The 55,523-nt window shown below is 36.3% G+C and carries 59 protein-coding genes, 19 tRNA genes and 1 other RNA gene (2 of these 79 running past the window's edge); 48 read left to right on the forward strand and 31 right to left on the reverse strand.

Going from position 1 to position 55,523, the window contains the following annotated elements; all coding sequences use genetic code 11:
- Positions 1-609, reverse strand: the 5' portion of a protein-coding gene (locus R7P80_RS03255) for a hypothetical protein (protein WP_318096669.1). 219 nt of this gene lie to the left of the window's left edge; 609 of the gene's 828 nt are visible here — the first part of the coding sequence; its start codon is at positions 607-609; its stop codon lies beyond the left edge, outside the window.
- Between the two features lie 57 nt (positions 610-666).
- Entirely contained in the window at positions 667-1,188 is a 522-nt protein-coding gene (locus R7P80_RS03260; protein WP_045595359.1) for a hypothetical protein, read from the reverse strand.
- A gap of 481 nt (positions 1,189-1,669) precedes the next feature.
- On the opposite strand from R7P80_RS03260, the gene traF reads away from it, so the two are divergent.
- The 3 genes from traF to R7P80_RS03275 all read left to right on the forward strand — a co-directional run bounded on the left by traF (position 1,670) and on the right by R7P80_RS03275 (position 4,050).
- Positions 1,670-2,854, forward strand: a complete 1,185-nt coding sequence (gene traF, locus R7P80_RS03265; RefSeq protein ID WP_053319176.1) for a conjugal transfer protein TraF — start codon at positions 1,670-1,672, stop codon at positions 2,852-2,854.
- Between the two features lie 195 nt (positions 2,855-3,049).
- A complete protein-coding gene (locus R7P80_RS03270; RefSeq protein ID WP_116920948.1) occupies positions 3,050-3,889 on the forward strand; it encodes a metallophosphoesterase in 840 nt (279 codons plus the stop codon).
- The gene (locus tag R7P80_RS03275; protein ID WP_155399694.1) at positions 3,886-4,050 is read left to right on the forward strand and encodes a hypothetical protein; all 165 of its coding nucleotides are present in this window, start codon (positions 3,886-3,888) and stop codon (positions 4,048-4,050) included. Before R7P80_RS03270 ends, R7P80_RS03275 begins: the two co-directional genes overlap by 4 nt.
- Before the next feature lie 23 nt (positions 4,051-4,073).
- On the opposite strand, the gene R7P80_RS03280 is transcribed toward R7P80_RS03275, so the two are convergent.
- Genes R7P80_RS03280 through R7P80_RS03290 form a run of 3 tightly spaced genes read right to left on the reverse strand, consistent with a single transcriptional unit; the run spans position 4,074 to position 8,148 of the window.
- Positions 4,074-6,923: a hypothetical protein gene (locus R7P80_RS03280; protein WP_045595362.1), complete on the reverse strand. Its 2,850-nt coding sequence runs from the start codon at positions 6,921-6,923 to the stop codon at positions 4,074-4,076.
- 12 nt (positions 6,924-6,935) lie between these two features.
- Positions 6,936-7,742 carry a hypothetical protein gene (locus R7P80_RS03285; protein WP_045595363.1) on the reverse strand — a complete coding sequence of 269 codons (807 nt, stop codon included), beginning with the start codon at positions 7,740-7,742 and terminating at the stop codon, positions 6,936-6,938.
- 52 nt (positions 7,743-7,794) lie between these two features.
- Positions 7,795-8,148 (reverse strand): hypothetical protein, encoded by a 354-nt coding sequence (locus R7P80_RS03290; protein WP_052697569.1) that lies wholly within the window; start codon positions 8,146-8,148, stop codon positions 7,795-7,797.
- Positions 8,149-8,354: 206 nt separating this feature from the next.
- Between R7P80_RS03290 and R7P80_RS03295 the strand changes: the two genes are divergently transcribed.
- From R7P80_RS03295 to R7P80_RS03310, 4 genes are all read left to right on the forward strand, one after another.
- The gene (locus R7P80_RS03295; RefSeq protein WP_318096670.1) at positions 8,355-8,624 is read left to right on the forward strand and encodes a hypothetical protein; all 270 of its coding nucleotides are present in this window, start codon (positions 8,355-8,357) and stop codon (positions 8,622-8,624) included.
- 129 nt (positions 8,625-8,753) lie between these two features.
- The gene (locus tag R7P80_RS03300) at positions 8,754-9,161 is read left to right on the forward strand and encodes a LexA family protein (RefSeq protein ID WP_038129655.1); all 408 of its coding nucleotides are present in this window, start codon (positions 8,754-8,756) and stop codon (positions 9,159-9,161) included.
- Positions 9,158-10,417 carry a Y-family DNA polymerase gene (locus tag R7P80_RS03305; protein WP_045595365.1) on the forward strand — a complete coding sequence of 420 codons (1,260 nt, stop codon included), beginning with the start codon at positions 9,158-9,160 and terminating at the stop codon, positions 10,415-10,417. Before R7P80_RS03300 ends, R7P80_RS03305 begins: the two co-directional genes overlap by 4 nt.
- A 51-nt stretch (positions 10,418-10,468) precedes the next feature.
- The gene (locus tag R7P80_RS03310; RefSeq protein ID WP_045595366.1) at positions 10,469-11,506 is read left to right on the forward strand and encodes a hypothetical protein; all 1,038 of its coding nucleotides are present in this window, start codon (positions 10,469-10,471) and stop codon (positions 11,504-11,506) included.
- 53 nt (positions 11,507-11,559) lie between these two features.
- On the opposite strand, the gene R7P80_RS03315 is transcribed toward R7P80_RS03310, so the two are convergent.
- From R7P80_RS03315 to R7P80_RS03330, 4 genes are all read right to left on the reverse strand, one after another.
- Positions 11,560-13,149 (reverse strand): phosphoethanolamine--lipid A transferase, encoded by a 1,590-nt coding sequence (locus tag R7P80_RS03315; protein ID WP_318096671.1) that lies wholly within the window; start codon positions 13,147-13,149, stop codon positions 11,560-11,562.
- 111 nt (positions 13,150-13,260) lie between these two features.
- Positions 13,261-13,620, reverse strand: coding sequence for a diacylglycerol kinase (locus tag R7P80_RS03320; RefSeq protein WP_020331849.1), 360 nt, complete (start codon positions 13,618-13,620; stop codon positions 13,261-13,263).
- A gap of 150 nt (positions 13,621-13,770) precedes the next feature.
- A complete protein-coding gene (locus R7P80_RS03325; RefSeq protein ID WP_318096672.1) occupies positions 13,771-14,325 on the reverse strand; it encodes a hypothetical protein in 555 nt (184 codons plus the stop codon).
- Positions 14,322-15,326, reverse strand: a complete 1,005-nt coding sequence (locus tag R7P80_RS03330; protein ID WP_229623732.1) for a hypothetical protein — start codon at positions 15,324-15,326, stop codon at positions 14,322-14,324. Before R7P80_RS03330 ends, R7P80_RS03325 begins: the two co-directional genes overlap by 4 nt.
- 75 nt (positions 15,327-15,401) lie before the next feature.
- On the opposite strand from R7P80_RS03330, the gene R7P80_RS03335 reads away from it, so the two are divergent.
- From R7P80_RS03335 to R7P80_RS03430, 20 genes are all read left to right on the forward strand, one after another.
- Entirely contained in the window at positions 15,402-16,250 is an 849-nt protein-coding gene (locus R7P80_RS03335) for a hypothetical protein (RefSeq protein ID WP_020331845.1), read from the forward strand.
- A gap of 549 nt (positions 16,251-16,799) precedes the next feature.
- Positions 16,800-16,886: transfer RNA gene (locus R7P80_RS03340), tRNA-Leu, on the forward strand.
- Between the two features lie 9 nt (positions 16,887-16,895).
- Positions 16,896-16,986 (forward strand) — tRNA-Ser (locus R7P80_RS03345).
- A gap of 5 nt (positions 16,987-16,991) precedes the next feature.
- A tRNA-Leu gene (locus tag R7P80_RS03350) sits at positions 16,992-17,078 on the forward strand.
- Between the two features lie 38 nt (positions 17,079-17,116).
- Positions 17,117-17,207: transfer RNA gene (locus R7P80_RS03355), tRNA-Tyr, on the forward strand.
- Between the two features lie 52 nt (positions 17,208-17,259).
- Positions 17,260-17,350: transfer RNA gene (locus R7P80_RS03360), tRNA-Ser, on the forward strand.
- Between the two features lie 5 nt (positions 17,351-17,355).
- Positions 17,356-17,442 (forward strand) — tRNA-Leu (locus R7P80_RS03365).
- Positions 17,443-17,451: 9 nt separating this feature from the next.
- A tRNA-Tyr gene (locus R7P80_RS03370) sits at positions 17,452-17,539 on the forward strand.
- Between the two features lies 1 nt (position 17,540).
- Positions 17,541-17,625 (forward strand) — tRNA-Leu (locus R7P80_RS03375).
- Between the two features lie 40 nt (positions 17,626-17,665).
- A tRNA-Ser gene (locus R7P80_RS03380) sits at positions 17,666-17,755 on the forward strand.
- A gap of 7 nt (positions 17,756-17,762) precedes the next feature.
- A tRNA-His gene (locus R7P80_RS03385) sits at positions 17,763-17,838 on the forward strand.
- Between the two features lie 5 nt (positions 17,839-17,843).
- Positions 17,844-17,930, forward strand: a tRNA-Leu gene (locus R7P80_RS03390).
- Positions 17,931-17,936: 6 nt separating this feature from the next.
- Positions 17,937-18,027 (forward strand) — tRNA-Tyr (locus R7P80_RS03395).
- An 8-nt stretch (positions 18,028-18,035) separates the two neighbouring features.
- A tRNA-His gene (locus R7P80_RS03400) sits at positions 18,036-18,112 on the forward strand.
- Positions 18,113-18,120: 8 nt separating this feature from the next.
- Positions 18,121-18,213, forward strand: a tRNA-Ser gene (locus tag R7P80_RS03405).
- A 5-nt stretch (positions 18,214-18,218) separates the two neighbouring features.
- Positions 18,219-18,305, forward strand: a tRNA-Leu gene (locus R7P80_RS03410).
- Between the two features lie 9 nt (positions 18,306-18,314).
- Positions 18,315-18,402, forward strand: a tRNA-Tyr gene (locus R7P80_RS03415).
- A 1-nt stretch (position 18,403) separates the two neighbouring features.
- Positions 18,404-18,488, forward strand: a tRNA-Leu gene (locus tag R7P80_RS03420).
- 40 nt (positions 18,489-18,528) lie between these two features.
- Positions 18,529-18,618, forward strand: a tRNA-Ser gene (locus R7P80_RS03425).
- 39 nt (positions 18,619-18,657) lie between these two features.
- Positions 18,658-18,743 (forward strand) — tRNA-Tyr (locus tag R7P80_RS03430).
- 100 nt (positions 18,744-18,843) lie between these two features.
- Here the strand turns inward: R7P80_RS03430 and R7P80_RS03435 are convergent.
- Positions 18,844-19,113 carry a hypothetical protein gene (locus R7P80_RS03435; protein ID WP_318096673.1) on the reverse strand — a complete coding sequence of 90 codons (270 nt, stop codon included), beginning with the start codon at positions 19,111-19,113 and terminating at the stop codon, positions 18,844-18,846.
- A gap of 200 nt (positions 19,114-19,313) precedes the next feature.
- On the opposite strand from R7P80_RS03435, the gene R7P80_RS03440 reads away from it, so the two are divergent.
- Both R7P80_RS03440 and R7P80_RS03445 read left to right on the forward strand, forming a co-directional pair.
- Positions 19,314-19,958: an HAD hydrolase family protein gene (locus R7P80_RS03440; RefSeq protein WP_172668480.1), complete on the forward strand. Its 645-nt coding sequence runs from the start codon at positions 19,314-19,316 to the stop codon at positions 19,956-19,958.
- Between the two features lie 3 nt (positions 19,959-19,961).
- Complete coding sequence (locus R7P80_RS03445) at positions 19,962-21,050, forward strand: cysteine protease StiP family protein (protein WP_020331841.1); 1,089 nt, start codon at positions 19,962-19,964, stop codon at positions 21,048-21,050.
- Positions 21,051-21,448: 398 nt separating this feature from the next.
- On the opposite strand, the gene glyA is transcribed toward R7P80_RS03445, so the two are convergent.
- The 4 genes from glyA to R7P80_RS03465 all read right to left on the reverse strand — a co-directional run bounded on the left by glyA (position 21,449) and on the right by R7P80_RS03465 (position 25,863).
- Positions 21,449-22,684, reverse strand: a complete 1,236-nt coding sequence (gene glyA / locus R7P80_RS03450) for a serine hydroxymethyltransferase (protein WP_411979028.1) — start codon at positions 22,682-22,684, stop codon at positions 21,449-21,451.
- A gap of 104 nt (positions 22,685-22,788) precedes the next feature.
- Entirely contained in the window at positions 22,789-23,262 is a 474-nt protein-coding gene (locus tag R7P80_RS03455) for a hypothetical protein (protein ID WP_045595376.1), read from the reverse strand.
- Positions 23,263-23,801: 539 nt separating this feature from the next.
- Positions 23,802-24,980 carry a hypothetical protein gene (locus tag R7P80_RS03460; protein ID WP_267411388.1) on the reverse strand — a complete coding sequence of 393 codons (1,179 nt, stop codon included), beginning with the start codon at positions 24,978-24,980 and terminating at the stop codon, positions 23,802-23,804.
- Between the two features lie 103 nt (positions 24,981-25,083).
- Positions 25,084-25,863: a hypothetical protein gene (locus tag R7P80_RS03465; protein WP_053319161.1), complete on the reverse strand. Its 780-nt coding sequence runs from the start codon at positions 25,861-25,863 to the stop codon at positions 25,084-25,086.
- A gap of 68 nt (positions 25,864-25,931) precedes the next feature.
- On the opposite strand from R7P80_RS03465, the gene R7P80_RS03470 reads away from it, so the two are divergent.
- On the forward strand, positions 25,932-26,480 hold the full coding sequence (locus tag R7P80_RS03470; RefSeq protein WP_051141211.1) for a hypothetical protein: 549 nt from the start codon (positions 25,932-25,934) through the stop codon (positions 26,478-26,480).
- 93 nt (positions 26,481-26,573) lie between these two features.
- Here R7P80_RS03470 and R7P80_RS03475 read toward each other — a convergent pair whose 3' ends face one another.
- Entirely contained in the window at positions 26,574-27,239 is a 666-nt protein-coding gene (locus R7P80_RS03475) for a Bax inhibitor-1 family protein (RefSeq protein ID WP_020331835.1), read from the reverse strand.
- A gap of 115 nt (positions 27,240-27,354) precedes the next feature.
- Complete coding sequence (locus tag R7P80_RS03480) at positions 27,355-27,573, reverse strand: hypothetical protein (protein ID WP_318096674.1); 219 nt, start codon at positions 27,571-27,573, stop codon at positions 27,355-27,357.
- 75 nt (positions 27,574-27,648) lie between these two features.
- On the opposite strand from R7P80_RS03480, the gene R7P80_RS03485 reads away from it, so the two are divergent.
- From R7P80_RS03485 to R7P80_RS03500, 4 genes are all read left to right on the forward strand, one after another.
- On the forward strand, positions 27,649-28,203 hold the full coding sequence (locus R7P80_RS03485) for a regulatory protein RecX (RefSeq protein WP_045595380.1): 555 nt from the start codon (positions 27,649-27,651) through the stop codon (positions 28,201-28,203).
- A complete protein-coding gene (locus tag R7P80_RS03490; protein ID WP_229623730.1) occupies positions 28,204-28,938 on the forward strand; it encodes a hypothetical protein in 735 nt (244 codons plus the stop codon).
- A gap of 197 nt (positions 28,939-29,135) precedes the next feature.
- Positions 29,136-29,525, forward strand: a complete 390-nt coding sequence (locus R7P80_RS03495) for a hypothetical protein (protein WP_318096675.1) — start codon at positions 29,136-29,138, stop codon at positions 29,523-29,525.
- Positions 29,526-29,623: 98 nt separating this feature from the next.
- Entirely contained in the window at positions 29,624-31,858 is a 2,235-nt protein-coding gene (locus R7P80_RS03500; RefSeq protein WP_318086746.1) for a hypothetical protein, read from the forward strand.
- Between the two features lie 28 nt (positions 31,859-31,886).
- Here R7P80_RS03500 and R7P80_RS03505 read toward each other — a convergent pair whose 3' ends face one another.
- Positions 31,887-32,564: a hypothetical protein gene (locus R7P80_RS03505; protein WP_045595384.1), complete on the reverse strand. Its 678-nt coding sequence runs from the start codon at positions 32,562-32,564 to the stop codon at positions 31,887-31,889.
- Positions 32,565-33,024: 460 nt separating this feature from the next.
- On the opposite strand from R7P80_RS03505, the gene R7P80_RS03510 reads away from it, so the two are divergent.
- The 4 genes from R7P80_RS03510 to R7P80_RS03525 all read left to right on the forward strand — a co-directional run bounded on the left by R7P80_RS03510 (position 33,025) and on the right by R7P80_RS03525 (position 36,263).
- Positions 33,025-34,821 (forward strand): hypothetical protein, encoded by a 1,797-nt coding sequence (locus R7P80_RS03510; RefSeq protein ID WP_045595387.1) that lies wholly within the window; start codon positions 33,025-33,027, stop codon positions 34,819-34,821.
- A 9-nt stretch (positions 34,822-34,830) separates the two neighbouring features.
- The gene (locus R7P80_RS03515; protein WP_318086747.1) at positions 34,831-35,358 is read left to right on the forward strand and encodes a CinA family protein; all 528 of its coding nucleotides are present in this window, start codon (positions 34,831-34,833) and stop codon (positions 35,356-35,358) included.
- A gap of 246 nt (positions 35,359-35,604) precedes the next feature.
- Positions 35,605-35,850 (forward strand): hypothetical protein, encoded by a 246-nt coding sequence (locus R7P80_RS03520; protein ID WP_318076755.1) that lies wholly within the window; start codon positions 35,605-35,607, stop codon positions 35,848-35,850.
- 62 nt (positions 35,851-35,912) lie between these two features.
- Complete coding sequence (locus tag R7P80_RS03525; RefSeq protein WP_045595388.1) at positions 35,913-36,263, forward strand: hypothetical protein; 351 nt, start codon at positions 35,913-35,915, stop codon at positions 36,261-36,263.
- A gap of 16 nt (positions 36,264-36,279) precedes the next feature.
- On the opposite strand, the gene R7P80_RS03530 is transcribed toward R7P80_RS03525, so the two are convergent.
- Positions 36,280-37,020: a hypothetical protein gene (locus R7P80_RS03530; protein WP_318096676.1), complete on the reverse strand. Its 741-nt coding sequence runs from the start codon at positions 37,018-37,020 to the stop codon at positions 36,280-36,282.
- A 213-nt stretch (positions 37,021-37,233) separates the two neighbouring features.
- On the opposite strand from R7P80_RS03530, the gene R7P80_RS03535 reads away from it, so the two are divergent.
- Positions 37,234-37,773, forward strand: coding sequence for a hypothetical protein (locus R7P80_RS03535; RefSeq protein ID WP_141194974.1), 540 nt, complete (start codon positions 37,234-37,236; stop codon positions 37,771-37,773).
- A gap of 406 nt (positions 37,774-38,179) precedes the next feature.
- Here R7P80_RS03535 and R7P80_RS03540 read toward each other — a convergent pair whose 3' ends face one another.
- Both R7P80_RS03540 and R7P80_RS03545 read right to left on the reverse strand, forming a co-directional pair.
- The gene (locus R7P80_RS03540) at positions 38,180-39,175 is read right to left on the reverse strand and encodes a metallophosphoesterase (RefSeq protein ID WP_318096677.1); all 996 of its coding nucleotides are present in this window, start codon (positions 39,173-39,175) and stop codon (positions 38,180-38,182) included.
- 7 nt (positions 39,176-39,182) lie between these two features.
- Positions 39,183-39,941 (reverse strand): hypothetical protein, encoded by a 759-nt coding sequence (locus R7P80_RS03545; protein WP_318096678.1) that lies wholly within the window; start codon positions 39,939-39,941, stop codon positions 39,183-39,185.
- A 130-nt stretch (positions 39,942-40,071) separates the two neighbouring features.
- On the opposite strand from R7P80_RS03545, the gene R7P80_RS03550 reads away from it, so the two are divergent.
- The gene (locus R7P80_RS03550; protein ID WP_045595394.1) at positions 40,072-40,260 is read left to right on the forward strand and encodes a hypothetical protein; all 189 of its coding nucleotides are present in this window, start codon (positions 40,072-40,074) and stop codon (positions 40,258-40,260) included.
- A 48-nt stretch (positions 40,261-40,308) separates the two neighbouring features.
- Here the strand turns inward: R7P80_RS03550 and R7P80_RS03555 are convergent, their stop codons facing one another.
- Complete coding sequence (locus R7P80_RS03555) at positions 40,309-40,533, reverse strand: hypothetical protein (RefSeq protein ID WP_229623725.1); 225 nt, start codon at positions 40,531-40,533, stop codon at positions 40,309-40,311.
- Positions 40,534-40,584: 51 nt separating this feature from the next.
- On the reverse strand, positions 40,585-41,145 hold the full coding sequence (locus tag R7P80_RS03560) for a hypothetical protein (RefSeq protein ID WP_038129619.1): 561 nt from the start codon (positions 41,143-41,145) through the stop codon (positions 40,585-40,587).
- A gap of 120 nt (positions 41,146-41,265) precedes the next feature.
- On the opposite strand from R7P80_RS03560, the gene R7P80_RS03565 reads away from it, so the two are divergent.
- Complete coding sequence (locus tag R7P80_RS03565) at positions 41,266-41,751, forward strand: hypothetical protein (protein WP_229623724.1); 486 nt, start codon at positions 41,266-41,268, stop codon at positions 41,749-41,751.
- Between the two features lies 1 nt (position 41,752).
- Here R7P80_RS03565 and R7P80_RS03570 read toward each other — a convergent pair whose 3' ends face one another.
- The 3 genes from R7P80_RS03570 to R7P80_RS03580 all read right to left on the reverse strand — a co-directional run bounded on the left by R7P80_RS03570 (position 41,753) and on the right by R7P80_RS03580 (position 44,229).
- Positions 41,753-42,376: a ribonuclease H family protein gene (locus R7P80_RS03570; protein WP_318096679.1), complete on the reverse strand. Its 624-nt coding sequence runs from the start codon at positions 42,374-42,376 to the stop codon at positions 41,753-41,755.
- On the reverse strand, positions 42,376-42,873 hold the full coding sequence (locus tag R7P80_RS03575) for a hypothetical protein (RefSeq protein WP_038129608.1): 498 nt from the start codon (positions 42,871-42,873) through the stop codon (positions 42,376-42,378). The genes R7P80_RS03570 and R7P80_RS03575 overlap by 1 nt, the downstream gene beginning before the upstream one ends.
- Positions 42,874-42,969: 96 nt before the next feature.
- Positions 42,970-44,229, reverse strand: coding sequence for a DUF945 family protein (locus R7P80_RS03580; RefSeq protein WP_020331819.1), 1,260 nt, complete (start codon positions 44,227-44,229; stop codon positions 42,970-42,972).
- A gap of 331 nt (positions 44,230-44,560) precedes the next feature.
- Between R7P80_RS03580 and R7P80_RS03585 the strand changes: the two genes are divergently transcribed.
- Together R7P80_RS03585 and dcm are read left to right on the forward strand one after the other, a co-directional pair.
- Entirely contained in the window at positions 44,561-45,187 is a 627-nt protein-coding gene (locus tag R7P80_RS03585; RefSeq protein WP_116921364.1) for a hypothetical protein, read from the forward strand.
- 70 nt (positions 45,188-45,257) lie between these two features.
- Positions 45,258-46,451 carry a DNA (cytosine-5-)-methyltransferase gene (gene dcm / locus R7P80_RS03590; RefSeq protein ID WP_318096680.1) on the forward strand — a complete coding sequence of 398 codons (1,194 nt, stop codon included), beginning with the start codon at positions 45,258-45,260 and terminating at the stop codon, positions 46,449-46,451.
- 37 nt (positions 46,452-46,488) lie between these two features.
- Here dcm and tilS read toward each other — a convergent pair whose 3' ends face one another.
- On the reverse strand, positions 46,489-47,736 hold the full coding sequence (gene tilS, locus R7P80_RS03595; protein ID WP_318096681.1) for a tRNA lysidine(34) synthetase TilS: 1,248 nt from the start codon (positions 47,734-47,736) through the stop codon (positions 46,489-46,491).
- 300 nt (positions 47,737-48,036) lie between these two features.
- Between tilS and R7P80_RS03600 the strand changes: the two genes are divergently transcribed.
- Both R7P80_RS03600 and R7P80_RS03605 read left to right on the forward strand, forming a co-directional pair.
- Positions 48,037-48,294 carry a hypothetical protein gene (locus tag R7P80_RS03600; RefSeq protein WP_020331815.1) on the forward strand — a complete coding sequence of 86 codons (258 nt, stop codon included), beginning with the start codon at positions 48,037-48,039 and terminating at the stop codon, positions 48,292-48,294.
- A 232-nt stretch (positions 48,295-48,526) separates the two neighbouring features.
- Positions 48,527-49,096, forward strand: a complete 570-nt coding sequence (locus R7P80_RS03605) for a hypothetical protein (RefSeq protein ID WP_038129600.1) — start codon at positions 48,527-48,529, stop codon at positions 49,094-49,096.
- A gap of 46 nt (positions 49,097-49,142) precedes the next feature.
- On the opposite strand, the gene R7P80_RS03610 is transcribed toward R7P80_RS03605, so the two are convergent.
- Positions 49,143-49,982, reverse strand: a complete 840-nt coding sequence (locus tag R7P80_RS03610; protein ID WP_045595405.1) for a hypothetical protein — start codon at positions 49,980-49,982, stop codon at positions 49,143-49,145.
- A gap of 70 nt (positions 49,983-50,052) precedes the next feature.
- Here R7P80_RS03610 and R7P80_RS03615 point away from each other — a divergent pair, with 70 nt between their 5' ends.
- Positions 50,053-51,750 (forward strand): hypothetical protein, encoded by a 1,698-nt coding sequence (locus R7P80_RS03615; protein ID WP_318096682.1) that lies wholly within the window; start codon positions 50,053-50,055, stop codon positions 51,748-51,750.
- Between the two features lie 214 nt (positions 51,751-51,964).
- Here R7P80_RS03615 and R7P80_RS03620 read toward each other — a convergent pair whose 3' ends face one another.
- Both R7P80_RS03620 and R7P80_RS03625 read right to left on the reverse strand, forming a co-directional pair.
- Positions 51,965-52,237, reverse strand: a complete 273-nt coding sequence (locus R7P80_RS03620) for a hypothetical protein (protein ID WP_038129596.1) — start codon at positions 52,235-52,237, stop codon at positions 51,965-51,967.
- A 75-nt stretch (positions 52,238-52,312) separates the two neighbouring features.
- Entirely contained in the window at positions 52,313-52,558 is a 246-nt protein-coding gene (locus R7P80_RS03625) for a hypothetical protein (RefSeq protein ID WP_020331810.1), read from the reverse strand.
- A gap of 129 nt (positions 52,559-52,687) precedes the next feature.
- Here R7P80_RS03625 and R7P80_RS03630 point away from each other — a divergent pair, with 129 nt between their 5' ends.
- Together R7P80_RS03630 and R7P80_RS03635 are read left to right on the forward strand one after the other, a co-directional pair.
- Positions 52,688-53,257, forward strand: a complete 570-nt coding sequence (locus R7P80_RS03630) for a hypothetical protein (protein ID WP_038129594.1) — start codon at positions 52,688-52,690, stop codon at positions 53,255-53,257.
- Complete coding sequence (locus tag R7P80_RS03635) at positions 53,226-54,191, forward strand: hypothetical protein (protein WP_133297341.1); 966 nt, start codon at positions 53,226-53,228, stop codon at positions 54,189-54,191. Before R7P80_RS03630 ends, R7P80_RS03635 begins: the two co-directional genes overlap by 32 nt.
- Positions 54,192-54,512: 321 nt before the next feature.
- Here the strand turns inward: R7P80_RS03635 and ssrA are convergent.
- Positions 54,513-54,889, reverse strand: a transfer-messenger RNA (tmRNA) gene (ssrA, locus tag R7P80_RS03640).
- Positions 54,890-55,033: 144 nt separating this feature from the next.
- A protein-coding gene (locus R7P80_RS03645; protein WP_020331808.1) for a hypothetical protein crosses the window boundary here: on the reverse strand, positions 55,034-55,523 show its 3' portion. It continues 335 nt past the right edge of the window; the window shows 490 of its 825 coding nt (coding positions 336-825); its start codon lies off the right edge, out of view; it ends in the stop codon at positions 55,034-55,036.

Genomic DNA, 55,523 nt, shown 5'->3' on the forward strand with positions numbered 1-55,523 from the left:
AGATATAACTTTTCTGGAGGTTATTTTATTCAAGCTTTCGCCATCAGGACATGCGAATTCTGAAGATATTAAGTGTGATTCATAATCTTCAAAAAGCACTCTAACCATGAAATCATTGTCATTAAGAATACTTACTCGAATATCATCATAATAAACAAAATCAGGGTGTTCTCCAGTTCTATAGTATTTAATAAGATCTTCAAACACAGAATGCCAGTCTGGTGCTTGCGATGATTCAGTAATTACATCAACAGGACATTCTATGAATTCAATTGGAAGTAAAGGAGCATCATCAATATCGCGGTTGATCATAAACAAGTGCTTATGACAAGTGATAGAGTCTTTAGCTATAAGTTTGAGGTATTCATTGGGTTTGCTGCGCTGTAGCTTAAATAAGCTACTTGCAATCATGGATTCAGCTAAATCTTTAAGATCTTTGGTTCCCATCAATACTGACTTGGTATTAATTAAGTTCAGATCTTTCTTGCATTTGCTCGAAGTGTGCTTTTCAATGGCATGGTATTTTGAAAGCAGGCAATCGATGTCGATATCAACTGATGTGCTAACTCTAGCTTCATCTGATGAGTAGATAATCAGATTTAAAATCATAAAAAACATCCCTTTGCTTTCTTGAAAGGGATATTTATATCATAATATTAATCAGTTTCAAGAGTACTCGACTGAAATTTCATTAGTTTTTTCTCTTCTTACAAACTCAATACGTTTTTCAAGTGGGTAACTTTGCGAATATGGTGAAACAATTCCATCATGACCTAGCCAAGACCAAAGACGAGGATTTCCATATCTTGTTATTATTTCTGTTTTGTCATTACTATCTTGTAAATCGTAAACAAGCTCATTTTCCCCTTTGTTATGAAATATCCATAAATCAACGATAAATCTCTTATCTACTACAGCAAAGTAATGTTGATTTTCATCAGTTACGTTTGGATTCGAAACTATAGGGTTGTCGCCTCTGAAAAATCCGTAAACTTCGGCTTCACCTTTAAGCTTGTTTGCGACAAAACACGCACATTTAACACTGTCCGCGATATCATCCCCAGATGATAAGTATTTTGTCGCACTCACATTATCTGAACCTAGCACTGGTTCGCCACGCAAATTGCCAAAATAGATACCTATTGATTCTGGAGATTGAAACTGTTCTTTTAGGAATTTTTTATCCATTTTGTCATCTCCTAATCACACAAAAAATGTGACGAATATCTTTATTTAACTATAGCATGACAAATAAAATATAAAAACTAAGTTGAATATTTTTATAATAATATTCTAGTGATCGGGATCACATTTCTGCTACTTTATGGTAATTTTGATTTGATTTTATTTGCCATATGTTTTTATAGTTTGCGTTTTTTTATAAAAAAACTAAATCGTGAATTTTTTATCTTTTTAACTCAAGCTATTGATTTAACTCTACTAATAGAAATCAGGCTAAGTTTTGTTTTTATATTTATGTGATTATTAATTTAATTATAACTTTATTTATAAGAGTAAGCCAGATATGTTACAGCAATGTTAACGGCGAGTTTCAGTTAAATTTTACTTGATTTTCTATGTTTTTAGTTATACATTGATAAAAAATTAAGTAATGATAATTTATTAAACTTAATTTGTTTTTATTTACTATTAATTTATAGGTTCACAAATGAAGAAAGTATTACTTACATTGGCTGTCTCTGCCGCATTCTCATCACAAGCTTTTTCAGCAACAACCTTTGACGCTCGTTCAGTAGGTATGGGTGGAATCGGTGTTTCTACTTCAAACTACCTTATGGCACCATTCCACAACCCAGCCCTTGTAGCAAAATATGGCGATAGCGATGACGTGGGTATCTTGCTACCTTCTATCGGCGTCAATCTACAAGATAAGGGCGAAATGGTAGATGGTATTGATAGTGCTGTTGATGCCATTGACGCTTTAGAAGCGAACCGCACACAACAGAACGCTTCAAATGTTGTTGATGCTCTTGCAGCGTTAAATCGTGATAGCGCTTATGTACAAGCTGGCGTTGGTATGGCAGTAGCGATTCCAAATCAGTTGGTCTCTGTGAACTTGTTCACTCAAGGCTATGCAGACGCATTTGTTTACGCAGATGTCGCTGATAGTGATTTGAATGAATCGGATCTTCTTAACCCTTCTCACACATATGACTCTACAGCAACTGTCGCTGGTATCGCTGTTGTTGAATTTGGCGCAGCTCTAGCTAAAGAGTACAAACTAGAAAATAGTGTAATTTACTATGGTCTAACACCGAAAATCCAACAGGTGAAAACCATCAACTACGTTGCAGATATCAACAACTTTGAGTTTGATGATATGACAGATGATCAGTACCAGAATTCTGAAACAAGTTTTAACCTGGATGCTGGCGTTGCATATACAATGAATAACGGCTTGTCTCTTGGTCTTGTTGGTCGAAACTTAATTTCACAAAGTTATGATACCGTTGAGCTAGATGGTGTTAAAGCAAGCTATTCGATTAATCCTGTTTTCGTAGCAAGCGCAAGTTACAACTATAGCTGGTTCACAGTTGGTGCAGATATTGAGCTAAATGAAACAGAGCGATTCGAAGATATGTCTGGATTCATGAATTCAATTGATTCCTCATCAGATAACACTCAGCTAGCTGGAATTGGTATTGAACTAAATGCTTGGGACTGGGCGCAACTTCGTGCAGGCTACCAAACTGACATTGCCAACAATCTTGACGATCAATTCACAGCAGGTATCGGGCTTTCTCCATTTGGTACAGTTCGAATTGACCTAGCTGGCTCTTATGCTGGTGAAAATCAATTGGGTGTTTCACTACAAACATCTATGACATTCTAAAAGAAATCTCAAAAAGCCTAATCTTTAAGAGCCTTACGTTGTTAAGGCTTTTTTATTCCATAATCCTAAACTAATTAAATACTAAGACTTTCACACTTCCTCTGGTACAATAATTTCATCTATAAATTTTAAATATCTAATCATACAGAATTCGAACATAGTTTATTCAGATAACCATTAAATGAGATTAATTTCATGAATGAATTTATCAAACAACTGGATTTAAGCTCAGCAGAAAATATCTATATACCAGGAGATATTCATGGGGAGTTTAATTTTCTACAGTTAGCCCTTAATGAATTAGGGTTTTCTAATAAAGATCATTTACTACTAGTGGGTGATAATATTGACCGTGGCTCACAGAACTTGGAAATGATTACTTATGTACTTAGCATTGAAAACGGTCACTCCGTTGAAGGTAATCACGAAAGAATGGCAATCAACGCCTTTGTAAACAACGATAGAGCAAGTTATCATGCATGGTATCAAAGCGGTGGCGATTGGATTGATAAATATCCTGACTGCATGACTAAGTACATGCTTTCTAAGCTCAATGGTCAATTACCATATTGTATTGAATTTGAGTTCTTAGGTAAAAAGATTGCAGTTTCTCACGCTTCAATTCCTGATTATGACTACTTAGAACTTAATAAACAGGGTGTATCCAAGAGAAATATTGACTTGTTAACGAGCCATCACGAAGAGTTTGTTGAATATGGTGTTTTAAAGAACGAGCATCATAACGTTCCTGTAAGGGGCTTGGATCTTTCAATTCATGGTCATACTGGGGTTTCTAAACCTGTAATGGTTCATAATCGAATTTACCTGGATACAGGCTTGAGCAAAGACGCTGGTATTGGCGAAGGTTCGAAGAACTTCCTCAGCATTTTATGTTTCAACAAGACCAAGGGTATATCACTCGTACACTTCAAAAGAAACCTTTTTATGAAAGGGATTGAGTGGCTGGAAGATGTTGATAATAAAACGACATACGAACAACTACAGAATCTAGGTTTTAAGGTAGATCCAAAATGAATATTGACGATATAGTTATTATTGATGAATACGAAACTTTGATTGAGAAGTCATTTTCAAAGCAAGATGATGGAAAATCTGTTTTTTTGGATAATAAAGCCTCTAAAGAAATCATGATTCAGAAAAAGTCAGAAATAAAACAAAAGAAGAGTAAAAAATAAGTGGAGCTATGCTCCACTTATTGTTAGAAAGATAACGCCTCTTTCAATTTATCACCAATCCCTTTATTTTCTTCTTCCTGAACTCTTCTTTTATACTCTTGGGTAATAACGTGAGTTATATATGGTTCAGTTTGTTCTTTAACCGCAGTACCGAAGTAATCCCAACCTGTATTCGTAGCTTTCAAAGGTAAGCCCATTTTTTCAGCGTAAGGGACTACCAGCTTTCTGAATAATAACTCAGGGTCTCGAAGCATATTATCTGTTATTTTGAATCCCATTTGATTCTCAATAACTGAGTAGTCTTTTTTATAGTTACAAATCGCCATTTCGTTAGCCAATGCCTGTAATGCATCGTACTCATCGTCATGCCTTTCAAATGTTCGCTTAGAGAATGCGTATAACTCAAAATCCTTCGCGATTTCCGCCTGCTTTTTAAGCATAAAATCGATAGACTTTAGCTTAAACTCAATGTTTTGCTCAAGTGCTTTAATTTTTATTTTGTTAACAAAACCCCCATTCTCTTTTTGAAGGTTGAGTATATGGATTTTGTCCTGCTCTGTTTCTTCAGCAGCCTTATATATCGCATCACGGTTTTTATGGAGTTCAGTAACCATTACTGCAAAAGATTTATATCTTGTATGAGCATTTGATAATGCTTCAGCCCTCTTAAATACATCATCAGTAAACTTTTCCTTGTTACCAATAACCATGTCACCATTTAACTCTTTGTTGACTTTATTTAGGCTTTTAATCAAGGAGCTTACCAATTTCTTTGGACTCATTCTTTTCGCTTGTTCTGCCAATAATATTTCGCTGCTTACATCCATAAAATCCGTAAAATCGTCCTTAGAAATTATGTCTTTTATGTACTTATCAAAAATGTCAGGGTGTTTTGCTTCTCTATACATTTGAGCTACAACTGCTAAAGTTGTAATAGCAGGAGCATCGAGTTTTTTAACGGCTTCAATTACCTTATTTTTTCCAAGTCTTGAAAAAATACCTGATATATTATTATCCATTTGGTTATTAAACACCCTGTTAATTTCTATATCTTTTTCACTTAGGTATTTTTTAACCATTTTCCAAGAACCAGAACTTGTCATGTTGAAATACTTATCCTTACCCTCTTTCATATGTAAGTATTTTCCAACTGACACCACCAGCAATGAGCCAACAGTTAAAAATGCAGCAGGAGCAAAATAAGTACTGCTTTGCAATGCGTTAACAGCATTATTAAAGTTCGTCATTACAGCATCAGGATTTCTTATATAAGTGAAAAACTCAGTAAGAATATTCCCGTAGTTAATTGGAGCGCTTATGTAATCTGCATCTTTCACTGATGTGGCAGACTGAGCTATATTTGCAACCACATTCATCCCTACAGCGATGTTTATGCTATTTCGGATAAACATGTCTTGTCTTTGATATGCCCTATCTCTTATTACTTGATCGCTATGAATTTTTCCGTCCCGATCAATTTTGACATCAGCACTATTGTCTATTTGTTTCTTAATGTGCTCACCGAAGTGTTCCCTTGTCGCAATCGATAGGTAATCAAGCATTCCATGTTCCATAGAGATATTTTCATCTGGCAGGATCTTTTTAATTGCTCGTTCATAGAAAAATTTAGGGTCTGCATATTGAGAAGCGCGAATCTTATGCTTACTATCGCTTGCTCCTACAAGATCTTTATAATTCTCTGTGGACAAAGTAATTATATCGTGTCTAACCAACCATGCTTGATGTTGCAATTGAGAATACTCTTCACCATTATGCTTTACTTTGTCTGTTATAGACTCAAAGTATTCCAGTTCAGAAACAATGTCATCAAGCTCAGACTTGTCTGCTTCACCTTTGAGCACTCTCCCTTGCATCTCATAAGCCATAGCCACTAGATTAGCAAAAGAATGATATACAATGTGCTTATTGTGAAGCTCTGAGAGTCTGTCGAATATTTCATTATACGCTTTAGTGTTTGAAGTGATTTTATCCTTTGTAGGATCACTCTCTAATTGCTTATTAAGAATTTCAACATACATGTCAATTACTGACCTGAATGAATACCCTCGTTCCAAGCACTCTTCTATCACTTCTGGCTTGATAGCCTGCATGATAGCTTCAAAATCCTCGTATCCCTCACCAGTAATCCTTTGTAGGGTTTCACGCATGAATTTTTGCTCTTTACTTGGGGTTCCTGTAATAGCGCCAGAAAACTCAGATACAAATCTGAGAGAGAGCAACTCGTGCGCCTCTAGATCCTTAAAAACACTCTTGATTCTCTTACCAAGTCTAGGGATTTTTCTGAGCGATATTGATAGCCCGTTAGAGCCACCTAGAAGGTCATCAACGGATTTTTTGTATGCCTGTGCCTCGCCCTCTTGAAAGCTTCTTTGAAAATGCTCCCAAGATTTATTCTTATAGTGAACTAATGGTCTATTTTCGTCGTCAATGTGTTTTATTGACATTCCAATTGCCATCGTGAGACTTGCAGCCGATGCCAAAATCCCTGCAACTGCAAGAGGATTACTTGTTAATGAGATAAAATTCCCCATTTTATAGCTTAAATAATCCATAAAAGTGGGATCTATCGGGCAATATCCGATATGTTCACCGAAGTAGATAGGATCTTCATTTTTAGTTGAGTTTGCAACGCTAACAATGCCTTTCCCCGCTTCTTGAATTAATGATGGAATATTCCAATCTGCAAAAAATGGCTTAAGATCAGCATAGCCTGGATTAGCATTTATGTATGATTTAAGGTTAGACGCGAGTATTAGCATACCAAAAGGTAATACCTTCCAACTCCCATCAACAATTTTTTCTCTTACTGTTTTTTTCTCGTCTATAGATATGCTGTATTTATTATTGTTCATTGTTTTTCCTAACTACATATTTAGCGCAAAGTCTTTTTTTACTTTCAATTTTGGCGTGTACTCATTCATGATTGTGCTGAATCTATTTATGGTATCTGAGTACTCATTGTATTTTTCAGGCCAATGACTAACTGCAAACACTTCCGCAAATGCTTCTGAAGACCCACTAAGAGATTCAGTAAACGAGTATTTGGTTGTCCTATACCAATCATCAGAGAACGATTCAGGTAATCCAAACTTATTCTCATATCTATGACCAAGCTCATGAACCAGTAAATATCTCATATGACCATATAATTCATTATCAGAAAGTGACGTGTGTTTAATTAAAACCTCATCATTTTCTGAATCGTATTTAGCTAGAGATCGAATATCCTTAGCACCAACAAAAGAAATTTTCACACTTCCTTCCATAGCTCTGGCATGGAATCCGTCTAGTGAATTTATTGTTTGAACCAAATCTTTGCACTTCGCAAGAAATGCCTTTTCAGAAAGCGGGCTTTTGTTCGAAAACTCAATATTTCTGTATTTAAAAACATTATTTTTTTCGCTTTTAATGAAGCTGTCCACTATGTTCTCTATTTCTATTTCGTCCCAATACGTAAGCACGGCTTTGATATTGCTACCATGAAGACCATATTGTTGAAACATATCAACTTCACTTTTAATACTTTTTAATTTTGACAAGTTTTCTTTTTGCCCCTTTGGACATCTACCAGTTAAAGGAAAATGCTCTATCCACTCTTTCATTTCATGGATTCTAGATTCATTGTAATCAAGAAGGCTCTTACCTTTTTCTTTTAACTCTTCTTTATTCATTTTTTCAGCCAGACTTTTTATTTGTTAAATTATATCACACTTTTTCAGCTAGCTAGAAAGAGTAATTTATAGATAGCATATTAGCATCGCCAATTTTACTCATGCCGATCTTGAATCCAAGCTCATCACCAATGACGGTTCCTACCGCGCAACCAACCAAGTTCATCACCATGTCATTTGTATCAAATCCACCGTAATCAACTTCGTCGTACAGTTCTTTTGCCACACCTACTGCTGCGCAAGTATAAAATCCAGAATCCTTATCTTCAAAGAAAGACTGCGAAGCAAATCCTATCGCGGTAGACGCACCAAAATGTAATATTTTGTCATCATCGACATTTGCTGATAGGGCATTTGATGCGAATACAAGTGATAGTGACAATGTGAGCGTCTTTAATATTTTCATTTTTAATCCTTTATTGAGTATTTAGGCTTGATTTTTGACTTTTTTCTGTCAGTATCTTTTTTTAATTAACAAACAAAATCATTTTTTTATTCAATCATTATAATATCTATGAGAGCTACAGATCTATGAATAATATTGATATTGAAGCAGTAAAATCGAACCTATCTATCTATGCAAGAGATATGCTTTCAGACCGTAGAAACTTCATGGTTTTTCTACTGCTCTCTTCTGCTGATGAACAATGTATATTATCCGAGCATCCTCTAACCCCTGACAACTTCCTATCTATCATTGATAATTATGTCAGCGTCTACGCCTATGTATCGGATTCTCTCAACAACAGCCCTGGTTCTTCTATTACACCTAGTCCAGAACTACTCAATATCGTCAAAGAATATGTCGGGGATGTACCATTCTCGGTCAGAAAGAATATTTCAATCCAATTAAAAGTAGAGAAAACCGTTTCATTTGGCTAACGGTAAGGAAACAATTGATGATTGTCTGCTTAAGCAGACTTCATATTACAATTTCTGATGTTTTTCATGTTTGCAGTTACAGGTTCGTGATAGTACACTTAACACTGTGTATCTATACAGTGTTTTATCATGAACATCATCCCATTCAAAGCTTCTGCTGGAATCACTGGGTTCGAATCCCCAGCCAATGATTACCATACTTCGTCACTCAGCTTAGATGACCTCCTAATTCATAATCCTAACTCAACCTGGATAGGCTGTGCCAACGGCGATTCTATGGAAGGTGTGGGGATCTACAATAATGACCTTATAATCGTGGATAGAAGCAAAGTGGCAACTCATCATTCCGTTATAGTCGCGACACTGAATGGCGAATTTGTTTGTAAAATATGGGACGAAAAGCGACATCTACTGCTTTCCGCTAACGATAAATATCAAGCTGTCCCTGTTACCGAATACGACTCTTTTTCTTTCGAAGGGGTTGTTATACATTCTATCCGCAATCACTCTCAATCAACATTGGAGCTGTTTAAATGACCTATGCTTTGGTTGATGCAAATTCATTTTACGCGAGTTGTGAATCTGTTTTTAGACCTGATTGGAGAGGGAAACCCATCATTGTGTTGAGTAACAATGATGGTTGTATTGTTGCGGCTAACAGGCAGGCAATCGAGTTAGGAATAAAGAAATTTGAACCCTACTTCAAAGTTAAAGATATGTGTGAGCTTAAAGGCATCATAGCTCTTTCATCAAACTACGAGCTTTACTCCGACCTCTCAATGAAAATGATGGGGGTAATTGGTAGGTTTGCGCCTGAGCAATATATATACAGTATTGATGAGTCCTTTTTATCATTCAAAAGGACTTATCCCGCAATTCCATGCTTGCTAACTCATTGCATGAACTTGAGAAGGACTGTTTGGAAAGAGTGTAGACTACCTGTAGCTGTAGGGGTTTCTAAGACGCTTACACTAGCTAAGATTGCGAACCATGCTGCTAAGAAGTTGGGGTATAGAGGGGTTTGTGTACTTGAAGAAAATAAGGAAATTGAAGCTGTTTTAAAGCAGCTTCCCGTTTCTTCTGTATGGGGCATAGGAAGTCAGCTATCATTCAGAATGAAGTTAATGGGAATTAATACTGCTTGGGATTTGGCAAGCGCCCCAATTGACAAAATTAAGAGAAACTTCAGTGTGGATGTTGAACGAACGGTTAGAGAACTTAATGGTCAGGAGTGCTTATATTGGGACTCAGTTCGTCCAGCTAAAAGGCAGATTTTCTCAACTAGAAGTATGGGAGAGAGGATCACAGACCAGATTAGCCTCGAACAAGCGTTGACTAAACACGCTTGCATAGCTGCAAAAAAAGCCAGAGAACAAGGTTCTTTGTGCAAGACAATCATGTTTTTTGCTGGCAATTCACCACATGATGAATCACACCGAAGCTTTAGATTTTTACATGAGTTCACGTTTCCAACTTCTGATTCCCTTCATCTTTCACAGGTAGCGACACGCGCAGCAGAAGCATTATTTCAAGAGGGTATTCGCTATTACAAGATTGGTGCTGGCTTGATTAGCCTTATTGATGGGAAGCACTATCAAAATGACCTTTTCAACGAAACACCAGTTAATGACGAATTGATGCATGTACTTGATTCTATAAACCACAAATATGGATCTGACACCCTTTTCGTTGGGTCTCAAGGTATCAACCCAAAGTGGGGAATGAGAAGGGATATGCTAACACCTCGATATACAACACAGTGGAGCGATATCCCAAGAATAAAATGCTCATAACTTAGTCAGGAATGGTATAATTGAAAAAAATCATAATAAATAGGTTATGCAATGAGCATACAAAATGAAGAAATGACTAAATGGCTTATCCTGTCAAAAATTGAAGAGGACAAAAATACATTAGGTGTATTGGATGGAATATCCAAACATCCGAACATGCTTTCTTCAGCAGAAGATAAAACCATTTTTTTCCATGAATTCAGAAAATATTTTCAGGTTGAAAAAGACGATTATGATCTTGTCGATGAGCTGCATAAAAAAATCTCTGACTTTCATTTTTCAGAACAAGGTGATTCTCTTTTCGTAGGCATCAAATTCGAAAATTCCATCATATCAATTGGAATGAACGGCTCATTTTCCATAGTAAAACAAACAGATAATGGGTTTGAGTTTACTAAGCATAGCTATGATAGATACAAAGGATTCATATCTAAGGTGCTCTCAGACATGCATAAAGATATGATTGATTTGTCTCCAAAACTAAAGGTTAACCAAGCAATACGTGCGGCAACTAATGCTGAAAACCTTAGAAGAGAGTTGCGAATAAAAAATGTTCCTCCTATGCCTGAAGATTTTTGGGAAGCAATACAGCGATTAGCCGATTATTCGGAAAACTTTCAGGAGTTCCAAATCCTATTAAGACCAAATATGGATGATATTAGTGATCGTTGTTTAACTCGCTTAGGTAGAGCTTCAGAAATTTTAGAGCGTGACCCTGACTTACTTAGTGATGATGATTATGAATTCACCGTATATCGCTGCCTTCCAGCAGGAAAAGAAATCGAAGCTGGTGATTGGGTTACAACCGATATCGAGTATGCAAAAGCTCATATATCAAACGTAAAGGGCGAGTGGGAAATCATTGAGAGGTCAATTGCAGGAAATGAATTGATAGTGGGAGCAGATCCACTTGAGATGTATTACGCACCAAGAAGCATTTGGGGTGACTTACGGTCAATTCAAGATGTGTGGAAGTCTGTTACATATCGAAAGCCGATGAAATATGAATCTATGGAACGAATTGTAAATCGCGCTTTAAAGGAGCAAGGACTTACCTCTAAAGATGTTAGCGCTGAATATTCAATCTAAAGAAAAAAGACTGAATCTAAGGCTAAGATTCAGTCTTTTTGATTTCATGAGATTTAAATTCTACACTCAGAAATAAAACTCTTTTCTGGATTGATATCTTTTGTTTCAACACCGAAGAAATCAATTAAGCTATGGAAGAAGTTATCATGAGAGTAGCTATTTGATGCAGCTTTTTCTCTCAAGCAAGCTTCATCAATACCTTTAGCCTCTGCATACCCCTCTCCCATCCATAGTAGTAAAGGAACTTTCGTTTGCTCTTCTGGAGCAAGTACGTATGGGGTTCCGTGTAGGTATAGACCATTCTCTCCAAGTGACTCACCATGATCGGACAGGTAAAGCATAGCTACATTGTACTTATCTTGATAAGACTTAAGCTTGTTAATAACTTGGCTTAAGAAGTAGTCTGTATAAGCAATAGTGTTGTCATATACATTCACGATTTCTTCATCGGTGCAGTTCTCAATATCACTTCGATCACAAGAAGGAGTAAATTGTGTCATGCTTGATGGGTAACGCTTGTAATAAGTTGGACCATGACTGCCAATTGTATGAAATGCAATCATTTTATTTCCTTCTGAAGATAAAACTTTATCGTCAAAACCCTTAAGCATTACTTCATCATAACAGGTAAGCCCATCACAAAGTTGCTTATCAGATGATGGGTCGATTTGAATTAGCTCTAATCGTTTCGCTACAGCTTTATCACCACCATCATTTTCATACCATGAGATAGAGACATCGGCTTTAGAAATAATATCCAATGCGTTACTTTGATTGTTAGCAACATCTTTCTTATACCCGTCTCTATCCATATTAGAGAACATGCATGGAAGAGAGTGCGCTGTTGCAGTTCCACAGCTACTTACGTCCTGAAACGAGATAATGCCTTCACCTTTTGTATACTTGTTGGTATCTCGCTCATAGCCATTGTATGCAAAATTCTGTGAACGTGCTGTTTCACCTACCACTAAAACAAACAAAGTCGGCTTCCCATTAGATGCTGAGAGCATTTTAGCATCCTCACCTAATTCTTTGAATGGTAGTTGCTCTTTAGGGAAAACGGTATTCTTAATGTATCGAGTAGAATAATAGATGTGAGTAGGAACAATCATCTTGTTTAGATACTTATTGTTTCTACCTACAGACGCGTAATCCTTGTAAAACAGAGCCGCTAGAGCGGCAATACCAACTACTGCTACTACTAGCCCTACTGCTCGGTGAATCATACGTGTTTTTAGAGGCTTGTCAGTATCGATTTTAACCAATGCGATAAGGATTGAAGGCACAATACCTGTGAAGAACACGTACATTACAGAACGCATGTTTACATATGAAGCTGCTTCACTTGAATGTGTTTCGAAGATATTTTCAATCATTCCATAATCGAAAATTACCTGGTACGTGTTTGTTGCATAACAAGCGGCTGCTGACGAAATAGTAAACAGGATAAAAACAGGTCTGAATACAAACTTAAATCCAAATGCTGAAAAAATGATGAAAAATGCAAATGACAGCAATAATGGTGAAGTGTATGAGAACAGATGGCTTTCTGAACCTTTCGTTAGCTCAATAAGTTTTGAAGTAACAGGAGTATTCAGAACAAAGCCAAAGTACAATGACATAATTGCAAGAAATGCTGTCATTGAGATCTTATATTTTTCCCTTAGCGATGAAATGCTAAAGGAAGCAGGTGGATTAACTGCTTCTGTAGTCAACTTTACTTCCTCTTTTTTAATTTTTTTAATAAATAAATATTACGCAAATAGAACGGCAGACCAAGTTAGAGCGACTAGGACTAAAGCGAAAAACACCGCAGCGGAACCAATATCTTTTGCACGTCCACTTAACTCGTGAATTTCAGAACCAACACGGTCTACTACTGCTTCGATTGCAGAATTGAGCAGTTCTACAATAATTAGAAATACAACAGAACCCACCAGCATGAATTGCTCCATTACTGTGAAGTCACCAAAGACTGCAACCAAAACAGAAACAGCTAGAGCAAAGAACTCTTGTCTAATAGCCGCTTCATGAGTGAATGCTGCCTTAATGCCTTTAAATGAATAACCTGTTGCTTTATATAATCGAAAAACGCCAGTATGCCCTGGTTTCATTGTATTACCCTTCCTTTAAAGAATTATTACATAATACTGATTTCCAATTAATTATCAATACCTTGAATACATTATTTTGCATGGTATTTTTTAATCAATAAAACCCGTCATATAGACGGGCTTTTAATCGTTAAAAATGATTAGATTTGTTTAATGTGCGTAAGCAAGACCTGTGATTTCTTCTGCTTTTTTCACAAAATCTATTCTTGATAGGTTATTTCTTAAAATATCAAAAAGATCTTCTTTTATTACATTGTTTAGCATTGACTTTATGAAGTCATAAATATTTTTTTCATTATGAAAAATAGACCCTTCACAATGACCTAAAACACTTTTCAACTCACTGCCGATCATTCCAGAGCAATATACTAGACATTCCTGACATTTTGTTGACGCCAATTTTTCGACCATGCTATTGATTTCCCAGACATTTTCCTGATAACTTCTCGACCTAGATAGCTTATTAAAAACATCTGGCTCAGTTGATAAAACAGACATAGTAAACTGCCGCATATGCGATAGCACCACCTCTTCAGATATTTTATTAACTAATAAAATGTCGTTTAACTTCAAATTGCGACTTGAATCAGCCCACAGAAGCTGATCAATCTCTTTCTGATTTAGATAGTTAGAAGAGTTTTTTTGTATCGCAGACATCAATTCTTCTTTTGATTTGTAGTTAAAAATGCTTTGAACGATATTCATGACTTAACTCTTTTTTTTCTTTTTATTAAACCAAGTTGTATATTGAGATTTTTATTCTCTATTCGATTACCATTAATAAAGGTGCTGATATATAGAGGATCTTCTCTCTTTAGGTGCTTGAACGCATCCTGGCAGGCAAAAGTGATTTCTGCTGGGGGGGAATATCTACAAGCAAGTGAACTATAAAACGATAACTGGCTTGAAGCCTTGTGAAGCTCTGTATAGAATCCTTCATCAGCTCTAGTGTTGATAAAGTATAGGTAATTATCACCAATTCTAATGTCAAACTCCACACTTAGTGTTTTGTCATTTAAGTCTGCTATCGATTTTTCTAATTTTTCAATTTCTGCTTTAATCTCTTTAATCGATACAATTTCCATCTCATCGTTCAGATACGCGACATCCTCATCTGTTACCCCGCGAGATTTCATTAACTCGATTTCAGACTTCTTGTTATTAATTGATCTTTTAATTCCTTCGGTAGCATTGAAGTCAAATCTCAAAGACTGTCTATCAACAAATTCGACTGAATGTTCATCAATAAATTTTTTATAGTATTCATTCAAATTTTCGCGATCATACTCATCTACACCATCAAATCGCATTAGTCCAGAAACAGAACTTCTCAAGCAGTCTCTAAATTTTTTTGTATTTCCTTCAAATCCACTAACAAACTCAATGATGCCAAGGTTTAAATGCAGTCTTCTGCTACCATTCTTCTTAGCAATTGAAACATAGTATCGGACGCCTTTAATTAAATCGCTTCTATCCCATCTATAGGCACGGTTAAAGATAACTGGAAACTTTGATTTTATGGTTAAAATACTGCCTTTTCTAGAGATTACAGTATCGCCCCCGTCCGCCTTTATTTCTTCGTTCGCTTCTTTGATTTGCTGATCAATATCACTGCCTCTAAAATTACAGTTCTTATCGATTTTTATGGCTATTTTATTGGATTTTACTTCATATCTTCTATACTTAGAAATTTCATCAATATTCATTCTTCTTTCTCTTTATTTTCTTTTGATTGTTAAATATTATATGCATTTAACGAATGCAAATAAAGAATAAAGTCCATGAATTATAAGAACACGGTTACGATTTTAAACAATTTTTCCCATAACACTACAATTGAATATTTACTAACAAATTTGTCTTCAAGTCATTTTGAGCCAGATGATTACAGCCACCTTAAAAGCTTGAAAAATCTTAATGTTGGTCAAGCGATACTAACTCTGTTGGAAAAGGGGTGTGAAGATGGAGACCCATACTGTATTGATGTTACTGTTTCTAACTATCTAGAGAAGAAACTAACAAGAGAAGCTTTACCGTTAGTGCGCAAACACCGAAACACTAAAGATATTGATGTTGCTATTGCTTGCGCTAAGGTTGAGTCTTCACTTGGGTATTTAGGTGACTCAATTAAGATATTGCTAGACCATAATATCAATTCATTTAAAACATGTAGTCATCTTTATACCTTCACCATCATCAACTTTGCTTCAGCATTTTGCCAAAAATCAGATGAAAACGCGTCAACATTAGAAATCGACTTGGATCCTACTACACTAACTCTTGTAGAGTGCGCTGAAAAAGATATTGATGCCGAGTTTATACATCAGGTGACTAAGTTCATGGTATTTTCAACCTGGTTCTACAATAACGCTCAGAGGATAATCAATAGTTCTGAAGATTTAGGTATTGATGTTTCTACATTAACTATTGATGGTGAAGACTTCTTAGGTTCATTAGCAACTGTCACAAAACTTGTTGGTGAATTACCTAAGTTATGTTTTGAAGGGACACTAAAAGAACAAAAAGAAAAAATATTTGAAAAAAACAAGCTTCTTGATTCCAAGCGTATCTCGTTGATTAATCTATGGAATTTCCTATACTCGACAGATGAAAGTAAAAGTTTTCATTAAAAAGTTTATTTTTTTTCGATTTTTGGGTTGACGAAGATTAAGTTTAGTTTTATATTTTAATCATCGAAGCACGGGAACAGATTCCGATGCGTTTTTAAATAAGTTTTTGAGGAAATGAAAATGTTACATTCATACTTACATCTAAGTTATCTATCGCTTTATAACTAGGTTGTGTTGCACCTGTCAGGTTCAGCACACGCTCCCTGGCAGAAGTATGAGTTTTCATTTCTGTAAATCTATAGACTGAATCTATAAGTTCAATCTATATCGGGGAGACTATAACTAGTCTCCCCTTTTCGTTTTGGTTTGTTTTAAATTTAATTTTATACGGTTTAATTATGTCTTACTTATCGCATTTACATTATTCACTAAGTTATTCACTGCTATCTACGTAGCATTGTGACCAGATACGTATACCTGGAAGCAATGTAACTAGAAGCTTCCAGACCTATCGTATCTATGATCTGCGATATGTCTATAAGGGGGCTTCTACGGAAGCCCCCTTAGTGTTTTTAAAGTCAATTAAAAACTAGTTGATTTTCAAAACATGCTCTTGTGGCGTAATTGGTAGGCGCGGAAGGTTGAGAGCCTTCTAGTGGAAACACTGTCCCAGTTCAAATCTGGGCAAGAGCACCAAGTAAATCTGGAGAGTTGGCAGAGCGGTTGATTGCAGCAGTCTTGAAAACTGTAGGTCATTAATAGTGATCCGAGAGTTCGAACCTCTCACTCTCCGCCAAATTTGCTCATATGGCGTAATTGGTAGGCGCGGGGGATTTAAAATCCCTTGATTGAAAAATCGTTCGAGTTCGAGTCTCGATATGAGCACCATTTTAAATAGGAATGTTTTTTATATTCCTTAATATATTGGATGTGTAGTCACGTATGGATCGTGAGTGGGCTGTAACCCCACTGTGTGCGAAAGCCACCAGCAAGGTTCGATTCCTTGTACATCCACCAGAATATTGGTGATAGTGGTTGAGAGCGCAATTCCCTCTATCACCCAAAATTTGGAGAGTTGGCAGAGCGGCTGAATGCACTCCCCTGCTAAGGGAGACTGTACTAATAGTGCAGCGAGGGTTCGACCCCCTCACTCTCCGCCAAATTTGCATCTATGGCGTAATAGGTAGGCGCGGCAGGCTCAGAACCTGCTAGTGGAAACACTGTACCAGTTCGACTCTGGTTAGATGCACCAAAACAAATTGGTTGAGTAGCGAAGTGGCTAAACGCCTCTGACTGTAAATCAGATCTCCCATTGGAGTTCGAAGGTTCGAATCCTTCCTCAACCACCATGCTGACATGGCGTAATTGGTAGGCGCGAGAGATTCAAAATCTCTTACCGTAAGGTGTCTGGGTTCGATCCCCAGTGTCAGCACCAAATTCTAAAGAGCATTCAAGAGTGTTCTTCAGAATTTAATAGAGGATTGGCTGAGCGGCGAAAGCAACAGTCTTGAAAACTGTAGGATGTTAACAGCGTCCCAAGGGTTCGAGTCCCTTATCCTCTGCCAAATTATGGTGACGGTAGTTCAGTGGTTAGAATTTCTGGCTGTGAACCAGAAGGTCGCGAGTTCAAGTCTCGTCCGTCACCCCATATCTGCTTCTATGGCGTAATAGGTAGGCGCGGTAGGTTGAGAGCCTGCTGGTGGAAACACCGTACCAGTTCGACTCTGGTTAGAAGCACCAAATTTCGGGTGTGTAGTCACGTATGGATCGTGAGTGGGCTGTAACCCCACTGTGCGCGAAAGCCACCAGCAAGGTTCGATTCCTTGTACACCCACCAGAATACTGGTGATAGTAACTCAGTTGGTTAGAGTCCCTGATTGTGATTCAGGAAGTCGAGGGTTCGATTCCCTTCTATCACCCCATTTACACTGGAGAGATGGCAGAGCGGCTGAATGCACTAGCTTGGAAAGCTAGCAGGCGCAGAGAATGCGCCTCGCGGGTTCGATTCCCGCTCTCTCCGCCAAACTTGCATCTATGGCGTAATAGGTAGGCGCGGTAGGTTTAGATCCTACTGGTGGAAACACCGTACCAGTTCGACTCTGGTTAGATGCACCAAAACAAATTGGTTGAGTAGCGAAGTGGCTAAACGCCTCTGACTGTAAATCAGATCTCCCATTGGAGTTCGAAGGTTCGAATCCTTCCTCAACCACCATGCTGACATGGCGTAATTGGTAGGCGCGAGAGATTCAAAATCTCTTACCGTAAGGTGTCTGGGTTCGATCCCCAGTGTCAGCACCAAATTCTAAAGAGCATTCAAGAGTGTTCTTCAGAATTTAATAGAGGATTGGCTGAGCGGCGAAAGCAACAGTCTTGAAAACTGTAGGATGTTAACAGCGTCCCAAGGGTTCGAGTCCCTTATCCTCTGCCAAATTAAATGGTTGGATAAATCATAAATCCCGCTAATTAAGGGTAGGTAGCGCGTAAGTGGAAGCGCCCTGGACTGTAAATCCAGTGTCTCAGACCTTGGAGGTTCGATCCCTCCCCTGCCCACCATTTTTAAAATGCTGATATGATGGAATAGGCATCCATAATAGGCTGAGATCAGATATCTTACTATATTCGGGTTCTAATCTCGATATGATAGGCATTCATATCAAGGTAACTTTTTATTAGCTTTAATATTTAAATGCTTTTCTGCTAATCCTCTAATTCCGTTAAGAGTCACACCAGCACTTAAGATTGTGATTGAAGACAACCCCAAAAACACCAACGCTTCAATCAATAGAGTTGATTTTTCGAATGAATGAAGAATTGAGCACATAGTGATAGCACTCAAACTCAATCCCAAAAGTCCAGAGACAAAACTTAGAATATGATCATTTTTAATCACTTCTTTTCTTGTATTTTCTATATACTTAATCATTAAAATTCATACCTTTCATCTTTTCATTGACAGCGAACCAAAAAAACATATAATTCATGAAAATCTTAATAATCAAATAAATAAAGGTAAGTATGATTTATTGTTTTAGTGACTTAGATGATTCACTCTTTCAGTCTGCGCATAAGTGTAGCGTTGATACTGAAAACTGTAAACTCGTTTCATTTAAAGAAAATGGCGACATGCAAGGTTTTAGCACTCCTGCTCAGCAACAGTTTATTGATCTTATCAAGCAAAACGGCACTCTGATCCCAGTAACCGCAAGAACCGTTAATAGTTTTAATCGTGTTTCAATGGATTTTGACTCATACAAAGCAATCTGTCATGGAGCAATCGTTCTTGCGCCGAATGGCGCTATTGATCCTGAATGGAAAGAATACTTGGAAGATCAAATTAGTATTCATAATGAAAAGTTTCAACAGCTTGTAGATCTAGTTCGAACATTAGTTAATGAGATTAATATTCAGCCAACTATGTTTGGCGTGAAGGAAAACTACGGTTATCCCTGTTACTTTAATTTGAAAGTCGAATCAAAAGACTCAAGTAAGCTAGAAAAGCTATTCTATCATTTTCATAGCTTTGTTAACTCAAACAGAGAATTTGATGAGTTCGCCATTCATTGGAATGACAGAACATTTGACATTTTACCTCCGTACACCAGCAAAGCGAAAGCAGTAGAGTTTATTTATAAAAAGCTTGGAATCACAAGCAGTGACCTGGTATTTGGTCTTGGTGATTCTCTCAGCGATTTACCATTCATGAATCAATGTGATTTTTTGATGATTCCGAAAAACAGCCAAATTGTAAAAAGAAAAAATTTAGGATAGAACATGAACAAACCAATGCAAGGTTCTTACAAAGAGAGTGATTGCTTATTTTTAATGCAAGAAGTACAAGTCAAGTTTGAAACGGCTGAACAAAGAGAAAGTAAAGTTCAATCAGGTATTGTCCATTACTCCGAAAAGGTAGGCAATGAATCACCTCCCACTGAAGCATACAGCAATCTTTTCTATGAGATGATGGAAAAGTATAAGGGGCGATTAGCGACAGAAGTTATGTCTTTAGCTAAAAAAATTGTTTCCAATCGTTCAACATACGGTACGGTAGATAATCCTATCGTATTACTATCTTTAGCACGAGCAGGTACACCAATTGGCGTTCTCCTGAAAAGAGCACTTGATAAGCTTCAAGTATCTTCTGTTCATTACAGTATTTCAATCATTCGAGATAAAGGCATTGATGAAGCAGCTTTAGACTACATTGTTCAGAATTATGACGATGGTGCTGCGGTCTTTATCGATGGCTGGACTGCGAAAGGCGTTATTACCAAAGAGCTTCACCAAGCTGTAGAGAAATACAATGCATTGAAAGGAACCAATATTCCGAAAGAGCTTTTTGTGATTAGTGATATTGGTGGTACTGCTGATGTGACAGCAACTTACGATGATTACACAATGCCTTCAGCATTGATGAACTCAACTGTGTCTGGTCTACTGTCTCGCTCTGTTTTAAATGATGAGATCCTTGCTACTGGTGGATTTCATGGATGCGTTGTCTATCGACACTTAGCAGAGCACGATCTCTCAAATTGGTTTATTGATGAAATTGATAAGCTTATGGATGTACATTCAGTTTGTGATGATGTTGTTGTTTCAAAAGAAGAACGTCAACTGATTACTAAAAAGTTTATGAATACCATCATGACTGAATACTCGGTATCGAACATTAATCGAGTTAAGCCTGGTATCGCTGAGGCTACACGCATTATGCTTCGTCGGACACCAGATCTTTTAATGGTTAAAGACATGCAACATGTGGATACTGCACATCTGGTTCAAATCGCAATTGAGAAAGGTATTGAGATTGTGGTTATTGAAGATATGCCATTTGGCGCTTGCTCAATCATTCGTGATTTATAGTTCAGGGAAGATGAGAGTGAAAATGGCTAAATGTAAAAATCTCGAAAACTCAATAACATATTGTTTAGTTGTGGCTCTTTCATTCAGTATTTTCGCGCATGTTTTCGTTAGTGTTGTTTATGGGATTTGCAATCCTGAATCAATCAAAGAAGATTCACTTCTTAAATATAATTTCTTCTCTCTTTCCCAAGGCGAAACTAACATGGTCTGGGCTATCACATCAGGTATTATGCTCATTATATCAGGGTATAGACTATTAGCACTCGCCAGAGGAAAGTAAACAAGAGCTGAAGCTTAGTTAATTTTAAGGCACCACATGGGAAAGTGGTGCCTTTCTATAACTAGAATCAATGAAATCTTATCTCATTGGGACATTAATATTTGTGCCGTATCGAGTATCAATACACTGGATATTGCCTACAAATATTTAGCATTTTTTCTTTTACCTTAAGAATGACACTTTCATCACCCTTACTATCCAAAATATCTGCAATTCCATCGCCTATTACATCCATTTCATCTAGACCAAAACCGCGTCTCGTTACGGCAGGCACACCAATCCTAAGTCCAGATGTTACAAATGGAGACTGGGGATCGTTAGGCACTGAGTTTTTATTTAGTGTGATGTTCGCTAAACCAAGAAGGTGCTCAGCTTCTTTCCCTGTAAGTTCTTTATTCTGTAAATCAACCAAAAACATATGAGACTCTGTGCCATTCGAGACAATTTTATATCCACGCTCTGAGAGCTTTCTAGAGAGTCTTTGTGCATTATTCAATACGTTAGACTGATAGGTAGTGAATTCTTCGCTCATAGCTTCTTTGAAGGCTACAGCTTTAGCGGCAATGACATGCATCAAAGGACCGCCTTGAATACCAGGGAAAATTGCAGAATTTATTTTTTTACCGATGTCTTGATTATTTCTCGCAAGAATCAAGCCCCCTCTTGGACCGCCTAGTGTTTTGTGCGTTGTTGATGTTACAACGTCAGCTACATCGAGTGGGTTTGGATACAATCCAGCAGCTACGAGTCCCGCAACATGAGCCATGTCAACCATAAGCAAAGCGCCAACTTCGTCAGCGATATTTCTAAATTCAGTCCAATTTGCGATCTTTGAATATGCAGAAAAACCTGCAACGATGAGCTTAGGCTTATGCTGGACTGCTAGCTTTCTTACTTCCGAGTAATCAATGAATCCATCATCATTTAAACCATAGCCAATAAAGTTGTAATTCTTACCTGAGAAATTAACGGCAGAACCATGTGTTAGATGACCACCATGATCAAGTTTCATTCCTAAAACCGTATCACCAGGGCGTAAAATAGCTTGATATACAGCGGCGTTGGCTTGAGAACCTGAGTGAGGTTGAACGTTAGCGTATGTTGCATCAAAAAGCTTCATGGCTCTTTGCACGGCTAATGATTCGATATTATCAACGAACTCGCACCCTCCGTAATAACGCTTGCCAGAATATCCCTCAGCATATTTATTTGTTAAGCATGACCCCTGAGCTTCCATGCAAGCTTTGGATGCATAGTTTTCAGATGCTATAAGTTCAATATGATGCTCTTGTCTTTCTTGTTCATTATTGATTTGAGAAAAGATTTCAGGATCTGTATTTCTTAAATTATTCATAATGGTCTCTTTTATTATTTGTACGCAGGATATTATACCATCAGATAGATTAAATTTGAAAAACAATCCCATAAAACCCACAGTTAGACTATTTTATAAACAGTTTATTTTGACAATAGACTTCGACATTTTTCTAAAGCCTGCTTAAAACTCAAACCTTTAAAAGACTTATCTTTAGCACTTTTGATTGCACAAACAAGTTCTTTATCATCAAATTTTTCAACTGCCGAATGAACCTCATTGAAGCTTGCTTTATATGTTCTGATAACAGCATTGTTCCTACTCAACATTTGAACTTTAGAGATGTTTTTAGGACTGTTATTCGTACAATAGTGGAAAGCATTATCGGCTTTCCCTTCAAAAAGCCTATTCTCTCGCAATCCTTCAGCGCAAACGATAGTGGAAGCTTTATTGTTACTACAGTAGTCTAATCGTTCTTTTAGGTTTCCGTAGAATTCTTTGTGATTAGATAGACCTGACTCGCAATCAATGATATCTAAGGGTTTTTGAAGAGCGTATGAATTGAAAGAGATAATTCCAATTCCCACACAAAATATGGATCTTGCTATTGATTTCATTTTCTTATTCTTTATTTATTATTATTAATTAAATTATTTTTAAGGAATAATATATCAATGGTGACAAAAAATCAAAAATTGCACCATTGCTAATCAAGGAATGTTAACTTTCAACTCTAGATTACAGAAATGTTTGATGTGAACTCAATAATCACTATAATGAAAATAGTTCAAAGGTAACGAGACAAGAAATGAATCCGCAATATATTGATACAAAGGTCTATACCTCAGACATGGAAATAATGCGAATGTATGCAGAACTGTGCGGTAAGACAACTGACAACTTATCTGAACTCAAACTCAGGGAAAATCGAGTTGGCATAAGCATGTGGTCAGATGGTAAATGTTTCGGCTTGTTTGCAAAAGGATCCTCAATAGATAGGAATAAGGGATACAAAGAAATAAGCGAGGAACAAGTACGAGATCAATTTTTACAATTGAAGACTGAACACTCCATTAAATGATTTATTTTGTTTGTTTATAGAAAATATAAAGAGGGCGTGTTAACCCTCTTTTAATAATTGCTGAAAATTTAAAGTCTACATCACTAAAGTTGATTCTGAAGTTTTTTCTGTAGAGTATCTAGCTCGTTTGCTGACAATTGAATCTTCAAAGTTCTTTAGCTTGGCTGAGAATATTTCGTCAACCTCTATAAACTCAGAAACCTCATCAGTAAACTTTTTAGAAATTTCAGTCAATTGAGATTTTAATTCACTTGGCTGTAGACACAACGCATGAACAACAGCGGCGTTTGTATAATCTTCGAATGCTCTACAGGCTTTCCAGCGCGTTTCATTTGGAATTTCACCAAGAATCCCTTCGACTTTACCGTAATACGTCGAATACTTCTTACCAACAAATGAAGATATTAAGCTATCTAGATCCTTTTCGCTTTCCGAGCAAAAACCTCGTAGTTTTGTTAAACTAGGAATGTTTTTTATCAAGAAAGACGGATCAACATTCTCATAAGAAAACTCATCTAAAATTATAGGGTTAAGTTTCGTTTTAGGGAATTCCCTTTTATCAACTGCTGGTTCCATCCACTCATTATGAGTCTTTAAATGTTCGCTTAGATTATTAAAAAAGACAGAGCGAGGATTAATCATATGGTGCTTGATTTGTGTTAAGACTTCACCTTTTTGCTTATATTCACCAGCCTCTTTCATCCTTACGTCACTATCTTCAGAATAGCTGGCGTTATAACCATAAATTTCATTCTTCAATTCAATGAGTTTGTATAACTCCTTGAAATTTTGGTGAGAGCAATTTTCAATTTCTTCTTTTATTTGGCTTGCGAACTTTGCCTGTACGGAATCAGATTCAGAATCAATAAACTGATCCAAAGCTTTATGTATTTTAATTAACTGCAACTTAGAAAAATCACTTACAGGTTCATCAGGAAGATGCTTAACAGCGTCGATGAATACCTTTGAATGAGAGTGAATTCCATTATTAACAGAATTTTCTAAGGAACCTAACTGCATGAACATATCCTTTATTGATATATCATTTAAGTCAGTCTTATTGGACTTTAAATCAACAAGGCATACAGCGATTTTCGCCAGTGCTCTCTCCGTTCTAATGCAAATGGCAGTAGCTCCAGAAAGAACATCTTTGCTTTTCTTGAACCTAGACATCGTGATGAGTTCATTAACATCTTCGATCATCACTTTACCTATGGCATCAGATATCGCTTTATAGATCTGAATATCGTTCATTATTTCGATTCCTTTATTTTTATTTTATATAAGAATTATATCATGAACTAAAAAATGAGTGTATAAAAAAGAGCCACTATGTGGCTCATAGAACGAATTTCTACTAATACGTTAGTTCTCTGCTTTTTTGCGCATTAACCTTTTTAACTGAATTATCAAAAACTCTTTTCGTAATCTCAGTAAACTCAGCGAAAGGAGATTTTTTCATTTCCATCTTAAAGTATTTTGGTTTATCGAAAGCGTCAATACCTTTTACACCAATAGGAACATGATATACGTCATGAAGAGTTCTAGTGCTGCTATCAGGATTAACTTTTGTTCTTGCTACTTCAATAATTGCCTGACCTGCACCATGTCGAGTAGAGATTTTAAATGCTGAAATCTCATTATCATTACAAACGTATTTATCAAACTGAGTTCCACTTAATCCACTAAATTTAGGACTTTCATCAAATGGCGTTCTTAGATCAAGCATTTCTTCGAGTCGTTGTTTTAGAGAGATTCTTCTTGGTCTGTATCCTGGAGCATCTTCAAATTGCGTAGACAATCTTAGAGCCTGCTCCTTAGTAACCTCAGTGATCTCCCCTGTGTTATGACCCTTGCACTCAATATGATAAAATTTTGAGTTATCAGCGGCATCTTTAACGCATTCTCTAGTATGGTTTTCAGGAGATGTACTTGTAGAGTTGCAGCGGTTTAGATTGGTTCCCGCACCACTACCTTTTAAAATAGCAATCCAGTGCTGTCCATATTGGGTATCATTTAACAAAAGATCTTTATCATAGACATCCAAGTCAACCATAAACGTTTTTAGGTATTCTGGATTTTTCTTTTTTTCTTCCAAATAGATAGCCTTCAGTGACTCAAATAAATTGTCAGTCATTATTGTTTACCTTTTATTAATTTTTTTATATTATACCACTTTAATTAGTATAATAAAAAGGATTAGAGATGGAATTGGCATCAAAGACATATGCTATCGAAAAGCATGGAGAACAACGATATGGGTCACTCCCGTATGAGTATCATTTAGAAATGGTTGCATCTATAATCCGTGAGTATTTCGAAGGTCATATATTTCTTGATAGTTTAGTCAACGTTGCATACTTGCATGATGTGAGAGAAGATACAGATACAACTCTTGAGGATTTACTATCTCGATTTACTATTACTGAATCATATGCGGTTGACCTTCTTAGTGATGAAGATGGTTCAACGAGAAAAGAACGCAAAACACTGACATATCGCAAGTTCACAGAGTTTAAAGATCTACTGATTAAAGCTCTTACAGCAACTACTAAGTTTTCCGATAGACTAGCAAACCTGCGACATTCAATCTCTCAAATTAAAGATATGGATGAGGGAAAAGCTAAAGAGAAGTCCATCTCTAAGCTGAAAATGTATATGAATGAGCATCAAGAATTTGTATCCGTATACAAGGACTTTGTTTTATCTGAGAAGCTAAAGAAGGATGTAATCGAGTTTGACTTCTCTGTTTAAAGCATAAAAGCCAGAATCAGATTCTGGCTTTTTAGGCACCCAAACCTTATGACATAAAAAAAGCGGCGCAATGCCGCTTTCTTTATTATCAGTTTAATCTTTCAAGATGTCTGAGAATCCCAAAAGCTGAATTAGGCTTAAGAACATATTGTAGATTTGAACAAATAATGTGATTGTTGCACGGATATAGTTTGTTTCTCCACCATTGATGATTTCAGATGTTTGCCACATGATAATTGCGCCTGAAAGGAACATTACCGCTGTGGATATCACCATTGAAATTACAGAAGATTGGAACAACACCACGTTCATAATCGACATGATAAATGCTGAAATCATACCAACAGCCAGGAAGCTTGCGAACTTAGACATTTTAAGTCGCATCTTAATAGTCCAAGCCGAAAGAACCACAAATAGGATCGCGGTAGACATTAATGCTGTTGTAATAATCTCACTACCGTTCGAGATTTGCATTACTTGGTTCAAAATTGGACCCAAAGTTAATCCAAGGAAACCCGTAAAGACGAATGTTAGTGGTAAACCAGCAGCGCTATCTGCATTTTTCTCAACCAAATAGAGCAACACGAAGTACACTGGCAGCATGAAGTACCAAGGTATTGCACCAATACCTGAAGACATAGAGATAAATGCTACACCTGATGCGGTTAGTAAATTCATACCCAACAGCATATACGTGTTCTTGAGAACCTTCTCTTCCGCAGAAATCGGAACTTTGTCTATTGTTGCTTCTTGTTTCATAAAAAATACCTTCTTTTCTTTTGATGTTTAATATATATAATAAAAACAATAAAAACTCAAGTGAATAATGTAAGATTTTGTTAATCTGACTTAATCTTAAGGTTATTTAAATGATTTAATCAATCGTTAGCGATTTCTTTTTCTTAAAGCAAAAGTAAGGTTGATCAATATCATAAGCTGTAGCATAGATATCGCTATCGAATTTTCGAATTTCTATCTTGCCTAGATCTAATAGCGACTTAGCTTCTTCCTGCATATCATCTGATACATCATTGATATGCACTCTGCCTTCATCTTCGATACGCTGTATAAGGCTCTTAGTAACTTTTTCCATAATTAACTCTTTCATGTATACTTTTTATTTCGATATTAAATAATAAACTATTGCTTAGCAATAAGGAGTGACTAAATGTTTGCAGGAAAGGTAAAGCCAGCACGAACTATTGATAACGTGTTCAATTCAGCATACTGGCACTTACAACGAAAAGATATGAGCGAGCATGAAATCCTTACCAAGCTTCAGAATAAGACAGATAATGAAGAGTGGATTGCTACTGTCATGGCTTCACTTAGAAATGATAACTACATCGATGATAAGAGATTTATTGCTAGTTACATAAGAAATTGTTTTAATAATAAAAAACAAGGACCGAATAAAATAAAGTCTGCGCTTATACATGAGAAAAAGGTTAATCATCAAGAACTTATCGATGAGATGCTTCAAGATCCTGACTATGATTTTTTTGATCTAGCTGTAGCTGCATTGCGGAAAAAATGGAAAGGTGACAGTATCGATTATAAAACTCGGTCAAAATATTACGCTTATCTTGCTGGAAGAGGTTTTACGAGCGACATGATTAATCATGCTATTGAAACCCTGAAAGAAGAAACCAAAGAACAGAATGATGTCGAATTTACAGCACTAATTGTTGGTGTTAGTTCAAAGAATAAAAGAGATATGTAAATGAATACAGAAGAATTCGGTAAAATTACACATTTAACACCTGGCAGGGTGTTTGATTCTAACTCATACTGGTTTAAAGGCGGCTCCCATTTAAAAATGGATAACTGCCTTTACAAAGAGTTTGAAAAAGCCCTCTCTGAAGTAAAATGGGTTCAAGACCCAGCAAAGGTTTACAATGAGATCCCAGAGCACATAAAACTTCCTGAATCAGAGATTCCCAAAAACCTAACCCGCTCTCAAACTAGGGATCTTTTAAATGCTCACGCTAAGAAAAACTTCCCTGAAGAACTAAAAGGGTCTATCGAAAAGCTTCTGCTTAGCTATCAAACTGAAGAGCTTCAAAGTTTATACAACTTCCAAATTGTGTTCGCTGACTTATGGAATGGGAGTGAAGGTTGTCCTTGGCATTGGGATGGTACAGATGGTGGTGACGCGTTAATCCTTGCGTATTTCAGTGATCACAAAAAGTGGAAACCTGAACTTGGTGGTCAGCTTGAGATAGGAAAGAATTTAGGCTCGGATTCTATGTATCTTTCTAAAATTGGAGAAGTGGAATCTTATGGGTTTGTGCCACCTCAACAAAGAAGCTTCATTATTGTAAACAATAAAAACCCGTATTTTATTCACCGATGTAACAAGTTAATTGACCCTAAGATAAGAAGAATGACCCTTACTCTTGGTCTTAAGTTTGTAGTCAAAGATGATTGGTCTCAGCCATCGAAGGTGATTTGGTAGATAGATACCCGCTTAACTGCGGGTTTTTAATGGCTACGCCACAAACTTCAATAAGCGATTTTTATTTGTTATTTAAAAACATATATTTTCTTATTGACTTTTCATGCGCAATTCGTATAATGATTTTAAAGGTTGAGACAATTCAGCTAAAACAAAAAAACACACACACATTAAACAATATAAAAGGAACACTGAATATGAACGCACAATACGATGAATCAATGCTCGATCAAGAAGCTTTGGCTAAAGCAAACAGCCTGAGTGTAGTAGACCAAAATGAAATGCGTCTGGATGCCTTGTTTGGTAATCACGTAAGTAAGCCAAATAACCACAGTCATCGTCAAGCTTCTCGACCATCTCTTCGCGTTGTTAAGCAACAAGAAGAATCACAAGCTATGAGTGATGATTTCGAAATCGACCTAGTTGGACTAGATGATGTTGAATGCGCTTCAAATAGTGTTATTGGCGGATTCTCATTCGGCAAGACTCTAACTGAATTGAAAGAGCACGGTGGCGCACCAAAGAAAAACACATCTCGTCGCGGTACTGGTTATTTAGGTCGCAACGGTCGCAACCGAAAAGCTTAAAAATCTTGATATCGAGGGGGTATCACCCCCTCTGAATTGAACTGACATATCAAGTATTTACATGCTATAATTCCTCCTGACCACAAGGAGGATTTTTCATGCAAGAAAAACAGGGGTTTAGCTTAGAACCCACTTCAACTAGCTTTCTAGATTCAATTTTTGGGGATAAGCAGCATTTCGAAATATCTCAAATCGCAGAAGGTTTTTTAGACTACCTTCAAGGAATGTCTGAAAAGCACAAAATACAACGCGTCCTTTCAAAATTCCAAGAGTCTATGAGCATAGACTATCTCTCTATGATTGCGGGTTATGAAGAATTTGTTGATTGCTGTGATGATATGCAAGTTGGCATTTACCCTGAGTTAAAGATTGAGCCAGGAATTACCTTCTCTGATTACCTTGTCAAAGCAAAAGTCGTAAACAAGTCCGAGCTTAAGCGTATGCTTGGCAAGCATTACAAGGTAAGTGATAACGCAACAAAGTCAGATCCTCAAGCTCTTGTTAAGATGTGTGTAGGCTACGGAACTCTTTTTGTTGGTGATGACAGGATCTACGCGTTCAATAATTGCATTGAATATCGAGTCTTTAATGCCGCAGCAAAAATTCTCGGTATGCCAACATTCAAAAACTCACTAGATTTTGATAAGAAATATGAGCTATCAGAAGAGTGCCTTAACATTCTAAAAAGCTCTAACATAAAGAACGAACTTGATAAGCTAGGTAGTGGTTACGATAGCGATTACCTTTCCTCACCTCATTTCGTTATGGAAATGTTTGAATTCATTTACCAGCTATGTCAAAACTCAGCAAGCATTTTCGAAAACGAGCAAAGTGAATCGTTCAACACCACCTATAATCTCATAGCATTAACCTTATATCCAATATGCAGCATCTTTAACTCTCCTGCATTTATCAGTTACACGATTAGCAAATTTGGTGGCAATCACCTACTTCCGATCATAAACAACATCTATAGAAGGTTTATCATTATTGGTACGCTTTCCCCTATGTTTGAAGGCAAAGGGAAACTCTCCACGTTATCCATGTATTCGGCACTCTTGATTGATAGCGTAGTCTCCGATGGTGAAATGGGATATTTTGAAAGTCTTGATAGAGTTCTTAGTAACATCCCAGAAATCCATAGGTTTGGATACTTCATTACTCACGATGAAAAACCTATAGAGTCTATTAACACGCCTATCATTAAACACTACTTCAAGCTCTTCCAAGAGCTGAACACCAAGAATTTACCTGGTATCAGGAGTTCCGCAGAACACTTGCCTGACGATCTAAAACATGAAGCTATCTCATCATTAGACAATCTAGAAAGCAGATTCGAGGAATTGTACAAGATAGAGATCAATGACGAAAATTCGCCTCATCTCTTCATTAAAGTGTACGCAATTTTAAGAGGGCTTAAAAACGCCTACAAGCAGAAGAAAAAATTTATTCGCATATCTGAGGCAATAGTTGACAGGAGAGAGCTTGCAAGAAGCCATTTTGATAACAATAAGCTATCAGAAGCTCAAAACGTTATTGCTGAAGTCGATAGTCTTCAAAAGAACATTCATGAAGCTCTAATCACATTTACAAAGCAAATATTTGAAGCTATTGATTCATGTTTCGAAGCGCAGAAAAACATCGCTGATTCAGATTCAGTCTCGTCAGATTCTGCTTCTGCAACCGATATGGTAGAACGGGAGAAATTAGAGGCGTTAAAAAACGCAAATACACAAAAGGTTTTGCAGCTTGAAACCGCAATTGAAAAGCTTAATACCGATAATCAGCGCCTAAACGACATCCTGTCAGATAAGAACGAGCTTATCTCAAATCTAGAACAGCGCTTACAAGGCGCATTATCAAAGTCTTCTATTACCATTAGCGATTCGCTAAAACAGTGTATGTATGGCAACCCTTCATACAATGACGTAGTTACTGCTATTCGTGAACTATACCCTCACGCAACTTTCGCTGACAATATCGAGAAGGTAATTTCAAAATGCAACTACGAAAATCCAGCTCGTGTGTTTAAGTACCTAAATCTAATTTGCTCAGACTACTTCAATAGCATCAAAAGCGGAAAGCCTGACGCAGTATCAAAAGAGATACTTGAGCCGTACTACAGCGCAAACGAGAGCAATACAACAGTGCAAGATGTTAAGCTCCGCTCAATGCGCGAGTTTCCCTTTAATGGGAGCAAGGTTCTAATCACCAAGCACTTAACCATTGGTGAAACTTTCAACCCTACAAAAACAGTACAGATATTCTTCGATATCCATTTCAATGAAGTGCGAATCGGGTACATAGGACAACACTTAAAGACAAGCAGTTGATAGCTGGGGGCGGATATCCGCCCCCTTATTATTTGAAATGTGCTAAGTACTCTTCTTGGTAGTACTTAACAATTTCCTCAGCGTTTTTGAAATGAGGCTCAATAGAAGAGATATTTAAACACTCCTTTACTTGAGAGGATAGTTTTTCAAATTCTCGATTAAACTGATCTTCTTTGAACTTAGGAATGATGCCAGATTTAAGGCTTTGACCATAAATTAGCCTATGCGCAATCTTTGCGTCATTAACAATTAGGAATCCAATCAGTAGCTCATTTTCTTCATCTGAGTTGTTTTCAAATCGAGAGTTTAAGAGATTTATTAACTCAATTCTTACACTTGCTCTAGTGTTGCTGTATAGGTAATACAAGCCATTCGTGCTAGAAAGAAGAACCTTTTTTTCTAATATGGCTAATTCTGTTAAATCAACAGACTCCAGTTTCAAGCAATGAAGAGCTGGCTCTATTGCAAGAATTGCGGTATCAGCCCATTTGTACTTTGCTGGTAAACCATTCTCGGAAACAATCTCGGAGATTTTTTGGTAGATACTATTACGAGTAACTTTTGAGCGAATTGTTTCGATTAACTTGTTTTTGATTTCGAATTTCTTTTCAATTGAGTCGAACGTAACAAGGGTTTTACCGTTAAATATGATCTTGATTTCACCAGGCTTGGTTATGACTTCAAAACATTCTTGCTTATTTATCATTTTCTATCCGTATGAGTTTACAATTTTCTTACTAATTAGAAAATCCATAACATCTACAAGAATGTTGGAAATGTAGTCGTCATCAACTGAAATCTTCCTAGACCTAAAATAAATCTCATCATGTAGAGCGATTGATGAAATGCCCCTTCTAATACATGACTCACAAAACTTAAGCCATTCATTGAAATCAGCATTAGATAAAAGAAGATTGTTGATTGTTTTCCTTTCGATTGAAGGCACATAATCAACAAACTTAGCAATTACAGATTCTAATATTTGCATTTTTATATTATTTTTTAGGTTATTGTTAATAACAACTTACATTATAAGATCCATACAGTCAATTTACTGTTTATCATTAATTCCTAAAGTATGATGACCCACTCACTTCTTGTTTCCAATTCATGATAATTTGAGCTATAGTTACTTATCAAAAAATTAAAGACTAAAGATTGTATTTATGGATTATAACAACTGGAAGATATCAGTTCGTGGTGCAGACAAAAGCATTACTGCAAATGATGTTGTATCATTTGCCAATCAGAATGATTCTGTGACACTTTTCGGTCTACGAAGAGAGTTAACAGGCTCTATGTCTGATGAAGCTCCTTTATTGATTTGTGAGCACTGTAGAAACCCAGTTACAATCTCTAGAAGACATAAATCGGTTTTTTTGAAGCATCAACCATTTTCAAATCGTAAAACTGGTGATGCTGTTTATTCATGCCCATTTTATAAAGGGAAAAGTAGCCCAATCTTCGATAGGATCGAAGATAAATCGGAAAGTCGCTTAAGTAAATTCGTAAAACTTAACTTAGTTAAATGCCTTTTGAAAACAAATTCAGTCAAAAAGAGCACGATTCAACTAGACCCCAAAATTATCGATTCAACAGGCACAGGTGAATGGCGTAGCCCTGATGTGTACTTTGAGCAAAACAACGATCAAAAGTGGGCATTTGAGGTGATTAATGTCTGGATTAACCCTCAAACAATTGAAGAACGTGAACGATTCTATATTGCCAACAATATAAATTTGGTCTGGCTAATCCCAGAAGAACGATTGAATGCATTCTCCATTACCTATGGAGACCTTATGTTTGGAAGCAATAAAAATCACAATGTGTTTTCATTAACAGTTAAGAATGTTCGAGAGTCCAGAAGAAAAAAAGACCTGTTTTTAACAGTAAATTACCCAACATTTGATAATGAATACCTAAAGATTAAGTCAAAAGTTGTTCAGTTAAGAGATCTTAAGACAACATTGCCTAGTGGTTTGCCATACGCAGTAAATGTAGACTCCATTAGCTATGCTGACATTCGTTCCTATCTGATAAAAAGTGGGTTGATTACATATATCCGCTCAGATGATGAAATTAAGATTGAAGCTCAAAAGCGGGTTACACAAGAGTTGATGAGATTACATAATCTATCTAAGAAATTTATTTTTGACTCACTTGTTGCCGCAAAGTATCTGAAAGCTATCAAGAAACAGTATCAATCACTCCCTGGCGATATTCAAAGTATCGTCTACAAAAAGTATGAATCAGCATCAAAGAGACTGAATGCTAACTTAGAAACATTGCGCGTCATGGATAGAATCGCATTACATTCAATGCATCCTGATAAAGATTTAGATTTCATGAAAGAACTAAAATCTGCTCGTTTAAGCTTAGTTCAGTTTGATAACTGCAATGACATTCAAAACGCATTCTCTGGAGTGATTAAGGATAGACTTAAGGATGAACTAAGTAAGGTTAAGCTCAATGACTTGAACATTCAGTCTCAAAATATTCGTGATTTTGATGAAAACGACCTGATTATGCTGGAGCTTCATATCACTAAAATGAAGAGAACCCCTTCATTGATCAATATGCTCACATGCTCATATCTAATGAGAAAAATTGATTCAGTAAAATTACCTTCTGATACCTTGATACGTGACAGGATTAATTTATCTAAGTCAAATTTTGAATTGATTATTCAGAATCAAGTATCCACTCTATCAAAGAGCACAGAGAAACTTGAGAACCAAGATTTGGAAGTATTACGTTTATTAATTGTAGAAGTTACCCACTTAACCAAAACGACAGGAAATAGATTCTTTTGTAAGAATTACTTTCTTAAAAACAGTAAAGCTCTAATTCTTGATTTGATAAAGACGATTGATCAAGCCTATTGGATTTCAGGCTCAAAGAACGAACATAAGAAAATTTATGCGGCACTTGTTCGCCATGTTAGTGGATTGCCGCAATTTTAAGGATTAAATATGGATAATAAACACTCTCAGGCTATAGCTCAAAAATTACTAGAAAAGTCGAATGTCGAATTCTTACATAAATACCTAATAGATAATGGCTATACTATCTCTTGCGCGGAAAGCTTAACAAGCGGTCTTGTTCAGTTAGCCCTTTCCTCACAATCAGGATCTTCAAAGTATTTCGTCGGAGGATTAACAGCGTACTCAATTCCGATGAAAGTAACATTGTTGGGGGTTGACCATGAAGAAGCCGTTCGTGCGAATGCTGTTTCTGAGTTGGTTGCCAGACAAATGGTAGATGGGTGTACAAAGCTATTTTCTTCTGATATTGCAATCTCAACAACAGGATACGCAGAACCATTTACTGACGATAATGGCGTTGACCGTAAAAGACAAGCATTCATTGGAATCAAAGTTAATGGAGATATAACCGCACTCGAAGTAACCAGTGAAGAGCTTCAAGATAAGAATCGAGTCGATGCGCAATTTTATGTGGTTAACAAAGCAATAGAGCTACTAAGAAATCTTATTTCATAAAGATGTGATCAAATTATCAACAAAAGGAAAAAGCGCAAGTTAAGTAAACTTGCGCTTTATTTTTATTCGTAATTGTTTAGAATGTAAAAAATTAATCAATAAGAATAAGAATTAAAAATGAACAAACTAAACAATAGAAATACTTTGCTTTTTCAGTGTCTTATTGCAGAGATGTGTGCAGATAGAGTTCGTCAGTCAGAAAGCTTCAATCCAATAGACTACGTGAATTATATACAGCAGAGAACTTTGGCAGAAATATTTACAATAGACCCGTCATCGACTTCTGATTTTTACGAATATTTTCTCAATCTTTGTGGTTCAGAAGATTTGTTCTACCAGCTAATGTCTGAAGAGAATCAGAAATTGTATAAAGAAGATCTGGAAATAGTCTGTAATGTTATTACAGACAAAGTCAATGAGTTCGGTGAGATCTACGTTGGTATCGCATTGGAGCAAGAAGATGCAGACAATATTCTGTATTTCTTTAGATAAAAAATTTCTAATGCATTGGCGAATATAGTATAATTAATAAAAATTAATTACTTAAGAAAATTATGATCACAGTAAAAACAATTGCTAATAGATTTTTATCTAGCAAATTAAAACCAAAGGTTACTATCGGAAAAGGCGGTAAGGTATGTGCTGGTTTCGGTGTATTTGATCGTGAAAATAATGCATATGAGATCCCTGTTTTAGTAGAGCGCAGAGCTAATGGAATGGTTTTTCATAAGTGGGATCTCGACCATTCACCTATTATTGAACAGCGTGAAGATTTTAGCTTTGTAGGTACAATGGAAGAATTACGCGCCATTTGTGATAGTGAACTGGCAACAGTTGAGCATGTTGATTTATTCTTAAAACAAAAGACCCGAGATAATTCATCTCAAGGTCTTATGTATGGTTAAGTTTGGAATTAGCACGTTACATGGTTAAACCATCCATCTTCATGGATGGTTTTTGCTGTTTAGCCATCCAAGCGTTAAACACCTTTTCGAGGTCAGGGTTCTGCTCTACAAAAAATTTCATGCTTGCATTTGAGGGATTATCCTTTGTAGTCAAAAGCTCGCCAAGCATTTGATCTTGAGTTTCTTCATTTGCAAAAGAGATAATCTCATTATCAGTCTCAAAGACCCAAACATCTTCAAAATTTCCAACTCTTCGCACAAAACTTTTTAAGTCCAAGTCGAATCCGAAAGTTCTTGCTTTAATGCCGTTAGACTCAACACCAAGTTCTTCCAATTGTTCAGAGATACTACTCAAAGCGTTGAAAACTTCAGTTCGCATTTCAGGGAAGTCAGTAAATTTTAATTGCACCGATATATTACCAGGAATATTTCTGTTGCTTTCAGATACATCGAAAAAATTCAATAACGCTTTATTTTCAAAAGCTTCCTCGGCTATATCGCTTATCAAATCCTTCAATGATGTCTCATCATTTAGAACTAATGCTTTACTTAATGGAAGGTTATCAATTGCATCTTGAGACAACACAATTGTAGTAGCCTTTTTAGCGATGTTAATGTCATGCTCCAAAGCGAGTGTTTTTACTGCTTGTTGGGCTTGCTCTCGTGCAAAGCGACTATCACTAGAATCACCAGTCATTAACTTTGAGACTTTAAACAATTCAAATCTAGCAATTTTATTGGATGGTTCTTGTATCATATTCTTCTCATCAATTAATATTTTTTATTCTATTAATTATATCATTCTAAGGTTTGCTTAATCAATCAGTAATCATTTTTTATTTTTAACAATTTAATAAATGGCTTTTTCGGCAAACTTACTTGTTAGATATCAATATTATACCGCAAACAATTGAGCTATACACCTAGTTATGCTTTAATGTGTTACATAAAAATATTCGGCGGACTAGTAATGAATTTTTGGAAAAAAAGTAACCGCGTAATGCTACATCTTATGACAATTCTAGTAATAGTTTCTGGTGTTTTCATTTATAAAAATTCGGTTTTAATCTCAGATCAGGCACTTATCGACGGGAAGGAGCCTGGATTGAATGTTTATGTTTCTTTCCTAGAAAACCCAGATGGTGCAAACATAGACGAACTCTTTTACCCTGCGCAATCACAGTTGAGTTTTTTCGAGAATAGAATTGATGACAATGATGCATCGATATCAAAAATGTATAATGTGGTTGATATAGACTTTAATGAGTCATTAATAGACATTAGAGACAACTTTAAAATTGAAGTTGAAAATTGCAATAACACTTTTGAGCGCCTATCAAGTCGCGCTGGATTTACCAAGATTGAGTCTAAGCATAACATCAGGATTTATGCCCACACTATAGACTGTAAAGATTTGTATTTACATTCTTTTGTATTTATGAAGGATACAGGTCACGGATTTAAAGTGTACAAGACAACATTTAACCAAAAAAAACTTAAGAGTGGTTAATATCCAATGTTTGGCGATAAAGTTAAAAAATGCTGTAGAGAGTCCTTGGATAATAATGGTCAGGGATTGAATGGTGGTTTAGCATATTTCGGAGAATTCAATTCAATTAGTGGTACTTGCAAATGTGGCATTAAGTGGTATAGAGCCGAAACAAGAAATGATTCAATTCAAGGATATAAGGGTAAATGGTCTCAATATTCATATACCCCGACAGATAAGCTTAAACCCTATTACCTCAAAAAGCATCCTAACAAAAGAACCGAACAAGAAACAATTTTAGCTCAGCATAGAAAACTGAGACTCTATAAGCGAATTGTATTCATCCTATTATTTCTTATGAGCTTATTCCTGTTTGGATAAAATACAAAAATCACTAAAGCCGTAGCACAATGACTACGGCTTTTGTTTATTTGAAGCTTATCTTGATAGGAATCTGTTCTCTCACTTCCCTCAGCTCTTTTCTATTGATATAACCAAATGGTTCGCTTTGAATAAGCGTATCCCCAATATAATAAGCTATTTTTTCATGTATATGACCATGAAACCAAAAATCAGGCTGCAACCTTTTAATCAATGGGTCGAGATTAGAACAATACAAACTTGTACCTTTACCAGCATATTTGGCATATAGGTCAATATCCCCGCCCTCTAATGGGCTTAATCTCGGCACTATACCTTCAGAGTTCAACTTTCTAATTGTGTCTTTGAATTCAATCGGAGTACCTTTCTTAAATCTTGACGCAGACTTAAAACTTGGGCTGTGATGCGTGATTACAATCACTGTTCTATTTTCGTTTTTGTGTTTTTCAATTGTCTCATCCAAAAACAACACACACTCTTTATGCCTTAGAGTTTGGTCAATAGGTTTTAGTCGGGCATATGAATTTTTGCCGATAAGCTTTTTCCGAATAGCTTTAAAGTCTCGGAATCGATACGTCCCTTGACCAAGATATTCAGATACGTAATCTGCGTCTTCTTTGTTTAGAGCAATATCTGTCCATAAGGTAGATCCTATAAATGCAATCTCTCCCTCTTCACCCTTTAGGACAATGTCATCATTATCAAGAACAAATACGCCATCAATCTCATTGAGTTTTTCAATTCCTTTCAATGACTCACTATCAAAGTTAGAATTGTAGTATTCGTGGTTTCCTGGCACATACAAAACAAGATCAAAGCGATTCCTCAATTCCGAAACTACCTCTTTCGCGAGCACCCCCTTTCTAAGTTTGAAAATATCTCCCGCTAGAATAAGCACATTGAAATGATCACGGTGGATAGGTTTAATGGCATCGAATTGACTCCAAAATACACTTCTTGGATATAAATCGTTAAAGTTTTCCGTATGAATATCAGATGTCTCGTAGATATCTATTATTTTATTTGTAATTACTTTATTCATATTTCACCTATAATATAGATTCAACTACATGCTTGTCATACTCACTTTTCAGGCTTTTATTTAGCTCATACTTCATAACTTTATTGACCCAGCCCAACTGCCTATCAGCCAATGCCTCAAGACTTCCTAGAGCGCTAATAGTTCCAGCCCCAACTCTAGCTACATAATTTTCTTTATCGCTGTATTCAATTTTGTATCCAGATTGTTTATCAATCTCAAATACCATTTTAACCTCATAATCCGCTGTAATAGCGGTGCTAAAGTTATAGTTGACTGTATTTGAGTATTCGAAATCTCCCTTTTTACATTGGTAGTTCATTACCCAAGACCGTTTAAAACTTCTGACTGTACCTCCCATTTTTAGTGAATCGCAAAAATCTAAGTATTCTCTGTTTTTAGCAATAGAAGCTTTAAGATCTTCAGGTGTCCCTTTTCTCAATAAGTGCATACCAATACTTGGGGTTTCTTTAGCCTTACTTACATCATTTTTTATTATTCTCAGGCTCTCTTTAACATCTTCATTGATAGCAGCTTCTGTGATTACCACATCTTTTTTCACCTGAGAGGATCCCTGCTCACCTTTCGGTAATGTTGCTAGTCCATAGCTAAGCATAGCGCAAACAATGATAGCAATTGTTGTGAAATCAGAGTGATCAAAACCGCTTTCTTTAGAATCGTCGCGATTTTTCTTTCGCAATAACTGTTCTTTAGCTTTTGCTAGCTTATCCGATAGATCCGATTCGGTTTTAGTGGTTATCTTTCTCATAATTCCTTCTTTATTCTAATTAATTAAATTGATTTTTATTTATTAATATACAATTTGACCAAAAATTGTCAATAAAAAACACCTCATGCTATCATTAGATAAATGAATAAAAAATAATAAAGTGAATAAAATGAATATCAATACTTACTATGCTCGAAAAGTACCAACCGTATACATGGCAAGTCCCTCAACACCCAGGGCAAATGTGAATGAATTAAATCATTTCAAGGATTCATCTCAAAACAGAAAGGTAGTTGGTTTGGAGCAAAAAAGCGCTGGTGATAAGAGTAAAGGTTGTTCAGTAGATGTTTTTGTTTAATAAATAAAAACCGAGAAGTGTCTCGGTTTTTTGTGTCTTAGCTGACAATTAAGGTGTAACTAGCTCGATATGTTCTCTACATTCTTGATTTTCAGCAATATTAACGCCTACCCATAAGCACATAACCTGATCTGGCTTTAACTCTGGAAAAGCTTCTAGAACCCTAGTACATGGCTCTAGAGCGGTTTCATATTGGTGATATAGGTGCTGCATTAATCGTCCAGCTTTTACGACAGCATGATCTTTACTCAAATCAGGCAAATCAAAATTCATTAGCCCACCAGCCTTTTCTTTTAATTTAATCTAAATTATATTCAAGTCAGCTTAAGCTGCTTGCGCTATCTTCTTTTCTACATACTGCCACTCGATCAACGGGTTAACAATTAGGACTAATGTTTGCCCCTTAATTGTCATCTTGATTCCATCATAGCCTAGTTTAGCTGCAATTCTACCTTTTAGCCTGATAATCTCATGCTTTAAAAAGTTCAACTTACCAGCTTTAGTGGCGTTTGGCGTGTAATCTGCCTTAGTAGGAATAACGTCAATGAAAGCTTCTAAGTCAACAATGTTGCTTCGACCAAGGAAGATAAAATCAGAAAACATATCCAGTATGTTCCCATCATCCACATTACATATTGATTTCAAAATCGCCATATTTTCTGGTGTTTTTTGAAGATTTCGAGATGAGATGATATTCTCTTTATTGATTGAGCACTTGTAAATACTCATACCTTTATCTTCGTAGCTTTTGAGGGTTTCTGGATTTTCGTTTGCAAAGAAGCCATCGAAAACATTGCTAACATCGTCGTTAAGCAATCCCACATCTAAACGAAGAGCGATACCATTTGCTGACTTATTAGCATGGTAGAAATCAGTGTATGACATGTTCCCTCCTATTTCTTATTTAGGTATTATAGAACACTAGAGGCTATAAAGATAGTTTTTATTATACATATAAAATACAACAAAACAATAAAAAACAAATAAAGAATAAGACCCTACATTATGAGTAAGTCAAAAAATAAATTATCAGTTTTTTTATCTTTCATAGGAATTGCACTGCCAATAGATGCGTTCGCCATAGCGAATTATGGAAGCACTAAGTTAACGAGAGATTTCCAGCGATATGATAGAAATGGCGATATGGTTTTACAATTTGAAGAGTGGAAAGCATATGCTTATAGATCTCTGATAAACAAAAACTCAGAAACCAACCGCATACTTTTCGAAATGGACATAAATCTTTCTGACACAATCTCAAAGGATGAATTCGATATCTTTATAAAACGACATGGCTTGGAAGCTATTATTAACCAGTCCATTGTGTATTCATGGGGGAGTGACCAAGGCAATGACATCTATGAAGCGCCTAAGTCAGATTTCATAGTCGATGTACAAACATTCCCTTATTTGACCATCTTTGAAAGTATAGACACCAACAAAGATGGTCACATAAGCAGATCAGAGTTTTTCAAACTCAAAGCCAAGTGATTTACTTCTTCCCAAAATCAGCAGGGATTTCTTTTGACCACTCTTTTGTATGCCACTTACGAATTTCAATTGAGCCAGCATCTTTACAAGTTCTAAGGAACTGATCGGCCTCTCCCATTAATCGCACAAGCTCAGGGTCTGCATTGCCACTGCGGATAACGTCTGAGTTGTGTGCTTTGTTTTCATACCAGTAAATGGCATTCGCTGAATCACTGTAAATGATTAGTGGTAAGTTGTGTACATTCGAGTTCATCAGGTATTTGATACCATCAACGAGCGCTAGATACTCACCAATGTTTGCAGAACCACCAATGAAGACTTTACTTCTAAAGACCTCTTCTTTGGATACGTTTAATACGCCCCTATAAATCAGTTCTTGTGTCTTTTGTGAATAAGAGGCATCAACTGTTAGGCATTCGAATAACGGCTTGTCTGGTACATGTTGCTTAGCTTTTTCTGGGTAGTATGCTTTCCAACCCTTCTTAAAGGCTTCGTTAGCCTCGCTTGGCAGGAAGCTTTTGTACTTAGCGCCAGGGAATTTATTAACTGCTGCTTGTGTTTCAGCCCACGTTTTCATAACCCCTTTCTTTCTGCCTACCCAAACAACATATACTTTCTTAGCCATTATTTTTTATCCTTTATCATAGATTCTTTTATAGCGATTAGGTCAACAAACTGTTCTTTGATTGAACCATTCTCTTTAACAAGCAAGTCATTCTCGCCAATGATGAATGTCCAATTTGCATCGTAGCTTAACAGGCTTTCATTCACCCCTTTTACACCTAATATACGGACGCTACCATTCATATCCCAGATGCCAACACTAACTTTACTTTCAAGTGTAATTGATTGACCGTAAGAATTGGCAAATCCAATAATCTCAACCTTATCATCGTTTAAGATTGAAATGCTTGAATCTTTTATCGAGTACGTCCAATCTGTTGTATTCTCAATAACTGTTAACACATTCGTCTTATGACGATCATATGAATCAATAGCAGCTTTATTGGCAACAAACATGGCGAAAACTGCTAGAAGAGAGAATGTAAGCATCAGGGCTAACAAGGTTAGTACGATATGCGTAGAAAAAACATGCTTCTCTTCTTCTGTCATACTACTCATAGTTTCCTCCATTATACACAAATCGAATTAAAAGTAAATAAAAGGTGAAACTTCTCGTTTCACCTCTTTTTGGTTACGTGACTTAACTAAAAGCCATTACATATTTTTTGGAAGTGGAATTTCATTCCCGTTAATGGTTAACGTTCCTTCTTTCACTTCGGCGTGAGTCTCAATGTTTTTACCATTATCAGAGATAACGCCTTGATCAATGTGATCTTGAATCATAAATGGAGGAATTCCTAGTTTAGCTGTCATTGCTTTATCAACTGACACATTTAATTCAGCAGTAACTTTTTCTAAGAATTCATGTAAAGTTCGCGGCTCTTCAGAGAAGCTCTTAAACTTAACATCTAAGTCAATATCAAACCAATCTGATTTCAACTCGTTGATTTTGAATGTTATGCCTTTCTTAAACATGCTGCTAAGAAGCTCACCACTCATATTTCGAGAAATATCATCACTTGTTTCAGATGCGTCAATGATGTCTTTCATGTAAACATCGTTTAACTCCCAATCAAGCGTATAATCTGATTCTTTTAGCTTGATGCCATTAAACATGCCTGTAACGCCATCTAATTTGATTTTTTGATGAATAGACATTGAGTCTGTCATGGTTAAATCAGAAGTTGCCGTTAGCTTTCCGAAATCTATAAATTCCTTGTTTTCATTCAGCATGATTCGATCAACGGAGAAATCAGTCTTAGCTTCGGTAATCCATCCGTTTTTCCATTTATAAGTTTCAGTACCACCAAACTTAGAAATGTCAAAAGTCTTATCACCATCCTTTATGTTGAGGTTCTCAATTTGATAAACAGCGCTCATCTGGTCTTTATCAAATTCACCAGAAAGTGAAACACCTTTAATTCGGAATTGACTCTGAATCTTTCTACCGTAACTACCGATGTATTGTTCGCTCTTCTGCATATCAGGGAAATCAAGCTCAAACTTAAACTTTCCATCAGCTTTAGCTACCCAGTTCAAGCTAATATCTTTAAGTTGTGGCATTTCCTCAACTGTTGACTCGCTAATTTCGTTAAAATCAAGTGTGATCTTTCCTGGAATCTCGCCAGGTCTAATTTTTACAGCATTTTTAAGGTATAGCTTATCAGTATGCCCTTTCATGGAAAGCTCAAAAGTGTCGGTTACACTGAAGAACCCTTTTTCTGCATTTACCAGCTTGATGCTCAGGTCGCCGTTACTGCTAAAGTCTTTAATGAAGCCATCACGCACACCCTCATATTTTTTAGTAAATACGTGATTTCCATAGATAGTACCACCAGCAAGTGCAATTGCGATTGCAGAAGCTAATATGATCCCTTTGCTGCTTTTTTGTTCGGTTTGTTTATTTGTAGACATTTTTATTATCTCTTATTTAATAGCTGATAAATGATAACACTATGCAGTAATTCTTTCAATAAGTCATTGTTTTTTATTTGCCTTAATTATGAAGCGTGTTTGAAAAAACTGAGTATTGCTTCAAATTATTAAGTGATTTATTTGTGATTTTCATAATAACTCTAGACTATGAATCAATCATTAGGTTGCAATTAAGTAAGAAAAACCACTTGATTTTACACTTAAACTTATCTTTTAATGGATTATTTTTGATTTTTTATTATGGAATTAAAAAATCTTTGCTGATAGAATTAAGAATGCAAAAATTTAATAATAATAAATAGGTGTACAAATGTCATCGGAAAAGAATACAAATTCAGTTAGTAGCACTGATAATGCCATTGATATTGAAAAGGAAATTCAAGGTATTACTCAGATGCAGCAAGAGCAAAATAGAATAAAGCTAGCGAAAGCTAAAGAGAAAGCTAAGAAAACACACTCTATAATCAATATCATTGCACTTTCTCTATGTGCTGGTGGCTTTTTCATGCTTAAAGATCGCATCCTTGATGATAATGGAGCCGTTAGTAGCCCTACAATGAAGGTGGTTTCGTTTTCTGATGTTAGTCAATGCTCTTCTTTTGCCGCAATAAATCCAGACTTTAAATCAATTAATTGCAATAAGCTTTCAGTTCAGGCTCATGAAAAGTCTGAGCAGACTGGTGGTGCATGGATAATGCTCAATGGTGAAAACGGTAAGAGATGCTATAACATTCCAAAAATGGATGGGTTTTCTGTAATCAAGCAAAAAAATGGCGATAAAGCTTTTAGCATTCCTTTGTACTACGTTAAGAATATCGACTTGAGCAAGCCAGGACTATATTTTCCTAGTGGTCATCAAGCACGGCTAAACAATGATGAGACAAAAACAATGCAAAACATAGCGATATACAATAAGCGCTCTGATGTTTGTAACTAAAAAAGGCGCATTGCGCCTTTTTTAATATAAATAAGTTTAATAAATAAAATAAAGAATAAAAAGAAACTATATGATCAAATATTTCTCACCTGAGCTGGTCAGTGACTTGCTCGGCGTATCATTACGCACAATAAATACCTGGATAAAATCTGAAAAACTGATTGCTTCTTCGCAACGAGGATTTACGCGAGAAGATCTGGCACATCTTGATGGATTGTCGTTTCTTCTTGACGATAAAATTGAACCAAATGTAACTCAATCCGTTAATTTAAAGTCTATTGAACTATTCAGTGGTGCTGGTGGAATGGCGCTAGGATTAGCCAATGCAGGATTTAAACACGTACTGCTTAACGAAATCGATAAGGATGCATGTGAGACTTTGAGAGCAAACATCAATGGTAATATTGTTAATGATGCAATTGAAAATATTGATTTTACAAAGTGGTATCGAAGAGTAAATTTGATTTCTGGTGGAGTACCATGCCAACCATTCTCACATAACGGAAACCGACTAGGGTTTGAAGATACTCGTGGAACACTATTCTATCAGTTCGCAAGGGCAATAAAAGAAGTTGAGCCAGATGCTTTTATTATGGAAAACGTAAAAGGATTAGCGACTCATGATAAAGGTAGAACGCTAAAGACTATGGTTTCAGTGCTTGAGGATTTAGGCTACAACGTTGAAGCTCCCAAAGTACTCAATGCGTTCCACTACGGAATACCTCAAAAGAGAGAAAGACTATTCATTGTAGGATTCAGAGAAGATTTGAAGATACAATTCAAGTGGCCTGCAAAAAACCCAGACATAAAAGTTGTCTCAGACGCTCTGTGTAGCGGCTCACTGTACCCAATAGATGTACCTGAATCCATAGGTCAAAAGTACCCTAAAAAGGCTCACGGGGTCTTTGAGCTGATTCCTGAAGGCGGTAACTGGCGAGATTTACCCGATACTATAAAAATTGAAGTAATGGGAGCCAGCCTATTTAATGGCGGGGGTAATTCAGGGACGTTTAAAAGGCTCGCAATGGATAGACCATCCCCCACCCTAACCTGTTCACCAGCCCAGAAACAAACAGGGAGATGTCACCCTATAGAAACAAGACCATTATCCGTAAGAGAATATGCCAGAATCCAATCTTTCCCTGACCATTGGGACTTTAAAGGTACTATGGGAGCGCAATACAGACAGATTGGGAATGCTGTTCCACCAAAACTTTCCGAAGTACTAGGGGAAAGCATAGTAAGAGCAATAAAGCCCATTTGAAATTTCCCACTGCATTAGCAGTGGGTTTTTTATCTAATTAATCCTTTGTGAGGATTGGTCTATACTTAGGCTCTTTACTTAGATAAAGGTCAGATACCCACTCACCAACTGTAACAACCTCACCGTTGAATAATTTAATAGGATACTTTTCCCTTTCCCAAGATGGCACACGCTGTTCTTGTAGGAATTTCTTTAAAGTTCGATTACAGCCTTTGAATCTAAACTTTAAGGATCCTTTGTATACTGAATCTTCTAGCTCTGTTGGTTCAATAGAGATACCAACATCCCCTTTCTTAGCAGGTAAGAAACTGACAGCCAGCCTTTGATTATCTTTAACAATATGCAGGGCATTATCAAAGAACATAATTTTTGTCTGATGTTCAATCTCAACGGTAAATTTAGTGTCATTTGATGACAAACCATTTAACCTTTCGATTAGATATGCAGTCTTTCCTGACGAGATTGCTTGATAACCATTGCTTTTAAGCCATGCTCTCACCAGTAGTGTTTGTGAATCACCATCTAGATTTTTCACAAAATCATTTACAATAAGTTTTTCTTTCTCTTGATGTGAGCAGTTTTTAAGCCATTCATTTGCTTTTACAGCATTCATTTCTGAGGCAAGTTGACACAATGAAGCTGATTTTGAGATAGAGGATGATGCATTTCCCCATCGAGTTCTCAATAATGGAAGAACTTCATTCCTTAGGAAGTTTCGATCATAGTCAGAAGACTGATTTGATTCGTCCTCTACCCATTTCAAATCGTTTTCCGTTGCGTAAGCCATGAGTTCATCTTTAGAATAACCTAGAAGTGGTCTAGCAAGAATTCCATTACCCAAATCTCTAGTTGGGCGCATTGATGCGAGACCATCAACACCAGCCCCTCGCATTAATCTAAGTAAAAAAGTCTCTGCCTGATCATCCATGTGATGCGCAGTAAGTAAAACATCTCCATCTGAAAGATTTTCAATGAAAAACTCATACCGACAATCTCTAGCTACACTCTCAAGATTGTTAACGCCTTTAAGGTGAAATTGTTTAGATTTGAATTTCGCTCCAATCTGCTTACAGAATTCAAAGCAAAAGCTCTCCCACTTTTCAGCGTTATCGGAAATCCCATGATTTACATGTAGGCAGTAAAGAGATTCATGAGATACGCGTGAAGCAGCGTGAGCTAGTACAACACTATCTACACCGCCACTTAAGGCAATATTGATTCGATTACCTTGGAAGTTCTCAATGACGGTTCTTACTGTGGATTGAATTTGTTCTGTAATAGTCATGATTTTTGCTAATTTTTGGATATTGTTTTGATTATACCTGCAAAAACATCAGAGTCAATACATATTTCTGTATGTTTTTTCATCATTTGGGCTGAATATCAAAAAAAACCTTTACACAGGACTTAAAAAAAGTAAAATCAAAATCAAATAAATTAACTAATAAAAATTATTATTATGAGAAATAAATTTGACGTTATAGAAGCATCAATAGATGACATAAGTGTGATTGGATTCATTATAAGCAAAACAGAGAAATCCATAAAAGTTTGTTATAGAGACCCAAAATCTGGCGAAATCGAAATGAAGAATACCAATGATGGCATAACCATCACTGGCGATGCCGATCCTTCCACTTTACCTATCTCACTAAATCAAGTACTTGAACATTACAAAGAGCAAGACTCTCGAATTTTCAAGAAAGGCGATAAAGTGTCATTCATTGACCCTAAATCCAGGAAAATACTGAAAGGGGTTATCGAATCCAATATGGGTGAATACTCTAAAGTTCTAATGGCTGACGGTTCTCACAAACGCGTTCTAAAGACATCTTTTCAGTAAGAACAAATAGCCAATTTTTTATTAATAACCACCAGAAAGCTCTGGTGGTTTTTTTCGTCATTTAATAAACACTTAGTTGCATTCATTCCGTTGAAGAATCTGAAACGAATTGTTATTAAACACAGTAATACTTTTTATTGAATATTAAAATTGTAATATCCAGCTCCATTTGTTATTCTATTAGTAGAAAAATATTAAAACTAAATAAATAATAACAAAGAAGAGAATTGATATGACAAATTTAACGAACAGACAGATCACAGATGCAATCAAAGATCGATCTCCTGCTGATATTTTGAAGAATGATGCTAAAATCGGATTCAAAGTTGAGCCTAGCAACCTAAAAGAAGATGGATTTACATTGTGCGCATCATTCAATTTAAGTAACGCTGAACCTGCAATTAAGCATCTTCTACATAAAGCATTAGGAAGTAAGCGTTCATTCGCAAACTTCACAACCTTAAATGATGGCACCAAACTGGACTCGTTCGTTATCAAGTCTGAATTCACTTCTTTCTCACTAGATACCGATCAGGATAAAACATATACTCTGGAAGATTTGAAAGGAAATAAAGATCTACAGAAAAAGTTCTTAGGTGAGTTTGCTAAGCGTCACTTTATCCAACCATTGAGAACTACAATGGCTGACTATATGGAAGTGGATAAGCGAAAAGAGATGAAAATTTCTGGAACCCCAACAGGAAAAGAGCAAAGCCAAGAATCCTTTCGTGGGAAAGTGGCTGAATATATTAAATCGTTTATTCCTGGCGCTAAAGGTCGAGAAGTCGGTCTAAGCATGTAGACCGAAATCTGACTTCAAAAAGCAGAGTCATCGACTCTGCTTTTTGTTATTGAACTTTAATTGTGATATCCGAAACATTCGAAAGTTGTTTCAGTTTCTCTTGCAGGTTTTTATGATTCGCAAGCTTTTCTCTCACTTCAATCACCCACTTCGCGTTCATTAGTGTTGATTTCAATATAAAAGTGTTTAGTAGATTGATATCCGTTGCCTTCATTAATCTAACTCTATACAACTTTCCACTTAAATCTGTATCAAGCTTAATATCTTGATATTTTTTGAACATATTCTGGATATTGATTATCTCTACTTGGTATCCCATTGATTCAGGATCATAAATATCTAGTAGACCCTCTCCTGGTTCAGACAGGCTAATTGAAACTCTGTTTTCAGGGTTTTCAACAACATGCTTCACTGAATCTTCATCTAGAGTGTATACTTCCCAGTCTTGTTGGTCGTATTCAAAAACATCAATGAATTGCAATGCCTCATTGAAAAAGTCTTTAATTATCGTAGCTCGCTTTTTGATTGGATTGTCACTTGCCTTTTCTTCAAGAGCTGATGTAAAGATGATGGGCGCTAATGCTTTTCTCACAGCCGACAAAAATAATTCTTCATTAGGGAAAAATTCAGAATCACCTAACGATCTATTAACCCATATTTTTTTCTCATTATTCTTAGTGAACCTTAAGAGTTCATCATGATTATTGAACCCAAGAATCGAATAAAAGATATCTTTCATCTTTTGCTTTTCAGGGATTTCTCCAATTCTAAAACTTTTTCCCAACTCAAGATCGTCTTCTGAAGGCAGGTTCTTTTCCCATATCGTGATAAATGAGTCCATTACCAACTGTAATTTTTTACGCGGGATAATTATCTTTTTTTGCATAACTTTCAATTCTCTTCATTGCTTTATTTAATTGATATATAATAAATTAAAAACGGAGTCAAAGAAAGTCATGACCAAATTAATTAATTCAAAGGAAGCTAAAGTCTTAAGGGATAGGCTTACTCATGCAAATCTCGCAAGTAACCAGGAACCTATTGATGTTGCTGTCGAATTGCTAGCAGCGCATATTGAAACTATAGCTCCCATATTAAAGAAAAATCCTCATGAAATGCTGAGTGCTATTAGCCTTAATATCGTGAATGAGCTTAAAGCTGCTGCCAACACAAACTCCACTCGGTATTTTCAGCTTATTGGAAGAACTTCAAATCTCATTAGTGAAAGACAGTACGCACTTGCAAATGAGCTTCATAATCTTGGCGCATCACAAGAAGAAATTTTCTCCGCTACAAAACTGGTATGGTGTGATAACGATTTTTGTTTTAAAGGGTTTACATTCGACCCAATAAGGATAGACCCATCGTACTTAGCTATGATGTTAGATAATCCCCATAGTGAAAAATACAGGGTTGCGTCACTGCTGAAGATGAATCCTCAAAACTCAATCTTCACTGCTTATCCTAAAGCTAAGAAACTATCTATCAGAATGGTTGAAGGGATGAGTGCTGCGGGGAGTTTAACTGTTAGCTCTTGTGAAATAAACATCTCAAAAGAAAAGCTTTTAGAGTTCTACAAAGCTAATGGCTTCGATCAAGCATGTTGCTATATAAATGAAGTAATCAACCACGAACTTGCGCACATTATTCAAAATTTTGAGCCAGGATGGTCTCGCGGTATGGCTGAAGCATTAACATTCCCGCATTACATTGGACAACTACTCAGCCAATCGAGAACGAGATTACTGAATGCATACCCAAATCTAAAAAAGGCTGTTGATACTTATGATCAATGCCGATTAGAACTCGCGCAAAAATATGAGTGCAACCCGAATGACATATTCGAATACATCAATGACGATGAAGAAAACATCATAATTAGTTACGCCGATGAGATTGATAACCAACCTGAATCTAGATTTCTAGAGCGCCTAGATGATTCAATTTATGACGTTAATGGTAAGAAAACATTTTCAAAAGATGAGCGATTAAAATGGTACGAAAGCACTATTGGTGAATCAATGGCAAGATTTGTTGGGAGAATTAACAGTCAGTCAGGTTCTAACGAACCATCAAACAAGTCTTTTCCTTTTCTCTCTGAATTCGCGATGTTAAGTCAGTATCCAAACATTCCTTTATTTAGGGGGAAAGATGATTTTGAATATAATCACCAAGATTTACCGAACGAATACTACTCATCGTCTCTTGGGTTCATTGATTTCTATCAGAATGGACAGACGATAGTAAGCCTAGTTAGTGATAAGTGCAATATATCAACCATTGTGCATGAGTTTTTAGGACACTACGTTTATGAGAATGTGTGCAATGCTGCTAAGATGCCAGACTGTCCAGCGTGGTTAATTGATGGTCTTAAAGATCTTGATAATTCAATTTTCGAAGGTCTATTTAGTAAGTGCGCAAAGCACGAAAAGTTTTCTGAACATGCTGAAAGCTTGATGCTAACTAATGAAGCAAAACACGCCAGCCCAAAACTAAAAGCTGCTGCAAGAGTTCTTGAGAAAGAGTTAGCATCAACACTATCATCGGAATCGTTACACTTAAGAGAAGATATTCAAGAGTGTCATAGTTTTTCTAAGTTCTATTCAAGAATTATGGGCGGTGATGAGTCAAATGCAATCTCATTGTCCAGATAGCAAAAAGGCAAGCTTCGCCGCTTGCCCTATCTATTACTTTTTAGTTTGAACAGCCCAGTTGTTGCGTTTACGGCTGTTACGAAGTGCTAGATTACGTTTCATGATATATCTCCGAATTATTTTTTGTTTTTATATAAAATTAAAATCGAGAGCTTTGGGTGCTCTCGATTTTTAATTCGCAGCCAAGCTCTTGATAATTGAGCTTGGTATATCATTAAAGAAAAATGTTTTCTTCAATACCTTGCTTAGTAGCTTCTGTACTTAGCAGCTCAATTAGTTCGTCATTTTTTGTTTCTACAACCATTTGTACGGTTGCATACTGATGAATTCGAATTAACGATTCAGCAATTTGTTGCAAGTTACCGCAAGGAAGATCACGGAACATGCTAATACCTTCGACACTGTCATTAATCTTTTTATCTGTGATATTAATCTTAATGCCAGTTCGAACGGTAGGATCCGTCGATGGCGTAATAACTTTTATCATTGTAAAACCTGTTATATTGTTATTATCCCAACCAGAGAATATTACTGATTGTTTTTGTTGTTGTCAATAGATTATCTATTTAATATCTAGCGGAATTTCTTCTGGAGAAGGACTCCATTCAAAAAGCCCAGAAACAACGTTCTTACAGAAATCCAGAATGATTTCCCACAAAAATTGAGCCAGAGGCTTAATCAAACCCATGAAGTTTGACACATACTCATTTACGTCTTTGTCTGTCACGTATGCATAAAATGCAACTAAACCAAGCAGAAAGCAAAAAACGATAAAGAGAAAGCCTGCAATTTTTTTTGCTAGCCCCATAATAAAATAACCTTTCTTTTAATTTATGATTAGATTATACATTCATTGAGATTAGAGTCAAGCATTTAAAATTCTTTCTTTTTCAATGTCTTCTTATGGGATATAATTTGAGCTTAAATGAGGATAATTATGAATATAAAAAACACAATCTGCTTACTCTCTATCCTGCTTTCCTCTAATGCCTTATCCACAGAAGTAAAATCAATTCCCCTACCATTAGGGGTAAGCTTTGGGATGACATTAGAGCAAACGAAGTCATTTTTAAGTGGGTACGAGCTAACTGTGCCAAGAGGGTATCCGAACACTATTGTGGTTGATAATCCTGACTCTCAAAACTTCATTTATAAACGGCTAGGCTTTTACTTTAATGAGCATGGTCTTCAGTACGTCCAGGTGCAATCCAAAACTATCGGTAATGATCCTTATGGTAGAAATGGCGTTACGCTTTACTACAGCGAAAAGAAGCGGATATTAACTGAGAACCCTTCACTTGATATTGTTCACTTTGAGTTTGCTGATAGACGAAACACATACGATAAAACCAGCTTTTATCAATGCCTCAACTATCTTAATTGTGGTAAATACAAAACATACCTTTTAAACGGTGATGAAGTGAAGGTGCTTTTGAGCCTAAACCCTAAAAGTGATACTGAAGGGTATATAAATATTGATTATAAAGGCGATTATTGGAGTCGGTAATCCAGCAGCAAAGGAAAAAGAAATGATTTTAACAAACAGTATCGATATTGATTCTAAATTTCTAACGATTCAAGATGAGTTATATACACTCAACTTATTAGATAGCAATATAAGGCTTGAGTGTAATTCACATGAATTCAATGACCTTAAGAAAGCTATCGTAGCCTCATATGAGCTAACTGAAAATTCAAACCACTGGATTCAACAAAGAGTTAAAACAGTATTGAAGGCTCATAGAGCAGCGTTTGATTTTTTGGTTCATGAAGGTTACTTCAGTGAACAATTTGTCATTACAGACAAGTCTTTTGATAAGAATCATTTTAATCGTTTACAGATGACGATTGAAGATTTTCTGCATAAGTACATGAATTCAGTGAAGGGATTTCCTGTAGCTACAAGGGAATTATTTGACTTTCTTAATAGAAAAATTGAAAACAAGACCGAAATTAGCATCAATGATGGCGAAAGTCAGCTTAATGAGTGGAACAATCTCAACCATAATTTTAAACCACTAAACGAAGAAGAGAAAAAGAAAAGGTATAAGCTGGAACCCTTTTGTGTCAGTAATGCCTCTGTATTTATTGGGTTTGTTAGACCTGAAACTACTGTACAAAACATTCTAAAAATCAAAAATGGCTCAATAACATTTGAAGTCAGTGGCGATGATGTACTAAAAATGTACAAACAATTTCTTACAGAAGATCAGTTTAACCTACATAAACAAGGCATAGAGTGCTGGAAACTATTTGATGACATAATTAAAGCGAACAAAATCTTTTTTGATAATTTAGAAACAATTGGCTTTGATAAAAAGTGGGCTGAATTCAAGTCGGACGAAGAGCTTAACAAAAATAGACTTTCAGAAATCATGACTGAATATGATCAAGCGCTTATCAGCATCGATACCTTATCATCATACATATCGAAGCATTAGTGATTTGCTCAATTTGACCAATAGTGATCTGGCATTGTTAAATGCCAGATTTTTTTGTTCCGCAATATAGAAAACTCCAGACCGAAGCCTGGAGTTTCTAACTAAAACAAAATTAGGGATAAGAACATCAAATTATCTTAAACAAAAATGGCAAAGGATAAAAACAAGGTCTCTGTAAAAGCCTGGATACCAGACCTTCACAATGCAGTCTCGGAATCGGAGCAATTCATGAATCGCGTCCTTCGTTAATAAATAACGATATTATGCTCGAAAACTGCATTTAACTAATTGACTATTTCCCGATAAATCAACAAGTTGAATTGGTGGAGATGGGCGGATTCGAACCGCCGTCCAAATGTATTCCAGAAAGCAAATACTTACAGCTTTATCTTCTCTTATCATTAACAATTTAGGCTGAGAGAGACAATCACCTAAATGTCTTCAGCACATCCCATACGGGTTACTACGCAATATCGGCTGTATTTCTTGCGCTCTTCCCTAATCTAATAATGACCCATGCATATACAACACCGATTAGGGCTGGTGTTGTGCATGAGGCAACCTACTGGTTATTAAGCAGCGATTGCAGTGAAATGTTCGTCGTTTGCGAATATTTTAATTTCGGTTTTTTTACGAGGCCAACCGACCCTCGGCTGATTGCAGACCTTCCAACACCTGTCGAGACCTATTTCATCCCCAAGCTTTTACAGAAACCTAATTTTTAAAGAACTTTGGTTTGTTGCTAACCTTTGATGTTGTAAATAATACACTACCTAAATTATTTTGCAAATGTTTTTTATGTTCTTTTTAAAACAATTTGGAAATTTTTGTCTGATCGCTCATTACATAGTCAATGCGCTGCGATTTAACCCCATTTGCTCAACTCTTTCAACTAAGCTTACTAAATCACTTGAACGGTAAGATTCAATATAGTCAACCGCCTGCACGTTGTGAATAGCCAAAGAGTTCAGAGTCTTGTCATAAACACCATCAATGTTCTTGATCTTCAATAAGATCGGGAAATGCTCTTTATCCATATCTTTTTTCAACTCTAGAAAGTCAGGATGATCAGAGCTAACAATGTTTGCACCAGGCTTAACCTGAAGGAATGCTATCCCCTTACTATTTTCGGTATCTCTATCCTTAAATGAAGAACGAGCATTAACAGCATTCTTTAAGTCTTTGGAAGCATATAATGCGCGACCTAAGAAGCTAGGTATCATACTTTGCTTCAATGCTTCTTCACTATCTGCTTCAAACCGCTCAATGTTCCCAAAGTCCATACTTTGCGCGATAATCTTTCCCGAAAAGTCTATTTCATCCGTTCTGTTC

This window comes from Vibrio sp. 2092 (assembly GCF_033339635.1).
Classification (GTDB): Bacteria; Pseudomonadota; Gammaproteobacteria; order Enterobacterales; family Vibrionaceae; genus Vibrio; species Vibrio alginolyticus.

Excerpts from the sequence above, each read along its gene's own strand:
- R7P80_RS03260 (WP_045595359.1), bottom strand. The coding sequence starts at position 1,188 with ATGGATAAAAAATTCCTAAAAGAACAGTTTCAATCTCCAGAATCAATA.
- R7P80_RS03585 (WP_116921364.1), top strand. The coding sequence starts at position 44,561 with ATGTCATCGGAAAAGAATACAAATTCAGTTAGTAGCACTGATAATGCC.
- R7P80_RS03335 (WP_020331845.1), top strand. The coding sequence starts at position 15,402 with ATGAATTATAAGAACACGGTTACGATTTTAAACAATTTTTCCCATAAC.
- R7P80_RS03510 (WP_045595387.1), top strand. The coding sequence starts at position 33,025 with ATGGATTATAACAACTGGAAGATATCAGTTCGTGGTGCAGACAAAAGC.
- R7P80_RS03475 (WP_020331835.1), bottom strand. The coding sequence starts at position 27,239 with ATGAAACAAGAAGCAACAATAGACAAAGTTCCGATTTCTGCGGAAGAG.
- R7P80_RS03440 (WP_172668480.1), top strand. The coding sequence starts at position 19,314 with ATGCAAGGTTTTAGCACTCCTGCTCAGCAACAGTTTATTGATCTTATC.
- R7P80_RS03285 (WP_045595363.1), bottom strand. The coding sequence starts at position 7,742 with ATGAATAAAGAAGAGTTAAAAGAAAAAGGTAAGAGCCTTCTTGATTAC.
- R7P80_RS03630 (WP_038129594.1), top strand. The coding sequence starts at position 52,688 with ATGAATATAAAAAACACAATCTGCTTACTCTCTATCCTGCTTTCCTCT.
- R7P80_RS03500 (WP_318086746.1), top strand. The coding sequence starts at position 29,624 with ATGCAAGAAAAACAGGGGTTTAGCTTAGAACCCACTTCAACTAGCTTT.
- R7P80_RS03455 (WP_045595376.1), bottom strand. The coding sequence starts at position 23,262 with ATGAAATCAATAGCAAGATCCATATTTTGTGTGGGAATTGGAATTATC.
- traF (WP_053319176.1), top strand. The coding sequence starts at position 1,670 with ATGAAGAAAGTATTACTTACATTGGCTGTCTCTGCCGCATTCTCATCA.
- R7P80_RS03540 (WP_318096677.1), bottom strand. The coding sequence starts at position 39,175 with ATGAATAAAGTAATTACAAATAAAATAATAGATATCTACGAGACATCT.
- R7P80_RS03600 (WP_020331815.1), top strand. The coding sequence starts at position 48,037 with ATGAAGAATACCAATGATGGCATAACCATCACTGGCGATGCCGATCCT.
- R7P80_RS03495 (WP_318096675.1), top strand. The coding sequence starts at position 29,136 with ATGAACGCACAATACGATGAATCAATGCTCGATCAAGAAGCTTTGGCT.
- R7P80_RS03505 (WP_045595384.1), bottom strand. The coding sequence starts at position 32,564 with ATGATAAATAAGCAAGAATGTTTTGAAGTCATAACCAAGCCTGGTGAA.
- R7P80_RS03580 (WP_020331819.1), bottom strand. The coding sequence starts at position 44,229 with ATGTCTACAAATAAACAAACCGAACAAAAAAGCAGCAAAGGGATCATA.
- R7P80_RS03525 (WP_045595388.1), top strand. The coding sequence starts at position 35,913 with ATGATCACAGTAAAAACAATTGCTAATAGATTTTTATCTAGCAAATTA.
- R7P80_RS03490 (WP_229623730.1), top strand. The coding sequence starts at position 28,204 with ATGAATACAGAAGAATTCGGTAAAATTACACATTTAACACCTGGCAGG.
- R7P80_RS03480 (WP_318096674.1), bottom strand. The coding sequence starts at position 27,573 with ATGGAAAAAGTTACTAAGAGCCTTATACAGCGTATCGAAGATGAAGGC.
- R7P80_RS03290 (WP_052697569.1), bottom strand. The coding sequence starts at position 8,148 with ATGAAAATATTAAAGACGCTCACATTGTCACTATCACTTGTATTCGCA.
- R7P80_RS03465 (WP_053319161.1), bottom strand. The coding sequence starts at position 25,863 with ATGACTGACAATTTATTTGAGTCACTGAAGGCTATCTATTTGGAAGAA.
- R7P80_RS03620 (WP_038129596.1), bottom strand. The coding sequence starts at position 52,237 with ATGATAAAAGTTATTACGCCATCGACGGATCCTACCGTTCGAACTGGC.
- R7P80_RS03615 (WP_318096682.1), top strand. The coding sequence starts at position 50,053 with ATGACCAAATTAATTAATTCAAAGGAAGCTAAAGTCTTAAGGGATAGG.
- R7P80_RS03325 (WP_318096672.1), bottom strand. The coding sequence starts at position 14,325 with ATGAATATCGTTCAAAGCATTTTTAACTACAAATCAAAAGAAGAATTG.
- R7P80_RS03460 (WP_267411388.1), bottom strand. The coding sequence starts at position 24,980 with ATGAACGATATTCAGATCTATAAAGCGATATCTGATGCCATAGGTAAA.
- R7P80_RS03560 (WP_038129619.1), bottom strand. The coding sequence starts at position 41,145 with ATGTCATACACTGATTTCTACCATGCTAATAAGTCAGCAAATGGTATC.
- R7P80_RS03625 (WP_020331810.1), bottom strand. The coding sequence starts at position 52,558 with ATGGGGCTAGCAAAAAAAATTGCAGGCTTTCTCTTTATCGTTTTTTGC.
- R7P80_RS03295 (WP_318096670.1), top strand. The coding sequence starts at position 8,355 with ATGGTTTTTCTACTGCTCTCTTCTGCTGATGAACAATGTATATTATCC.
- R7P80_RS03315 (WP_318096671.1), bottom strand. The coding sequence starts at position 13,149 with ATGACAGCATTTCTTGCAATTATGTCATTGTACTTTGGCTTTGTTCTG.
- R7P80_RS03485 (WP_045595380.1), top strand. The coding sequence starts at position 27,649 with ATGTTTGCAGGAAAGGTAAAGCCAGCACGAACTATTGATAACGTGTTC.
- R7P80_RS03565 (WP_229623724.1), top strand. The coding sequence starts at position 41,266 with ATGAGTAAGTCAAAAAATAAATTATCAGTTTTTTTATCTTTCATAGGA.
- R7P80_RS03605 (WP_038129600.1), top strand. The coding sequence starts at position 48,527 with ATGACAAATTTAACGAACAGACAGATCACAGATGCAATCAAAGATCGA.
- R7P80_RS03445 (WP_020331841.1), top strand. The coding sequence starts at position 19,962 with ATGAACAAACCAATGCAAGGTTCTTACAAAGAGAGTGATTGCTTATTT.
- R7P80_RS03530 (WP_318096676.1), bottom strand. The coding sequence starts at position 37,020 with ATGATACAAGAACCATCCAATAAAATTGCTAGATTTGAATTGTTTAAA.
- R7P80_RS03310 (WP_045595366.1), top strand. The coding sequence starts at position 10,469 with ATGAGCATACAAAATGAAGAAATGACTAAATGGCTTATCCTGTCAAAA.
- R7P80_RS03280 (WP_045595362.1), bottom strand. The coding sequence starts at position 6,923 with ATGAACAATAATAAATACAGCATATCTATAGACGAGAAAAAAACAGTA.
- R7P80_RS03330 (WP_229623732.1), bottom strand. The coding sequence starts at position 15,326 with ATGAATATTGATGAAATTTCTAAGTATAGAAGATATGAAGTAAAATCC.
- R7P80_RS03535 (WP_141194974.1), top strand. The coding sequence starts at position 37,234 with ATGAATTTTTGGAAAAAAAGTAACCGCGTAATGCTACATCTTATGACA.
- dcm (WP_318096680.1), top strand. The coding sequence starts at position 45,258 with ATGATCAAATATTTCTCACCTGAGCTGGTCAGTGACTTGCTCGGCGTA.
- R7P80_RS03570 (WP_318096679.1), bottom strand. The coding sequence starts at position 42,376 with ATGGCTAAGAAAGTATATGTTGTTTGGGTAGGCAGAAAGAAAGGGGTT.
- R7P80_RS03305 (WP_045595365.1), top strand. The coding sequence starts at position 9,158 with ATGACCTATGCTTTGGTTGATGCAAATTCATTTTACGCGAGTTGTGAA.
- R7P80_RS03575 (WP_038129608.1), bottom strand. The coding sequence starts at position 42,873 with ATGAGTAGTATGACAGAAGAAGAGAAGCATGTTTTTTCTACGCATATC.
- R7P80_RS03550 (WP_045595394.1), top strand. The coding sequence starts at position 40,072 with ATGAATATCAATACTTACTATGCTCGAAAAGTACCAACCGTATACATG.
- glyA (WP_411979028.1), bottom strand. The coding sequence starts at position 22,684 with ATGAATAATTTAAGAAATACAGATCCTGAAATCTTTTCTCAAATCAAT.
- R7P80_RS03275 (WP_155399694.1), top strand. The coding sequence starts at position 3,886 with ATGAATATTGACGATATAGTTATTATTGATGAATACGAAACTTTGATT.
- R7P80_RS03555 (WP_229623725.1), bottom strand. The coding sequence starts at position 40,533 with ATGAATTTTGATTTGCCTGATTTGAGTAAAGATCATGCTGTCGTAAAA.
- R7P80_RS03270 (WP_116920948.1), top strand. The coding sequence starts at position 3,050 with ATGAATGAATTTATCAAACAACTGGATTTAAGCTCAGCAGAAAATATC.
- R7P80_RS03545 (WP_318096678.1), bottom strand. The coding sequence starts at position 39,941 with ATGAGAAAGATAACCACTAAAACCGAATCGGATCTATCGGATAAGCTA.
- R7P80_RS03300 (WP_038129655.1), top strand. The coding sequence starts at position 8,754 with ATGAACATCATCCCATTCAAAGCTTCTGCTGGAATCACTGGGTTCGAA.
- R7P80_RS03610 (WP_045595405.1), bottom strand. The coding sequence starts at position 49,982 with ATGCAAAAAAAGATAATTATCCCGCGTAAAAAATTACAGTTGGTAATG.
- R7P80_RS03515 (WP_318086747.1), top strand. The coding sequence starts at position 34,831 with ATGGATAATAAACACTCTCAGGCTATAGCTCAAAAATTACTAGAAAAG.
- R7P80_RS03470 (WP_051141211.1), top strand. The coding sequence starts at position 25,932 with ATGGAATTGGCATCAAAGACATATGCTATCGAAAAGCATGGAGAACAA.
- tilS (WP_318096681.1), bottom strand. The coding sequence starts at position 47,736 with ATGACTATTACAGAACAAATTCAATCCACAGTAAGAACCGTCATTGAG.
- R7P80_RS03320 (WP_020331849.1), bottom strand. The coding sequence starts at position 13,620 with ATGAAACCAGGGCATACTGGCGTTTTTCGATTATATAAAGCAACAGGT.
- R7P80_RS03435 (WP_318096673.1), bottom strand. The coding sequence starts at position 19,113 with ATGATTAAGTATATAGAAAATACAAGAAAAGAAGTGATTAAAAATGAT.